Raw genomic sequence first — 57,671 nt, 5'->3', positions numbered from 1 at the left:
GGCGGCGATATCAGTCGTAAGAAAAAGCTGCTGCAGAAGCAGAAAGAAGGTAAGAAACGCATGAAGCAGATCGGTAACGTCGAGCTGCCGCAGGAAGCGTTCCTCGCCATTCTGCACGTCGGCAAAGACAACAAATAACCCTTAGGAGTTGGCATGGCGAATATGTTTGCCCTGATTCTGGTGATTGCCACACTGGTGACGGGCATTTTATGGTGCGTGGATAAATTCTTTTTCGCACCTAAACGGCGGGAACGTCAGGCAGCGGCGCAGGCGGCTGCCGGTGACTCACTGGATAAAGCAACGCTGAAAAAGGTTGCGCCGAAGCCTGGCTGGCTGGAAACCGGTGCTTCTGTTTTTCCGGTACTGGCTATCGTATTGATTGTGCGTTCGTTTATTTATGAACCGTTCCAGATCCCGTCAGGTTCGATGATGCCGACTCTATTAATCGGTGATTTTATTCTGGTAGAGAAGTTTGCTTATGGCATTAAAGATCCTATCTACCAGAAAACGCTGATCGAAACCGGTCATCCGAAACGCGGCGATATCGTGGTCTTTAAATATCCGGAAGATCCAAAGCTTGATTACATCAAGCGCGCGGTGGGTTTGCCGGGCGATAAAGTCACTTATGATCCGGTCTCAAAAGAGCTGACGATTCAACCGGGATGCAGTTCCGGCCAGGCGTGTGAAAACGCGCTACCGGTCACTTACTCCAACGTGGAACCGAGCGATTTCGTTCAGACCTTCTCACGCCGTAATGGTGGGGAAGCGACCAGCGGATTCTTTGAAGTGCCGAAAAACGAAACCAAAGAAAATGGAATTCGTCTTTCCGAGCGTAAAGAGACATTGGGTGATGTGACGCACCGCATTCTGACAGTGCCGATTGCGCAGGACCAGGTGGGGATGTATTACCAGCAGCCAGGGCAACAACTGGCAACCTGGATTGTTCCGCCGGGACAATACTTCATGATGGGCGACAACCGCGACAACAGCGCGGACAGCCGTTACTGGGGTTTTGTGCCTGAAGCGAATCTGGTCGGTCGGGCAACGGCTATCTGGATGAGCTTCGATAAGCAAGAAGGCGAATGGCCGACTGGTGTGCGCTTAAGTCGCATTGGCGGTATCCATTAATAGCCATCTTCGTTCACGTTGTCGCCGTTATGGCGACAACGTGAATTATTTATGAGATAAATCTCCCGTGGCTAACGACATCCCCCGTCGTTGTGTATAGAATATTCCCCCGAAGTTTAAGGTTGGCACCTCCAGGTTGCCACGGCACACGAAACAGCGTTGGTCCCCATATACCGGTAAACTGAAACTGCAGTGAAGCAGTTAGCCGAGCCATGTATATCAGGTCTGTTTCGTGTGCTGAATTGTTGACGCATTTATTTATTGGTATCGCATGAACCCCATCGTAATTAATCGGCTTCAACGGAAGCTGGGCTACACTTTTAATCATCAGGAACTGTTGCAGCAGGCATTAACTCATCGTAGTGCCAGCAGTAAACATAACGAGCGTTTAGAATTTTTAGGTGACTCTATTCTGAGCTACGTTATCGCCAATGCGCTTTATCACCGTTTCCCTCGTGTGGATGAAGGCGATATGAGCCGGATGCGCGCCACGCTGGTCCGTGGTAATACGCTGGCTGAACTGGCGCGCGAATTTGAGTTAGGTGAGTGCTTACGTTTAGGGCCAGGTGAACTTAAAAGCGGTGGATTTCGTCGTGAGTCAATTCTCGCTGACACCGTCGAGGCATTAATTGGTGGCGTATTCCTCGACAGTGATATTCAAACCGTCGAGAAATTAATCCTCAACTGGTATCAAACTCGTCTGGACGAAATTAGCCCAGGCGATAAACAAAAAGATCCGAAAACGCGTCTGCAGGAATATTTGCAGGGTCGCCATCTGCCGCTGCCAACTTATCTGGTAGTCCAGGTACGTGGCGAAGCGCACGATCAGGAATTTACTATCCACTGCCAGGTCAGCGGCCTGAGTGAACCGGTGGTTGGCACAGGTTCAAGCCGTCGTAAGGCTGAGCAGGCTGCCGCCGAACAGGCGTTGAAAAAACTGGAGCTGGAATGAGCATCGATAAAAGTTACTGCGGATTTGTTGCTATCGTCGGACGTCCGAACGTTGGCAAATCCACATTGTTGAACAAACTGCTGGGGCAGAAGATCTCCATCACCTCCCGCAAGGCGCAAACAACTCGTCACCGCATTGTGGGGATCCATACTGAAGGCGCGTATCAGGCGATCTACGTTGATACCCCTGGCCTGCATATGGAAGAAAAACGCGCCATTAACCGCCTGATGAACAAAGCGGCGAGCAGCTCTATCGGCGACGTTGAGCTGGTGATTTTTGTCGTAGAAGGCACCCGCTGGACGCCGGACGATGAAATGGTGCTCAACAAGCTGCGTGATGGCAAAGCGCCGGTAATCCTCGCGGTGAACAAAGTGGACAACGTGCAGGAAAAAGCCGATCTGCTGCCACACTTACAGTTCCTGGCAAGCCAGATGAACTTCCTCGATATCGTGCCGATCTCTGCCGAAACCGGGCTGAATGTCGACACTATCGCGGCAATCGTGCGTAAGCATCTGCCTGAAGCGACCCATCACTTCCCGGAAGATTACATCACCGATCGCTCACAGCGTTTTATGGCGTCTGAAATTATCCGCGAAAAACTGATGCGTTTTCTCGGCGCTGAACTGCCGTACTCCGTGACCGTGGAGATCGAACGTTTCGTCTCTAACGAACGCGGCGGTTATGACATCAACGGTTTGATTCTCGTTGAGCGTGAAGGGCAGAAGAAGATGGTCATTGGCAACAAAGGGGCCAAGATCAAAACCATCGGGATTGAAGCGCGTAAAGACATGCAGGAAATGTTCGAAGCGCCTGTTCACCTTGAGCTGTGGGTAAAAGTGAAATCCGGTTGGGCCGACGACGAACGCGCACTGCGCAGTCTCGGTTACGTTGACGATCTTTAAGAGTAACTCCGATGGAAGGCTGGCAGCGCGCATTTGTCCTGCATAGTCGCCCGTGGAGCGAAACCAGCCTGATGCTGGACGTCTTCACGGAGGAATCGGGTCGCGTGCGTCTGGTTGCCAAAGGCGCACGCTCTAAACGCTCTACTCTGAAAGGGGCATTACAGCCTTTCACCCCTCTCTTGCTACGTTTTGGCGGGCGTGGCGAAGTCAAAACGCTGCGCAGTGCTGAAGCTGTCTCGCTGGCGCTGCCATTAAGCGGTATCACGCTTTACAGCGGTCTGTACATCAACGAACTTCTCTCCCGCGTACTGGAATACGAGACGCGCTTCTCTGAACTCTTTTTCGATTACTTGCACTGCATTCAGTCACTTGCAGGTGCCACTGGTACGCCAGAACCCGCGCTGCGCCGCTTTGAACTGGCACTGCTCGGGCATCTGGGCTATGGCGTCAATTTTACCCATTGTGCGGGTAGCGGCGAGCCGGTAGATGACACCATGACGTATCGTTATCGCGAAGAAAAAGGGTTTATCGCAAGCGTCGTTATCGACAATAAAACGTTCACCGGAAGGCAGTTAAAAGCGTTAAACGCGCGGGAATTTCCTGACGCAGACACACTGCGCGCCGCGAAACGCTTTACCCGCATGGCGCTTAAGCCGTATCTTGGCGGTAAACCATTAAAGAGCAGGGAACTGTTCCGGCAGTTTATGCCTAAGCGAACGGTGAAAACACATTATGAATGATGAGGATTGTCATGGCTGAATTACTGTTAGGCGTCAACATTGACCATATTGCAACGCTGCGTAACGCACGCGGTACTGCTTACCCGGATCCGGTGCAGGCGGCGTTTATTGCTGAGCAGGCGGGAGCGGACGGCATTACCGTGCATTTACGTGAAGATCGCCGCCACATTACTGACCGTGATGTGCGCATCCTGCGTCAGACGCTGGATACCCGCATGAATCTGGAGATGGCGGTGACCGAAGAGATGCTGGCGATCGCTGTTGAGACGAAGCCACATTTTTGCTGCCTGGTACCGGAAAAGCGTCAGGAAGTCACAACCGAAGGCGGCCTGGACGTCGCAGGGCAGCGTGACAAAATGCGCGATGCCTGCAAACGTCTGGCGGAGGCCGGGATCCTGGTTTCTCTGTTTATCGACGCCGATGAAGATCAGATCAAAGCTGCGGCAGAGGTTGGCGCACCGTTTATCGAGATCCACACCGGTTGCTATGCTGATGCCAAAACTGACGCCGAACAGGCGCAAGAGTTGGCGCGTATCGCCAAAGCCGCGACCTTTGCCACTAGTCTCGGTCTGAAAGTTAACGCCGGACACGGTCTGACCTATCACAACGTGAAAGCCATTGCCGCCATCCCTGAGATGCATGAACTGAATATCGGTCATGCCATTATTGGTCGTGCAGTGATGACCGGACTGAAAGATGCGGTGGCAGAAATGAAGCGTCTGATGCTGGAAGCGCGTGGCTAATGGCAATATTAGGTTTAGGTACGGATATCGTAGAGATCGCTCGCATAGAAGCGGTGATCGCCCGGTCCGGTGAGCGCCTGGCACGCCGCGTATTAAGCGATAACGAATGGGAAATCTGGAAAACGCACCACCAGCCAGTGCGTTTTCTGGCGAAGCGTTTTGCTGTGAAAGAAGCGGCGGCAAAAGCATTTGGCACAGGGATCCGCAATGGTCTGGCGTTTAATCAGTTTGAAGTATTCAATGATGAGCTCGGCAAACCACGGCTACGGCTATGGGGTGAGGCATTAAAACTGGCGGAAAAGCTCGGCGTTGTAAATATGCATGTAACGCTTGCCGATGAGCGCCACTATGCTTGTGCCACGGTAATTATTGAAAGTTAAAATAATACCGTTCTCTTTATAAAGTAAAACCCCCGAACTGGTAAGGAACGGGGGTTTTACTTTTTAACTTTAATTTTGTGCAGCACACGATTCCAACGAAAATGATTATGGATCAATTTCGTTGACCTGTACAAGCAACTTGCAATCTCTGACATAAAAAACGCGAGCCTTTACGAAGAAATCGACATTGATGAAAAGATTAACGTGACCGCTTTTTGATAAGTACATTAAAATCGGTTTCGTTATTGGCAATTTTGCTGTGCTTTACACCATGCCACTGAATTCCCCCATTGAAACGAGTGGTGTCGTCAAAGCTCTGGTGTGGAGTGCAGCACTCGATTCCAATAACTCGCACGTTCAGTTTTGGGGAGATGTAAGGGCTAATCTGAACGGCTGCATTCCTTGTTTAAGGAAAAACGAATGACTGATTGCCGATACCTGATTAAACGGGTCATCAAAATCATCATTGCTGTTTTACAGCTGCTCCTTTTGTTCTTATAACACAAGGAAACGTACTTAAGGTGCGTCCGGTGAACCAATCGGACGCGCCTTTAATAACTATAAATAAGTGTCTGGGCAGATACTATATAAATTAACTTAGTGAATGATTATGCTAATGTCATCATTTAAATAAATATAATAGCGTTAATATTTTTCTATAAAATAATTAACACTCTACTTCCAGAGCAGAATATTAAATTTTATCCGCGTGGTGCATCAGCACAAATTTATCCCACAACTGTTCTTCCGTCTCGACATGTTGCGGATCTTTCACAATAGTATTGGGGATCGGACACACCTTCTGGCAGGTTGGTGTCTCGTAGTGCCCTACGCATTCGGTACACTTATCGCTGTTAATCTCGTAGATATGTTCACCCATCGAAATCGCCTCATTCGGGCATTCGGGTTCACACATATCACAATTGATGCATTTTTTAGTGATTAACAGCGCCATAAGGAAACTCTCAAAACAACACAAACCGGGCGGGCATTATACGCGCATTCTTTACTCAGACCAGTTTTTTCACCAGCGCTTCGCTATGACGAATACGTTCTGGTGCCAGTTCCAGATCCTGCTGAATCAGCGCAATGAACAGCAAATCCGTTAACATTCCCTGCGCGTGACAAGCAGAGATTGAAGCACTGTTTGTCGCTTGTTCTTCGGCAATGGTATACAGGCAATGAGAAGCACGCTGTTGCAGGGCATTGGGAGTAAAGCCGGTAATAGCCAGCACTTTTCCGCCCACTCGCAGCATCTCATCTGCCGCCAGGTTTAACTCGCGTCGTACACCGGTGTAGGAAATGGCTAATAACAGATCGTCAGGGGACGACGCCTGTACTGTAGCGAGTAGCGCATGCATATCGCGCACTGCGGCAGCATTGAAGCCAATCTTCATCAGCTTCCAGGCAAAGTTTTGCGCCACCAGACCCGAAGCGCCAATACCGGTCAGAATTATCCGCCGCGCAGAGCGCAACATTGTTACGCATTCATGCAGTTTCTCTTCAGTATTAACGTTTAGCGTTGCGTACATAGCGGCAGTATTTTCTTTAATCAGTTTTTCGCCGACCAGCCGTAACGGATCATCACCGCGGATTTGGTTATGAATGGGCACGGAGGGAGATTCCGGCTGGCTTGCCAGCGCTTCACTCAACGCCAACTTTAGTGCCGGAAAACCTTTATAGCCGAGTTTTTGCGCGAACTTCACGACGCTGGACTGACTGACTCCGGCTTCGTTGGCCAGTTGCTGAGAGCTTAAATGGCGCGCCGTATCAGGTTGTAGCAGCAGATAATCCGCCAGTTTTTTATCACTCTGGGCAAGCCCCTGGTAACGCTGACGGATACGAAGTAAGCCGTTCATATCTTTCCTCGCGATGAAATAATGGCGACAACAGGCAATATGAGACACACGCGAGTGAATTTTATATTCCATTGCCGCTAATTGCCATGAATTAAAAATTCCAGTTAGCCATGATGCGGTCGATTGTTGCCGGAAAAGTGATGATCTATCTGTTAGGCTATGTAGTAGCGAAAATTAATCAGGATGTTTCAGTCCAGAGGAGTATGGTTTGGCAACTCACGAGCGTCGTGTGGTGTTTTTTGACTTAGATGGAACATTGCATCAGCAGGATATGTTCGGCAGTTTTTTGCGTTATTTACTGCGTCGCCAACCGCTGAATGCGTTACTTGTTCTGCCGTTGTTGCCGATCATAGCCATTGCGTTATTGATAAAAGGTCGTGCGGCACGCTGGCCGATGAGTCTGCTTCTGTGGGGATGCACTTTTGGTCACAATGAAGCGCGTTTGCAGGCGTTGCAGGCCGATTTCGTACGCTGGTTTCGTGACAATGTTACCGCCTTTCCGCTGGTTCAGGAGCGATTAACCACCTACCTGTTAAGTTCCGATGCTGATATCTGGTTGATTACCGGCTCTCCGCAGCCGCTGGTTGAAGCGGTTTATTTCGATACGCCCTGGCTGCCGCGGGTTAATCTTATCGCCAGTCAGATTCAGCGTGGCTATGGTGGTTGGGTATTGACGATGCGTTGTCTGGGACATGAAAAGGTCGCGCAACTGGAGCGCAAAATCGGCACGCCGCTGCGGCTGTACAGTGGCTATAGCGACAGTAATCAGGACAACCCGCTGCTTTATTTCTGTCAGCATCGTTGGCGAGTAACTCCGCGCGGTGAACTCCAGCAACTGGAATAGAGTAAAGCATAGCGTCCGTGTATAATGCGCCGCGCTTTTATAACCGGAGTTTTCTTTTTGTCTGAAGTCGAATTTAGCCACGAATACTGGATGCGTCATGCAATGACGCTGGCGAAGCGTGCCTGGGATGAGCGGGAAGTACCGGTCGGCGCGGTATTAGTGCATAACAATCGTGTTATTGGCGAAGGCTGGAACCGTCCGATTGGTCGACATGATCCCACCGCACATGCAGAAATCATGGCCCTACGGCAGGGCGGTCTGGTGATGCAAAATTATCGTCTGATCGACGCCACGTTGTATGTCACGCTTGAACCCTGTGTAATGTGTGCCGGAGCGATGATCCACAGTCGCATTGGTCGCGTGGTCTTTGGTGCGCGTGACGCGAAAACTGGCGCTGCGGGATCTTTAATGGATGTGCTACATCATCCGGGTATGAATCACCGGGTGGAAATTACGGAAGGAATACTGGCGGATGAGTGCGCGGCGTTGCTCAGTGACTTCTTTCGCATGCGCCGCCAGGAAATTAAAGCGCAGAAAAAAGCCCAATCCTCGACAGATTAATTTTGTTTCTCTTCACTCCCTTTTCTGGAAAACAGCAGAGAGGGAGTGTGGGTCAAATAGTTTGATGACGACTGGGAAAGAAACGAGAGAAAAGGAAATTTCTCTTTGCCCAGCTCCGTAGGCGATACCGCCGGATAATCCTGCGCCAGTTGCATCGCCGCTTCTGTAGCCTGCTTCTCTTTCTCCTGCAGATAACCCACCAGGCTAATCTGATATTTACGAATATTTTCGACATAAGCGTAGGCTTCATGCCCACGAGCGTAGCCGTAAGTCAGCTTGCTGTAATAGGGTTTCTGGCTAAGTAAAGGCAGACGCTGTTTTACGTCAGCCCAACTGTCAGGATTACCTTTGGTTTTTGCCGTCAGGGCGCGGGCATCCAGCATATGCGCATAGCCCATATTGTACGCGGCGAGGGCAAACCAGATCCGTTCGTTCTCCGGCACACTTTCCGGCACTTTACTCATCATATCCTGCAAATAACGCACGCCGCCGCTGATGCTCTGTTCGGCATCGGTACGATCCGTAATGCCGAGGCTTTGCGCGGTGTTTTTGGTTAACATCATCATGCCGCGCACACCCGTCGGTGAAGTGGCCTGAGCATCCCAGTGCGATTCCTGATAAGCAATAGCGGCCAGCAAACGCCAGTCAATTTCTTCGGCGTATTTCTCAAACAGGGGCTTTAACTGCGGCAGTACCGCATCGACGGCGCGTAAAAATGTGCGCGTATCGACGTAATCAAAATCATCGCCATGCCCCAGGTATTTCTCTTCAATGCGTGCCAGTGTACCGTCTTCATTCATTTCGTTGAAGAAGTCGAGCAGGGCGGCGGAAAGGGTATTATCGCCATCTAACGGGCTAAACCAGGTCACCGGTTGTTCATCGGTGATATCGAGCGCTACGGCGAGTTCCGGGTGAACGCGCTGAAACAGGCTGATGGCGACAGAATCAGCAATGGTGTAATCGAGTTTTCCTTCGATGACATCTTCCATTAATTCCGCAGAGCCTTTTTTGTCGTCTACCTTCCAGCTTAATTCCGGGAATTTTGTGTCTTTCAGGGTCTGGAGATCGTTAACCACCACATGACCCGGTGCAACGGTGAGTTGCTCCGCCGTCAGGTTGCCCAGCGTACGTGGGCGATACTGACCCACTTTATAAACCAGTTGTTGTGACACGGAATAATAGGTAGGGCCAGGCTGATAATTTTTTACCCGCTCACTGTTATAGACCAGGCCTGCCGCCAGCAGGTCGGCGTTACCATTATCGAGGTCGTCAAACAGCTGGCTGATATTCTGCCGCACGGTCACTTTCAGTTTTACACCGAGGTAATCGGCAAACTGTTTCGCCAGTTCGTAATCCAGGCCAAAAGGTTTCCCGTTGATTTCGTTATAAGTCAGGGGAGTATGAATGGTGCTCACACGCAACTCTCCCCGCGCTTGAATGGCGGCGATACGGTTGTCGGCTTTACCAAACCAGGGAATGGATGGCCAGAGAGCGACCGCGAGCAGCAGTGCCAGAATGCCGATGAACAGATAATTAATCTTTAATTTTTTCAATTAGTTAATTCTCTGTGTCGTGCGCGTCCCAGCTTGAAAAAACGTAATAATAGTGAAAGGTTTACTCATAAATGAGCGGCATTTTGCGTAAACCTGCGCCAGATGGCAACTTATTACAGCCATTGGCGGCACGCGTTGCTAATTCACGATGGTGATTTTATTTCCACGCAAACGGTTTCGTCAGCGCATCAGATTCTTTATAATGACGCCCGTTTCCCCCCCTTGGGTACACCGAAAGCTTAGAAGACGAGAGACTTATGATGGAAATTCTGCGTGGTTCGCCTGCATTGTCGGCATTCCGAATCAACAAACTGCTGGCACGTTTTCAGGCTGCCAGGCTCCCGGTTCACACTATTTACGCCGAGTATGTCCATTTTGCTGACCTCAATGCGCCGTTAAACGATGATGAGCACGCACAACTTGAACGTCTGCTGAAATATGGCCCGGCACTCGCCAGCGACGCCCCGCAAGGCAAACTCCTGCTGGTGACCCCGCGTCCTGGCACCATCTCTCCCTGGTCTTCGAAGGCGACCGATATCGCCCATAATTGCGGTCTACAACAGGTAAACCGCCTTGAGCGCGGCGTGGCTTACTATATAGAAGCCGGTACGCTGACCAATGAACAATGGCAGCAGCTGACCGCTGAACTGCACGACCGCATGATGGAAACGGTCTTTTTTGCTTTAGATGATGCAGAGCAGTTGTTTGCACACCATCAACCGACTCCGGTCACCAGCGTAGATTTGCTGGGGCAGGGCCGTCAGGCGCTAATCGACGCTAACCTGCGTCTTGGCCTGGCACTGGCGGAAGATGAAATTGACTATCTGCAGGATGCGTTCACAAAGCTGGGTCGTAACCCGAACGACATCGAGCTGTATATGTTCGCGCAGGCGAACTCCGAGCACTGCCGTCACAAAATTTTTAACGCCGACTGGATTATCGACGGTGAACAGCAGCCGAAATCGCTGTTCAAGATGATCAAAAACACCTTCGAAACCACGCCAGACCACGTTCTCTCTGCTTATAAAGATAACGCCGCCGTAATGGAAGGTTCTGAAGTGGGTCGCTACTTTGCTGACCACGAAACGGGCCGCTACGATTTCCATCAGGAACCGGCGCATATTCTGATGAAAGTTGAAACCCACAACCACCCGACGGCGATTTCTCCGTGGCCGGGCGCGGCGACCGGTTCCGGCGGTGAAATCCGCGATGAAGGTGCCACCGGGCGTGGCGCAAAGCCGAAAGCCGGTCTGGTTGGTTTCTCCGTATCCAACTTGCGTATTCCGGGCTTTGAACAGCCGTGGGAAGAAGATTTCGGTAAGCCTGAGCGCATTGTCACCGCGCTGGACATCATGACCGAAGGCCCGCTGGGCGGCGCGGCGTTTAACAACGAATTTGGTCGCCCGGCACTGAACGGCTACTTCCGTACTTATGAAGAAAAAGTGAACAGCCACAATGGCGAAGAGCTGCGCGGTTATCACAAACCGATCATGCTGGCGGGTGGGATCGGCAACATTCGCGCCGATCACGTACAAAAAGGCGAGATCAACGTTGGTGCGAAGCTGGTCGTTCTCGGCGGCCCGGCAATGAACATCGGTCTTGGCGGCGGCGCGGCGTCTTCCATGGCATCTGGTCAGTCTGATGCCGACCTCGACTTTGCTTCCGTACAGCGCGACAACCCGGAGATGGAGCGTCGCTGCCAGGAAGTGATCGACCGTTGCTGGCAGCTTGGTGATGCCAACCCAATCCTGTTTATCCACGACGTTGGCGCAGGCGGTCTTTCTAACGCCATGCCGGAACTGGTGAGCGACGGCGGGCGCGGCGGTAAATTCGAACTGCGCGATATCCTGAGCGACGAACCGGGCATGAGCCCGCTGGAAATCTGGTGTAACGAATCCCAGGAACGCTACGTGCTGGCGGTTGCTGCCGATCAGTTACCGCTGTTTGACGAACTGTGTAAGCGTGAACGAGCACCCTACGCGGTGATTGGCGAGGCCACCGAAGAATTACATCTTTCTCTGCACGATCGTCATTTTGATAATCAACCCATCGATCTGCCGCTGGACGTGCTACTCGGCAAAACGCCGAAGATGACTCGCGATGTACAAACGCTGAAAGCGAAAGGCGACGCGCTGGCCCGTGAAGGGATCGCCATCGCTGACGCGGTGAAACGCGTGCTGCATCTGCCGACCGTGGCGGAGAAAACTTTCCTGGTGACCATCGGTGACCGCAGCGTAACCGGCATGGTAGCGCGCGATCAGATGGTGGGGCCGTGGCAGGTGCCGGTCGCTAACTGTGCGGTCACTACCGCCAGCCTCGACAGCTACTATGGCGAAGCGATGGCAATTGGCGAACGTGCGCCAGTTGCGCTGCTGGATTTCGCCGCTTCTGCCCGTCTGGCGGTCGGTGAAGCGTTAACCAACATCGCCGCAACGCAGATTGGCGATATCAAACGCATCAAACTTTCCGCCAACTGGATGGCGGCGGCAGGCCACCCTGGTGAAGATGCAGGCCTGTATGAAGCCGTTAAAGCCGTGGGTGAAGAACTTTGTCCGGCGCTGGGTCTGACGATCCCGGTGGGTAAAGACTCTATGTCGATGAAAACCCGCTGGCAGGAAGGTAACGAAGAGCGCGAAATGACGTCGCCGCTGTCGCTGGTGATTTCCGCATTTGCCCGCGTGGAAGATGTACGTCACACCATTACGCCGCAGCTTTCTACCGAAGATAACGCACTGTTGCTGATTGATTTGGGCAAAGGCAATAACGCGCTGGGCGCAACGGCGCTGGCGCAGGTTTATCGTCAGCTTGGCGACAAACCGGCAGATGTACGCGATGTTGCCCAACTGAAAGGCTTCTATGACGCGATTCAGGCGCTGGTTGCACAGCGTAAGCTGCTGGCGTATCACGACCGCTCTGATGGCGGCCTGCTGGTAACGCTGGCGGAAATGGCCTTTGCTGGTCATTGTGGCATTGACGCGGATATCGCCACTCTGGGTGACGATCGCCTGGCTGCATTGTTTAGCGAAGAACTGGGTGCGGTGATTCAGGTTCGAGCCGCTGACCGTGAAGCCGTTGAAGCGGTACTGGCACAGCATGGGCTTGCTGATTGCGTCCATTATGTTGGGCAGGCGGTTTCCGGTGACCGTTTTGTGATTACCGCCAACGGGCAGACTGTATTTAGCGAAAGCCGCACCACGTTGCGTGTCTGGTGGGCAGAAACTACCTGGCAGATGCAGCGTCTGCGTGACAACCCGGAGTGTGCTGACCAGGAGCACCAGGCGAAATCAAACGACGCCGATCCGGGCCTGAATGTGAAACTGTCGTTCGATATCAACGAAGATGTGGCAGCACCGTATATTGCCACCGGCACACGTCCGAAAGTTGCCGTATTGCGTGAGCAGGGTGTGAACTCCCATGTTGAAATGGCGGCAGCTTTCCACCGTGCGGGCTTCGATGCTATCGACGTGCATATGAGCGATCTGCTGGCTGGACGCACGGGCCTGGAGGGTTTCCACGCCCTGGTAGCGTGCGGTGGTTTCTCCTACGGTGATGTGCTGGGCGCTGGTGAAGGTTGGGCGAAGTCTATCCTGTTCAATGACCGTGTACGCGATGAGTTTGCAACCTTCTTCCATCGTCCGCAAACGCTGGCGCTGGGGGTATGTAACGGTTGCCAGATGATGTCTAACCTACGCGAACTGATCCCAGGCAGTGAGTTGTGGCCACGTTTTGTGCGTAACACCTCCGATCGCTTTGAAGCGCGTTTCAGCCTGGTAGAAGTGACCCAAAGCCCGTCTCTGCTGTTGCAAGGGATGGTGGGTTCGCATATGCCGATTGCTGTCTCTCACGGCGAAGGGCGCGTGGAAGTGCGCGATGCGGCGCATCTGGCGGCACTGGAAAGCAAAGGGCTGGTGGCACTGCGCTATGTCGATAACTTCGGCAAAGTCACTGAAACCTACCCGGCTAACCCGAACGGTTCTCCGAATGGTATTACGGCGGTCACGACTGAAAGTGGTCGAGTTACCATTATGATGCCGCACCCGGAACGAGTTTTCCGTACCGTCAGCAACTCCTGGCATCCGGAAAACTGGGGCGAGGATGGCCCATGGATGCGCATTTTCCGCAATGCACGTAAGCAGTTGGGGTAAGTCGTCAACCCATTGGTATTGCAGCCCGGATGAGACATTCACGCCGCATCCGGCATTAAGCACCAACCGCTATTATGAGCTCCCAACTTCGGGAGCTTTTTTGTGTCTGTAAATCACGACAATGGGTGGTTTGCCGTGTCGCTTTTTGGTGACACTTAACTCATTGATTTTAATATTATCTAATAAGTTTATCTTAAGTTGTCTCTTTTTAGCGACACAGTGGCTGATTTACATTCAAATAGTGGAGAAGCTATAAACCCCTCAAAGCAGTGTATAATCAGTACGTTACCAAGCTATTTTCTTTATTGGCACAGTTACTGCATAATAGTAAGCAGTGGCTCATTCACCGACTTATGTCAGCCCCTTCGGGACGTGCTACATAAAATTCGAATGACGCACAACAAGGTGCCTGCCGTCCAACTTCTGATATCAGCGTAGCTATATCAACCATCGGGCGAAACGTCGAGTTAGGCACCGCCTTATTCCATAACAAAGCCGGGTAATTCCCGGCTTTGTTGTATCTGAACTTCCCCTCGGTTAGCATCAGGCTATTCGCGTCTGACGAGAGTAACGCCTTGAAACGCTGGCCCGTTTTTCCCCGCTCATTACGACAACTGGTAATGCTGGCATTTTTGCTGATTCTGCTGCCCCTGTTGGTGCTGGCATGGCAAGCCTGGCAAAGCCTGAATGCACTTAGCGATCAGGCGGCGCTGGTTAACCGCACTACGCTTATTGATGCCCGGCGCAGTGAAGCGATGACCAACGCGGCACTGGAGATGGAGCGCAGCTATCGTCAGTACTGCGTGCTGGACGACCCTACGCTTGCGAAGGTTTATCAAAGCCAGCGCAAGCGTTACAGCGAAATGCTCGATGCCCACGCAGGCGTGCTGCCGGACGATAAACTCTACCAGGCATTACGTCAGGATTTGAATAGTCTGGCTCAACTTCAGTGTAACAACAGCGGTCCCGATGCTGCTGCCGCCGCGCGTCTGGAAGCCTTTGCCAGTGCCAATACCGAAATGGTGCAGGCCACGCGCACAGTGGTGTTCTCTCGTGGGCAGCAACTTCAGCGTGAAATCGCCGAACGTGGGCAATATTTTGGTTGGCAATCGCTGGTGCTATTTCTGGTGAGTCTGGTGATGGTACTGCTTTTCACGAGGATGATTATCGGTCCGGTGAAAAATATCGAGCGCATGATCAACCGGCTGGGGGAAGGGCGTTCTCTGGGCAATAGCGTCTCGTTCAGTGGACCGAGCGAGTTACGCTCGGTTGGGCAACGTATTCTTTGGTTAAGTGAGCGCCTGTCATGGCTGGAATCCCAACGCCATCAATTTTTAAGACATTTATCTCATGAATTAAAAACGCCACTGGCGAGTATGCGCGAGGGCACTGAATTACTGGCTGATCAGGTTGTCGGGCCGCTTACGCCAGAGCAAAAAGAGGTGGTGAGCATTCTTGATAGCAGCAGCCGCAATTTGCAAAAGCTGATCGAACAACTGCTTGATTACAACCGTAAACAGGCGGACAGTGCGGTGGAACTGGAGAATGTTGAGTTAGCACCGCTGGTGGAGACAGTGGTTTCTGCTCATAGCCTGCCCGCACGGGCTAAAATGATGCATACCGACGTTGATCTCAAAGCAACAGCTTGCCTGGCGGAGCCAATGCTGCTGATGAGCGTACTGGATAATCTTTACTCCAATGCGGTGCACTACGGGGCTGAATCCGGTAACATTTGCCTTCGCAGCAGTTTACATGGTGCGCGGGTTTATATTGATGTCATCAATACAGGCACGCCCATTCCGCAAGAGGAACGCGCCATGATCTTCGAACCCTTTTTTCAGGGAAGCCACCAGCGAAAAGGGGCGGTGAAGGGCAGCGGTCTGGGATTAAGCATTGCCAGGGATTGTATTCGCCGTATGCAAGGGGAACTGTATCTGGTCGACGAGAGCGGGCAAGACGTTTGTTTCCGCATTGAATTACCGTCGTCGAAAAACACGAAATAATGCTAACAGCCCATCCCATCAGGCTATTTTATTTGTCAGTTCGGCCCCGGGCAGTGCTCGAAATCTTCACGTACGACATGTACGCTCCGGTTTCTCCGCGCTGTCCATGTCCAAACTGCCTGCAACAATTACGCCCACTGGGATAGGCTTTAAGTCTGGTGAATATGCGACACATTTTTCAACGATTATTGCCCCGACGGCTGTGGCTGGCAGGGCTGCCATGTCTGGCATTGCTGGGTTGCGTGCAGAGTCACAATAAGCCAGCCATTGATACGCCAGCAGAAGAAAAAATTCCGGTTTATCAACTGGCTGACTATCTTTCTACTGAATGTAGCGACATCTGGGCGCTGCAAGGTAAATCAACCGAAACCAATCCGCTTTACTGGCTGCGGGCGATGGATTGTGCTGATCGTTTAATGCCTGCGCAGTCGCGTCAGCAAGCCCGCCAATATGACGACGGCAACTGGCAAAATACCTTTAAACAAGGGATTTTGCTCGCCGACGCCAAAATTACGCCGTATGAGCGCCGCCAGCTGGTCGCGCGCATTGATGCGCTAAGTACCGAGATCCCGGCACAGGTTCGCCCACTGTATCAACTTTGGCGCGACGGTCAGGCGCTGCAACTGCAACTGGCGGAAGAGCGCCAACGCTACAGCAAACTCCAGCAGTCCAGCGACAGCGAGCTGGATACTTTGCGCCAGCAACATCACGTTCTACAACAGCAACTGGAACTCACTACTCGCAAGCTGGAAAACCTGACCGATATTGAACGCCAGCTCTCGACCCGCAAACCGGCTGGAAATTTCTCGCCGGATACGCCGCACGAGAGTGAAAAGCCCGCGCCATCCACCGATGAGGTCACTCCTGATGAGCCATAAACCTGCGCATTTATTACTGGTCGATGATGATCCGGGATTGCTGAAACTGCTTGGCCTGCGCCTGACCAGCGAAGGCTACAGCGTGGTCACGGCGGAAAGTGGCGTTGAAGGATTACGGGTACTGAATCGCGAAAAAGTAGATTTAGTCATCAGCGACCTGCGGATGGATGAAATGGATGGTATGCAGCTATTTGCTGAAATTCAGAAAGTGCAGCCGGGAATGCCAGTAATTATTCTTACCGCGCATGGTTCTATTCCTGATGCCGTTGCTGCAACACAGCAGGGCGTGTTCAGTTTTCTCACCAAGCCTGTCGATAAAGATGCGCTATATCAGGCAATTGACGATGCGCTGGAACAATCCGCGCCAGCCACCGACGAACGTTGGCGCGAGGCGATTGTCACCCGCAGCCCGCTGATGCTGCGCTTGCTGGAACAGGCGCGGCTGGTGGCACAATCAGACGTTAGCGTTTTGATTAACGGCCAGAGCGGCACCGGGAAAGAGATTTTCGCCCAGGCTATCCACAACGCCAGCCCGCGCAACAGCAAGCCATTTATTGCTATTAACTGTGGCGCATTACCCGAGCAATTGCTGGAGTCGGAGCTGTTTGGTCATGCACGTGGCGCGTTTACTGGCGCTGTCAGCAATCGCGAAGGTTTATTCCAGGCGGCGGAAGGCGGTACGCTATTTCTCGATGAGATTGGCGATATGCCCGCACCGTTGCAGGTCAAACTGCTGCGCGTGTTGCAGGAGCGTAAAGTGCGCCCGCTGGGCAGTAACCGCGATATTGATATCGACGTGCGGATTATTTCTGCGACCCACCGCGACCTGCCAAAAGCGATGACGCGCGGGGAATTCCGTGAAGACCTCTATTACCGCCTCAACGTTGTCAGCCTGAAAATTCCGGCCCTGGCGGAGCGCACAGAAGACATTCCGCTACTGGCAAATCACCTGTTGCGCCAGGCGGCAGAGCGACATAAACCGTTTGTCCGCGCGTTCTCCACCGATGCAATGAAACGCCTGATGACTGCGAGCTGGCCGGGCAACGTGCGCCAGTTGGTCAACGTGATTGAACAGTGCGTGGCGCTGACATCATCTCCGGTAATTAGTGATGCGCTGGTGGAGCAGGCGCTGGAGGGCGAAAACACGGCGCTGCCAACCTTTGTTGAGGCGCGTAATCAGTTTGAACTCAACTATTTGCGTAAGCTGCTGCAAATCACCAAAGGCAACGTCACCCACGCGGCGAGAATGGCGGGGCGCAACCGGACAGAATTTTATAAACTGCTTTCCCGACACGAACTGGATGCAAACGATTTCAAGGAATGAATTGGCGTTATGTGTTACGTTTAGCAGATCAAAAGACAGGCGACCTTTTCAAGGAATAGCATGAAAAAGATTGATGCGATTATTAAACCCTTCAAGCTGGACGATGTCCGCGAAGCACTGGCTGAAGTCGGTATTACCGGCATGACGGTCACTGAGGTGAAAGGTTTTGGCCGCCAGAAAGGCCATACCGAGCTGTACCGCGGTGCGGAGTATATGGTGGATTTTCTGCCGAAAGTGAAAATTGAGATTGTCGTACCGGACGACATTGTCGATACCTGTGTCGATACCATTATTCGCACGGCGCAAACTGGCAAAATCGGTGACGGTAAAATCTTCGTCTTCGACGTGGCACGGGTCATTCGCATCCGTACCGGTGAAGAGGACGACGCGGCAATTTAAAACGCGTCAAGGGTTGCCGGATGTGTCCATCCGGCAACATCAAATCACAGCACCTTATGCGGGCCAAAGCATTCGTAATGAATGTTTTCCTGTTTCACGCCCAGATCCACTAACTGTTTCGCGGCAAACTGCATGAAGCCAACCGGGCCGCAGAGATAGAACTGCATTGTCGGATCGCTGAACGCACCTTCCAGTTTGCTCAAATCCATCAGACCTTCGCTATCAAACTGACCTTTAGCGCGATCGGCTTCGCTCGGCTGACGATACCAGGTGTGTGCGGTAAAGCGTGGCAGTGATTGACCCAGTTCCTTAACTTCATCGGCAAAGGCGTGAACATCGCCATTTTCTGCCGCATGGAACCAGTTCACTTGTGCTGTGTGGCCTGCTTTTGCCAGCGTGTCGAGCATTGCCAGCATTGGCGTTTGACCGACACCGGCAGAGATTAACGTCACTGGTGTGTCATCTGCGACAGCCATAAAGAAATCACCTGCCGGAGCGACCAGTTTCACGACATCGCCAACATTGGCGTGATTGTGCAGCCAGTTGGATACCTGCCCACCCTCTTCGCGTTTCACCGCAATACGATAGCCTTTGCCATCCGGTTTGCGAGTCAAAGAGTACTGACGAATTTCCTGATGCGGGAAACCTTCCGGCTTCAGCCAGACGCCGAGATATTGCCCCGGACGGTATTCTGCCACTGCGCCACCGTCGACCGGCTCCAGTTCGAAGCTGGTGATAAGTGCGCTGCGTGGTGTTTTAGCCACAATGCGGAAATCGCGAGTACCTTCCCAACCACCGGCTTTGCTGGCGTTTTCGTTATAGATTTCCGCCTCGCGATTGATAAATACATTAGCCAGGACGCCATAGGCTTTACCCCACGCGTCCAGCACTTCCTGCCCCGGGCTGAACATTTCGTCCAGCGTTGCCAACAGGTGTTCACCGACGATGTTGTACTGTTCCGGTTTGATCTGGAAACTGGTGTGCTTCTGCGCGATTTTTTCTACCGCTGGCAGCAGCGCAGGCAGGTTTTCAATATTGCTGGCGTAGGCGGCAATAGCGTTAAACAGGGCTTCACGTTGATCGCCATTACGCTGGTTACTCATGTTAAAAATTTCTTTGAGTTCTGGGTTATGAGTAAACATACGGTCGTAGAAATGGGCGGTTAACTTTGGTCCCGTTTCCACCAGTAAAGGGATGGTGGCTTTTACTGTAGCGATGGTTTGAGCGTCAAGCATATGGTCTTCCTTTTTTTTGCATCTTAATTGATGTATCTCAAATGCATCTTATAAAAAATAGCCCTGCAATGTAAATGGTTCTTTGGTGTTTTTCAGAAAGAATGTGATGAAGTGAAAAATTTGCATCACAAACCTGAAAAGAAATCCGTTTCCGGTTGCAAGCTCTTTATTCTCCAAAGCCTTGCGTAGCCTGAAGGTAATCGTTTGCGTAAATTCCTTTGTCAAGACCTGTTATCGCACAATGATTCGGTTATACTGTTCGCCGTTGTCCAACAGGACCGCCTATAAAGGCCAAAAATTTTATTGTTAGCTGAGTCAGGAGATGCGGATGTTAAAGCGTGAAATGAACATTGCCGATTATGATGCCGAACTGTGGCAGGCTATGGAGCAGGAAAAAGTACGTCAGGAAGAGCACATCGAACTGATCGCCTCCGAAAACTACACCAGCCCGCGCGTAATGCAGGCGCAGGGTTCTCAGCTGACCAACAAATATGCTGAAGGTTATCCGGGCAAACGCTACTACGGCGGTTGCGAGTATGTTGATATCGTTGAACAACTGGCGATCGATCGTGCGAAAGAACTGTTCGGCGCTGACTACGCTAACGTCCAGCCGCACTCCGGCTCCCAGGCTAACTTTGCGGTCTACACCGCGTTGCTGGAACCAGGCGATACCGTTCTGGGTATGAATCTGGCGCATGGCGGTCACCTGACTCACGGTTCTCCGGTTAACTTCTCCGGTAAACTGTACAACATCGTTCCTTACGGTATCGATGCTACCGGTCATATCGACTACGCCGATCTGGAAAAACAAGCCAAAGAACACAAACCGAAAATGATTATCGGTGGCTTCTCTGCATATTCCGGCGTGGTTGACTGGGCGAAAATGCGTGAAATCGCTGACAGCATCGGTGCTTACCTGTTCGTTGATATGGCGCACGTTGCGGGCCTGGTTGCTGCTGGCGTCTACCCGAACCCGGTTCCTCATGCTCATGTTGTTACTACCACCACTCACAAAACCCTGGCGGGTCCGCGCGGCGGCCTGATCCTGGCGAAAGGTGGTAGCGAAGAGCTGTACAAAAAACTGAACTCTGCCGTTTTCCCTGGTGGTCAGGGCGGTCCGTTGATGCACGTAATCGCCGGTAAAGCGGTTGCTCTGAAAGAAGCAATGGAACCTGAGTTCAAAACTTACCAGCAGCAGGTCGCGAAAAACGCCAAAGCGATGGTAGAAGTGTTCCTCGAACGCGGCTACAAAGTGGTTTCTGGTGGTACTGATAACCACCTGTTCCTGGTTGATCTGGTTGATAAAAACCTGACCGGTAAAGAAGCAGACGCCGCTCTGGGCCGTGCTAACATCACCGTGAACAAAAACAGCGTACCGAACGATCCGAAGAGCCCGTTTGTGACTTCCGGTATTCGTGTAGGTACTCCGGCGATTACCCGTCGTGGCTTTAAAGAAGCCGAAGCGAAAGAACTGGCTGGCTGGATGTGTGACGTGCTGGACAGCATCAATGATGAAGCCGTTATCGAGCGCATCAAAGGTAAAGTTCTCGACATCTGCGCACGTTACCCGGTTTACGCATAAGCGAAACGGTTAATCTGTTGAAAAAAGGCTTCCTTCGGGAAGCCTTTCTACGTTATCGCGCCATCAAATCTGCCGTAACTGCGCCTCAACATACAAATAGCCAATTCCCAGTACCTGTTGTGCGCGGCTTAATTGCCCAAAGCCAATCTGTGTCGCTTTCACGCTCGGTCCTTCGTCGCGGTCGAACGGGTTAAATCCCGTCTGGCGAATAATGGTATTAAGCCAGTTCTCACCAAAGGCACAACTGCGACCGTACAACCAAATCTGATTAATATTGAGGATGTTGAGGAAGTTATACAGACTCAAACCAATGGCGTTGGCAGAGCGATCAACCCAACTGGTGATCCACGGTTCTCCACTCTGCCAGGCAGCGATTAACTGCGCGGTAGTCAGTTTTTCAGGATCAAGCTGAGTATTAACCGGTTGTGATTTTAGCCATACCCGCGCCTGTTTTTTTAATGCGCTTAACGAGGCGACGGTTTCCAGGCAGCCATAACGTCCGCAGTCGCAGACGACGCCATCCGGATTAACGATGGTGTGACCAATCTGTCCGCTACCATACAAACTGCCGCGATAAATTTGCTCGTTAATCACGAACGACGAGCCAATGCCGTAATCAACGTTGATCACGCAGAAATCCCGGCCCTGCGAATTATTTTGCCATTTCTCCGCCAGCGCCAGCATCACGCAGTCATTATCGACCATCACCCGAATGCCGAGCTTCTCTTCCAGCAGATATTTTACCTCAACCGGCGTTGTCCACGGCGCTTGCGGCATGGTTTGCGACACGCCGGTCACCGGATCAACCTGACCGTGGATTGCCAGCGCTAGGTTGATGGTACGGTCCGGCCACAATTTACGGTGGCGATGCCAGCATTTTTCGATTTCGGACAGCAGCGCCTGCGGCGTCGGTGCATCAATCTGTAAATACTCAAATTCGCCTTTCGGACTTAAACAGGCATTAGCGACCTGACACTCAATGCTGGTGGGCGTCACGTTCAGACACAGCGTCCAGTCACCTTCCGGCGCAATCAGCCATGTACCGCTACTATGTCCGCGCGTCTGGCTTTCATCGTCGATATTCACCACCCGTTTTTCGCTTTCCAGTTCCTGCAAAATATTACTGACCGCCGGAATCGAAATTTGCGCCAGCCGGGCCAGCGTTGATTTATTGGCGCGCTTTTGCCGGTACAGCAGTTCCAGAATCACGCATTTGTTATGGTGGCGAATCTGTTGATTGTTAATGCAGGCTCTCATCTTCACTAAACCCTGTTTAGTTAATTGCGTGATTATTCCGCGAAAACAGTGCCAGATTGTTCAATACACTGCCACAAATCTTTTAATTCAGTATGTCTTGTTAATATTGAGGGCACCATGACTCCAGTAAAAGTGTGGCAAGAGCGCGTTGAGATCCCGACCTATGAAACCGGGCCGCAGGATATACATCCCATGTTCCTGGAAAATCGCGTTTATCAGGGATCGTCCGGCGCGGTTTATCCCTACGGCGTGACCGATACGCTGAGCGAGCAGAAAACCCTGAAATCTTGGCAGGCGGTGTGGCTGGAAAACGACTACATCAAAGTGATGATCCTGCCGGAACTGGGCGGTCGGGTGCATCGCGCGTGGGATAAAGTGAAACAGCGCGATTTTGTTTATCACAATGAAGTCATTAAACCGGCGCTGGTGGGACTGCTGGGGCCGTGGATCTCCGGCGGGATTGAGTTTAACTGGCCGCAACACCATCGCCCGACCACCTTTATGCCCGTTGATTTCACCCTCGAAGCCCATGACGACGGCGCACAGACGGTGTGGGTCGGCGAAACGGAGCCGATGCACGGTTTACAGGTGATGACAGGTTTCACCCTGCGCCCTGACCGGGCGGCGCTGGAAATCGCCAGTCGCGTCTATAACGGCAACGCCACGCCGCGTCATTTCTTGTGGTGGGCCAACCCGGCAGTGAAAGGGGGTGAAGGGCATCAGAGCGTTTTCCCACCGGATGTGACTGCGGTGTTTGATCACGGCAAACGGGCCGTCTCCGCTTTCCCCATCGCCACCGGCACTTACTACAAAGTGGACTACTCCGCCGGGGTGGACATTTCTCGCTATAAAAATGTGCCCGTTCCAACCTCATATATGGCTGAAAAATCACAGTACGATTTTGTTGGCGCGTGGTGTCACGATGAAGATGGTGGTTTGCTACACGTTGCCAACCACCATATTGCGCCAGGTAAAAAACAGTGGAGCTGGGGACACAGTGAATTTGGCCAGGCGTGGGATAAGAGCCTGACTGACAATAACGGCCCGTATATCGAACTGATGACCGGTATTTTTGCCGATAACCAGCCTGATTTTACCTGGCTTGATGCTTACGAGGAGAAGCGTTTCGAGCAGTATTTCCTGCCTTATCATTCTCTGGGCATGGTGCAAAATGCCTCCCGCGATGCGGTGATAAAACTCCAGCGTAGTGAGCGGGGGATTGAGTGGGGGCTGTATGCCATCTCTCCGTTGAACGGATACCGCCTGGCGATCCGCGAAATCGGCAAATGCAACGCGTTGCTCGATGATGCCGTGGCCCTGACACCAGCGACCGCCATCCAGGGCGTGTTGCACGGTATCAATCCTGAAAGGCTGACCATTGAGCTCTCCGATGCCGACGGCAATATTGTACTGAGTTATCATGAACATCAGCCGCAAGCGTTGCCGTTGCCGGACGTCGCCAAAGCGCCACTGGCAGCACAAGACATTACCAGTACAGATGAAGCCTGGTTTATCGGTCAACATCTGGAGCAATATCATCACGCGAGCCGTTCACCGTTCGATTACTACCTGCGCGGCGTGGCGCTGGATCCGCTGGATTATCGCTGTAACCTGGCGCTGGCGATGCTGGAATATAACCGTGCCGATTTCCCGCAAGCGGTGGCGTATGCCACTCAGGCGCTGAAACGCGCACATGCGCTGAACAAAAATCCGCAGTGCGGACAGGCGAGTTTGATTCGCGCCAGTGCTTACGAACGTCAGGGGCAATATCAACAAGCCGAAGAGGATTTCTGGCGTGCGGTCTGGAGCGGCAACAGTAAAGCAGGCGGCTATTATGGTCTGGCACGGCTGGCGGCGCGTAATGGTAACTTTGACGCTGGTCTGGATTTTTGCCAACAAAGTCTTCGCGCCTGCCCAACCAATCAGGAAGTGCTTTGCCTGCATAACCTGCTACTGGTGTTAAGTGGTCGTCAGGACAACGCGCGTTTGCAGCGCGAGAAACTGCTGCGTGATTATCCGCTGAACGCTACTCTGTGGTGGCTGAACTGGTTCGATGGTCGTAGCGAATCTGCCCTCGTACAGTGGCGAGGTCTTTGTCAGGGACGCGACGTTAACGCCCTGATGACCGCCGGGCAACTGATTAACTGGGGCATGCCCGCCCTGGCGGCAGATATGCTGAACGCACTGGACTGTCAGCGCACGCTACCGCTTTACCTGCAAGCCAGTTTGCTACCAAAAGCTGAACGCGGAGAACTGGTCGCAAAAGCTATTGATGCCTTCCCGCAGTTTGTCCGTTTCCCGAATACGCTGGAAGAAGTGGCGGCGCTGGAGAGTATCGAAGAGTGCTGGTTTGCCCGGCATTTACTGGCCTGCTTCTACTACAACAAGCGTAGCTACGGCAAAGCCATTGCCTTATGGCAGCGTTGCGTAGAGATGTCGCCGGAGTTTGCCGACGGCTGGCGCGGGTTGGCGATCCATGCGTGGAATAAGCAGCACGATTATGAGCTGGCCGCGCGTTATCTTGATAATGCTTATCAGCTTGCGCCGCAGGATGCACGTCTGCTTTTCGAACGGGATTTGCTGGATAAGTTAAGCGGTGTCACACCGGAGAAACGACTGGCGCGTCTGGAAAATAATCTGGAAATTGCGCTGAAACGCGACGACATGACCGCAGAACTGCTCAATTTGTGGCATCTCACTGGTCAGGCAGACAAAGCGGCGGACATTCTCGCCACGCGCAAATTCCACCCGTGGGAAGGTGGGGAAGGGAAGGTCACCAGCCAGTTTATCCTCAACCAGTTATTACGCGCCTGGCAGCATCTTGATGCCAGAGAGCCGCAGCAGGCCAGCGAACTGCTTCATGCCGCGCTGCATTATCCGGAGAATTTAAGCGAAGGCCGTTTACCGGGGCAAACTGACAACGACATCTGGTTCTGGCAGGCAGTATGCGCCAACGCGCAGGGCGATGAAACTGAAGCGATGCGTTGTTTACGTCTGGCGGCGACCGGCGATCGCACCATTAACATCCACAGTTATTACAACGATCAGCCGGTTGATTATCTCTTCTGGCAAGGAATGGCGCTGCGACTGCTGGGCGAACAACACACCGCACAGCAACTGTTTAGTGAAATGAAACAGTGGGCGAAAGAGATGGCGAAAACCAGTATCGAAGCGGATTTCTTTGCCGTCTCGCAGCCTGACTTGTTGTCGCTGTATAGCGATTTACAACAGCAGCATAAAGAAAAATGCCTGATGGTGGCGATGCTGGCGGCCGCGGGATTAGGGGAGGTTGCGCACTATGAATCTGCTCGCGCTGAATTGATGGCGATTAATCCAGCCTGGCCGAAAGCGGCATTATTCACCACCGTGATGCCTTTTATTTTTAGCTACGTTCACTAAACCCTATTAACTGTAATATTTGAGCGGCACGCGCTGCCGCTCACGCTCAAATAATTAAAATAAGCCGTTGTAAATAAAAACCCTACAGGAGGCACTATGCCTAAAAAAATGACAAGAACCCGTAATTTATTATTAATGGCTACGCTATTGGGTAGCGCACTATTTGCCAGGGCTTCTGATAAAGAAATGACTATTGGCGCAATATACCTTGATACCCAGGGATATTACGCCGGAGTGCGTCAGGGCGTTCAGGATGCGGCAAAAGATTCTTCAGTACAGGTACAATTAATTGAAACTAACGCTCAGGGCGATATTTCGAAAGAAAGTACCTTTGTTGATACCCTCGTGGCGCGTAATGTCGATGCCATTATTTTATCGGCAGTGTCTGAAAATGGCAGTAGCCGTACCGTTCGTCGCGCCAGTGAAGCGGGTATTCCGGTGATTTGCTACAACACCTGTATTAATCAAAAGGGTGTCGATAAATATGTCTCGGCATATCTGGTTGGTGACCCGCTGGAATTTGGTAAAAAACTGGGTAACGCAGCCGCCGATTATTTTATTGCCAACAAAATTGACCAGCCGAAAATTGCCGTCATCAATTGCGAAGCCTTTGAAGTTTGTGTGCAACGACGTAAAGGGTTTGAAGAAGTATTAAAAGCCCGCGTTCCCGGCGCGCAAATTGTCGCTAATCAGGAAGGGACTGTTTTAGATAAAGCGATTTCTGTCGGTGAAAAACTGATTATCTCCACGCCGGATCTCAACGCCATTATGGGGGAATCGGGCGGAGCGACACTCGGCGCGGTAAAAGCGGTACGTAATCAAAATCAGGCCGGAAAAATTGCTGTTTTCGGTTCTGATATGACCACTGAAATTGCTCAGGAGCTGGAAAACAACCAGGTGCTGAAAGCGGTGGTGGATATTTCCGGTAAGAAAATGGGCAATGCTGTTTTTACGCAAACATTGAAGGTTATCAATAAACAAGCCGACGGTGAAAAAGTGATTCAGGTGCCAATCGATCTCTATACCAAAACGGAAGACGGTAAACAGTGGCTGGCAACGCACGTTGATGGTCTGCCCTAATCGCTGATTCGCAGAGGTCCCTATGTTCACGGCAACAGAGGCAGTCCCGGTAGCAAAAGTGGTGGCAGGAAATAAGCGTTATCCCGGCGTCGTTGCGCTGGATAACGTTAACTTCACGCTCAATAAAGGCGAAGTTCGCGCGCTGTTAGGCAAAAACGGTGCGGGAAAATCGACCCTCATTCGAATGCTGACCGGTAGCGAACGTCCGGATAGCGGTGATATCTGGATTGGCGAGACGCGACTGGAAGGTGACGAAGCTACGCTGACTCGCCGTGCCGCTGAACTGGGGGTTCGTGCGGTTTATCAGGAGTTAAGTCTGGTGGAAGGGCTGACAGTGGCGGAAAACCTCTGCCTCGGTCAGTGGCCCCGCCGCAACGGCATGATTGATTACCTGCAAATGGCGCAGGACGCCCAACGTTGCTTACAGGCGTTGGGCGTTGACGTTAGTCCTGAACAACTTGTTTCAACACTAAGCCCGGCGCAAAAGCAACTGGTGGAAATTGCGCGGGTGATGAAGGGCGAGCCGCGCGTGGTCATTCTTGATGAACCCACCAGCTCGCTTGCCAGTGCGGAAGTTGAACTGGTGATCAGCGCGGTGAAAAAGATGTCGGCACTGGGCGTGGCGGTGATTTATGTCAGCCACCGGATGGAAGAAATTCGCCGCATTGCCTCCTGTGCCACCGTTATGCGCGATGGTCAGGTGGCGGGCGATGTGATGCTCGAAAACACCTCTACGCATCATATTGTGTCGCTAATGCTCGGGCGCGATCACGTTGATATTGCGCCGGTTGCCCCTCAGGAAATTGTGGATCAAGCCGTGCTGGAAGTCCGTGCGTTACGCCATAAGCCCAAGCTGGAGGATATCAGTTTTACGCTACGTCGTGGCGAAGTGCTCGGCATTGCTGGTCTGCTGGGGGCAGGGCGCAGTGAATTGCTGAAGGCGATTGTTGGGCTGGAGACGTATGAACAGGGCGAAATTGTTATCAACGGCGAGAAAATCACGCGCCCCGATTACGGCGACATGCTGAAACGCGGCATTGGCTATACGCCAGAAAACCGCAAAGAAGCGGGGATCATTCCCTGGTTGGGCGTTGACGAAAATACAGTGCTGACCAATCGGCAAAAAATCAGCGCCAACGGTGTGCTGCAATGGTCCACCATCCGCCGCCTGACCGAAGAGGTGATGCAGCGGATGACGGTCAAGGCCGCCAGTAGCGAAACGCCCATCGGCACGCTTTCTGGCGGCAATCAGCAAAAAGTGGTGATCGGTCGTTGGGTCTATGCCGCCAGCCAGATTTTGTTGCTCGACGAGCCAACGCGCGGCGTCGATATCGAAGCCAAACAGCAAATTTACCGTATTGTCCGCGAGCTGGCTGCCGAAGGAAAAAGCGTGGTGTTTATCTCCAGTGAAGTGGAGGAGTTGCCGCTGGTGTGTGACCGCATCCTGTTATTACAGCACGGCACGTTCTCGCAGGAGTTTCACTCTCCGGTCAATGTGGATGAGCTGATGTCCGCCATTCTGTCTGTGCACTGATGAATTTTACCGAGGAACCTGAAGATGTCTGCTTCGTCATTACCATTGCCGCAGGGCAAGAGCGTCTCGCTCAAACAATTTGTCAGTCGCCATATTAATGAGATCGGTTTGCTGGTGGTGATTGCCATTCTTTATCTGGTCTTCTCCCTGAATGCGCCTGGCTTTATCTCATTGAATAACCAAATGAACGTGCTGCGCGATGCCGCCACCATCGGGATCGCCGCCTGGGCGATGACGCTGATTATTATCTCCGGTGAAATTGATGTCAGCGTTGGGCCGATGGTGGCTTTTGTTTCAGTGTGCCTGGCGTTTTTGCTGCAATTTGACGTTCCGCTGGCGATTGCTTGTCTGCTGGTGTTGCTGTTAGGTGCGCTGATGGGAACGCTCGCCGGGGTGCTGCGCGGCGTGTTTAGCGTGCCAAGTTTTGTTGCCACGCTGGGTTTATGGAGCGCCCTGCGCGGAATGGGGCTGTTTATGACGAACGCCTTGCCAGTGCCAATTAACGAAAACGAAGTGCTGGATTGGCTGGGCGGACAATTTCTCGGTGTGCCGGTATCCGCGCTGATCATGATGGTGTTATTTGCGCTGTTTGTGTTCATTAGCCGCAAAACTGCCTTCGGGCGCTCGGTTTTTGCTGTTGGCGGTAATGCCACTGCAGCGCAGTTGTGCGGTATTAACGTTCGTCGGGTACGCATTCTTATTTTTACCCTTTCGGGATTATTAGCGGCGGTGACCGGCATTTTGTTGGCGGCCCGCCTCGGTTCCGGTAACGCAGGTGCCGCAAACGGTCTGGAGTTTGACGTCATCGCCGCGGTCGTTGTCGGCGGTACGGCGCTTTCCGGCGGTCGCGGCTCGTTGTTCGGTACGCTGCTTGGCGTACTGGTGATTACGCTAATCGGTAACGGTCTGGTGCTGCTCGGGATTAACTCCTTTTTCCAGCAGGTGGTGCGCGGCGTCATCATCGTGGTGGCGGTGCTGGCGAATATCTTGCTGACCCAGCGTAGCAGTAAAGCGAAACGCTAAACCTTAACGCCCCTGGCGCAGGTGCGGCAGGGATGAAAATTAATCGTATTGTTAATGAGGGATTTATGAAAACGATGCTGGCAGCTTATTTACCAGGAAATTCGACCGTCGATCTGCGGGAAGTTGCGGTGCCGACGCCGGGGATTAACCAGGTACTGATCAAAATGAAATCCTCCGGGATTTGCGGAAGCGATGTCCACTATATCTACCACCAGCACCGCGCTACGGCGGCGGCACCCGATAAACCGTTATACCAGGGATTTATCAACGGTCATGAACCGTGCGGGCAGATTGTGGCGATGGGGCAAGGCTGTCGCCATTTTAAAGAGGGCGACCGCGTGCTGGTGTATCACATTTCCGGTTGTGGCTTTTGCCCGAACTGCCGTCGCGGTTTTCCTATCTCCTGCACCGGTGAAGGAAAAGCCGCTTACGGCTGGCAGCGTGACGGCGGTCATGCCGAATACCTACTGGCGGAAGAAAAAGATCTGATCCTCCTGCCAGACGCGCTGAGTTACGAAGATGGCGCGTTTATCAGTTGCGGTGTTGGTACGGCGTATGAAGGGATTTTGCGCGGCGAGGTTTCCGGTAGCGATAACGTGGTGGTGGTTGGTCTGGGGCCGGTCGGCATGATGGCGATGATGCTGGCGAAAGGTCGCGGTGCAAAAAGGATCATCGGCGTTGATATGTTGCCGGAACGTCTGGCGATGGCGAAACAGTTAGGAGTGATGGATCACGGCTATTTAGCGACCACCGAAGGTCTGCCGCAGATAATCGCCGAACTCACTCACGGCGGCGCGGATGTTGCGCTTGATTGTTCCGGTAATGCCGCAGGTCGCTTACTGGCACTGCAATCCACCGCTGACTGGGGACGCGTGGTTTACATTGGTGAAACCGGAAAAGTCGAGTTCGAGGTTAGCGCTGACCTGATGCACCATCAACGGCGGATTATCGGCTCCTGGGTGACCAGTCTGTTCCATATGGAAAAATGCGCCCACGATTTAACGGACTGGAAACTGTGTCCGCGTAATGCCATTACCCACCGCTTCTCGCTGGAACAGGCGGGAGATGCTTATGCACTGATGGCAAGCGGCAAATGCGGGAAAGTTGTGATTAATTTCCCGGATTAAGGAGTCTGCGGATGACCATCTATACCTTATCTCACGGGCCGCTAAAGCTGGACGTTTCTGATCAGGGCGGCGTAATCGAAGGCTTCTGGCGCGATACGACGCCGCTGCTACGTCCTGGTAAAAAAAGCGGTGTGGCAACCGATGCCTCTTGTTTTCCGCTGGTACCATTTGCAAACCGGGTGAGCGGCAACCGTTTTGTCTGGCAGGGGCGTGAGTATCAACTGCAACCGAATGTTGAGTGGGATGCGCACTATCTACACGGCGATGGCTGGTTGGGCGAGTGGCAATGTGTCTCGCGCAGCGATGATAGCTTGTGTCTGGTGTATGAACATCTCAGCGGTGTTTATCACTATCGGGTAAGCCAGGCATTTCATTTAACGGCGGATACGCTGACGGTGACGCTCGCTGTCACCAATCAAGGGGCAGAGACGCTGCCATTTGGTACCGGCTGGCATCCTTATTTTCCGTTGTCGCCGCAAACGCGGATTCAGGCACAGGCGAGCTGTTACTGGCGGGAGCAGGAGCAGTGGCTGGCGGGTGAGTTTTGCGAGCAGCTACCGCAGGAACTGGATTTTAACCAGCTCACGCCGTTGCCGCGCCAGTGGGTAAACAATGGTTTTGCCGGATGGAATGGTCAGGCCCGCATCGAGCAGCCGCAGGAGGGTTATGCCATCATCATGGAAACGACGCCACCTGCACCGTGTTATTTCATCTTTGTTTCAGACCCTGCGTTTGATAAAGGATATGCGTTTGATTTCTTCTGTCTGGAACCGATGAGTCATGCGCCGGATGACCATCATCGTCCGGAAGGTGGTGACCTCATTGCGCTTGCACCAGGGGAATCAACAATTTCAGAGATGTCGTTGCGGGTTGCGTTGCTGTAATTTATAAAATGCCGGATGCACAGGCCTACGGGGTAATTTCGATTTTGTAGCACTCGGTGCACGATGCCTGATGCGACGCTTGCTGCGTCTTATCAGGCCTACAATCGGTGTTGGAGCGGTAGGCCGGATAAGGCGTTTACGCCGCATCCGGCATCTTTCCTAACGCCGATCGAGAGAAATTGCCCCCGGCCCGGTAATTGCCAGCAGCAGGAATGCGCCAGCAATGCTGATATTCTTCCAGAAATTAATCATATTTGGCCCAACCGCATCGCCAGTCATATCCCAGTAATGATGACCAATCACCGCAGTTCCCAGCGTGTAGAAAATAAACAGCACCGCCAGCGGACGGGTGAAAAAGCCAAGTATGATTAATATCGCGGCGGGCACTTCCATAACTACCGCAATAATCGCTGCCAGCATCGGCATTGGTGCGCCCAGCGAGGCCATATATTGGACCGTACCGTCAAAGCCCATCATTTTGGGAAAACCAAAAATAATGAAAATTAAGACCACGGCGATACGGGCAATTAATAACAAAACGGGGCGGGCAGTGCCAAAATCAAAATAACGTAGTGAGTTCATAACCAATCCCTTTGCAAGATGATGTGATTTAAACGTAATACACACTCTGGCACCTCGCCACGCCCAGGCGTTGAGATATTCGTTTCTGGTATAACGGCATAACGCAGATGGCTGACAATGTGCTTATTGTTTCCTGCCGGATGCGACATGCACGCCTTATCCGTCTCACATGAGTTTGTCAGTTCAATAAATTGCGATTTTCACCTGTTTCATCGTTCTTTTTTACATGTTGTGTTGTGGGCCGCTCTTTTTTGTCATTTCCTGATATGCAGGATAACCGTCAGGAAGCAGGCTCGAATATTCTTATTTTTCAACTTGCACCAACATTCGATTAACCTCAGACTAACGCCTCCTGACGGGAGGGACTCATGGTTTTGCAATCCACGCGCTGGTTGGCGCTCGGCTATTTCACATACTTTTTTAGTTACGGCATTTTTCTACCTTTCTGGAGCGTCTGGCTTAAAGGGATTGGTTTAACGCCAGAAACCATCGGCCTGTTATTGGGGGCGGGTCTGGTTGCCCGTTTCCTCGGGAGTTTGCTCATCGCGCCCCGCGTCAGCGATCCTTCCCGCCTGATTTCCGCCTTGCGCGTGCTGGCACTGCTGACACTTCTCTTTGCTGTCGCCTTCTGGGCGGGGGCGCACGTAGCGTGGCTGATGCTGGTGATGATTGGCTTTAACCTCTTTTTCTCACCGCTGGTACCGTTGACCGATGCACTGGCGAATACGTGGCAAAAGCAGTTCCCGCTTGATTACGGCAAAGTGAGACTGTGGGGCTCGGTGGCGTTTGTCATTGGCTCGGCGCTGACGGGCAAACTGGTCAGTATGTTTGATTATCGGGTGATCCTCGCGCTGTTGACGTTGGGCGTGGCATCCATGCTGCTCGGCTTTCTCATCCGTCCGACGATTCAGCCACAAGGGGCAAGCCGCCAGCAGGAGAGCACCGGCTGGTCTGCGTGGTTGGCGTTGGTTCGCCAGAACTGGCGCTTTCTGGCCTGCGTTTGTTTATTGCAGGGGGCACATGCGGCCTATTACGGTTTTAGCGCCATTTACTGGCAGGCAGCTGGCTACTCGGCCTCGGCGGTGGGGTATTTGTGGTCGCTGGGCGTGGTGGCGGAAGTCATTATCTTTGCGCTGAGTAATAAACTTTTCCGCCGTTGTAGTGCACGCGATATGCTGTTGATCTCGGCGATTTGCGGCGTAGTGCGCTGGGGCATTATGGGAGCAACGACGGCGTTGCCGTGGTTGATAGTGGTGCAAATTCTGCATTGCGGTACCTTCACGGTCTGCCACCTGGCTGCCATGCGCTATATTGCTGCTCGCCAGGGTAGCGAAGTCATCCGTTTACAGGCGGTTTACTCTGCCGTCGCGATGGGCGGCAGTATCGCCATCATGACCGTTTTCGCCGGTTTCCTGTATCAATATCTCGGCCACGGCGTGTTCTGGGTGATGGCGCTGGTGGCGCTTCCGGCAATGTTTTTGCGCCCGAAAGTTGTTCCCTCATGCTGATTCGAGCATTTTGCGGATCTGCTCCTGTTGATGTGTTGTCAATGTCAGGTCCGTATAGATCAGCGGTGGTGAAAAGAGCGGTAACGGCATGGTATAAGGAGCAATAATCAGTGCCGCGCCGCGCGGAGCGCCTGTCTGCAAAAATACCTTTACCGACATATGTTTAATGTTGAGCGGCAGTAACGTTAGTTCGCGTAGCTGCTGCTCAATCTGCGCTTCTCGCTCGCTATCATTCCCGGTCAGTAGAATAATCTGTTTCTCATGCAGGTCGTTTTCCTGCATTAGCCAGGCACCAAAAATCACCGCGACCAGACCGCTTTCCTCATCAGAAAGATGGACGCCGTATTCACTTTCAAATCCAGCCAGCGCCGCGCGGGTGGTGCGCACCAGGCGTGGATACAGGCGGGCGAACTCTTCCGGCAGGGTGTTATCAATACCGATGGCAAACAAACTGCGATTTAACGCCTGGGCGAGGTGGGTATAAAGCTGATCGCATAACCCCTGTTCATCATAAAAACGAACATTTCCCAGCTCACGAAAGTGGTTTACCAGACGTTTGATAGACTTACGCAGTTGCCTGTCCCGCTGATGCGCATCCCGCAGTGGATCGGGAACCCGCAACATGGAAAAAAGTAATGCCATAAACAGTGGCTCATCAGGCGGTACAGGCTGGAGCGCCCGACGCTGCCAGTGGCGTCCAATTTCCTGCGCTACCTGAAATTCAAGGCAGGATTCCGCCCAGCGACGTTGGAGCGGATTAAACTGAGGCGTAATTCCAGCGTGGTGTTGCAGCAAACAATATTGCAGATACAGACACAGGAAATGAATATCGCGCGTTTCAAAGCGTTTTTGCAGCCGTCGGGAGCAGAGATTCACTAACGCTTGTAGATTGGTATCGTCGTAAAAGTTACGCGCAATTCCGCGCCGCTTCAGTTCACTCTTCAGGGCGGGGGTGAAATGGCTGGTAATAAATGACGGACACAGACGGAAACCACGTCGTAGCCAGTGAAATAAACACAAACGTTGGTTAAGCACTGTACCTTCAACCCGGTAGCTACCGTCATAACCAGTAGTCAGTGTGAGTTGATGATAGCGCAGGATCTCCCGTCCTGTTTCGCTGATATCAAGACTGGCAATATCATCATCCACACCATTAAGCTCGCTGAAAGTTGCCGTGGTGGCGGTCAACCCCGGCTGAAAGAGCGTCAGCAAGATCTGGCAGCGGCGCTGGGGAGCCGAAAGGACAGATGGTGGAGCAAGCGTAGGCATCATCTGTAGATCTCCCATAAGCATAATTGATAAGAATAGCTAAAGTTTGCTCAGGGAAATGGCGAAGGGAATGCTAATCATCAGAAATGTTGGCAAGCATCACAGAATTTTTCTCATCTTAAACTGTTCTGACCAGTGGATTAGCATGTCTTAAGGTGGTTTTGTGAATGATTATCGTGCTAGCGATCATGGGTTAGTTCTGCGGATTCAATGCGCTAAGGATAAAATCCACCATCTGTTCGCGATAAACATCGCCGTGACGATCGGAAAAAGCATCAATGTGTTCGCCATCCGGGATTAGGATCAACCGTTTTGGTTCTTTTGCCAGGCTATACAACTTTTCACTGTGTTGCCATGGGATAACGTGATCAGCTTTACCGTGAATGAGTAAAAGCGGGATCGGGCTGACGCTGGCGATGTAATTTTCACCGCTGTAACTCTCATCAAGTAAGTAGCCACTGCCGGGGAGCATCTGGTTGGCGATGGTCGCATAAGAGGCAAAGGTGGAGTCGAGGATCACTGCACGTATGCCTTCACGATCACCCTGACCAATAACATCCAGAATATTCGCCCCGCCAATACTCTGCCCGAACAGCACCAGCCGTTGTGGGTTTACATCACTGCGATGGCGCACCACATTGATGGCACTTTGCGTATCGTCCAGCAATCCGGCTTGGGACGGCGTGCCTTTTGATTTACCAAACCCGCGATAATCAAACATAAAAACGTTGAAATTACGCTCGGGTAACCAACTGACCAGCGGCCAGTGGGCGGACATATTTCCGGCATTGCCGTGAGCATGAATGATGGTTGCGATGACGTTGTCAGCAGGGCCCGTCGAAGAAGGAATAAACCAGCCTTGCAGACGAGTACCGTCCTTAGCCGTAAATTCGACGGATTCCGCCGACCAGGGGTCGGGACCGTATATTTTATCGTCAGGATAATAGAAGAAGTTGATGGCGACGCGCGGCACTAAATAAACGCAGAAGGCAACAACAAAGAGAATAAACAGAATTTTGAGAACGCGTTTGTTCACTGGCAGCGCCATAACCTTTCCTTGCGACTTATTTATCATCCATTAATCGGGGAAAGATGGTGGGAGAGTGACGAAAGAAAGTAAAGCGGTGAGGAAGTATTTCGGAATAGCGCCTGAAAGGCGAGGGCGGGTGAGTGATATCACCCGCCTGAGTCATTAACGCTTCAGAGCATCGCTTAACTCGTCACGCATGTTCGCCAGCATGGCTTTAACAACGCGCGGGTTACCAGCAACGATGTTACCGGTCAGCATATAGTTATGACCACCGGTGAAGTCGCTGACGATGCCGCCTGCTTCACGAACCAGCAGCTCGCCTGCCGCGAAATCCCACGGGCGCAGACCGATTTCAAAGAAACCGTCAACACGACCCGCAGCGACGTAAGCCAGATCCAGCGCCGCAGAACCGGTACGACGGAAGTCTGCACATTCGTTGAACAGTTTGCCGACGATGTTGATGTAGGTAGTGGCGTACTGTTTTGCTTTGAACGGGAAGCCGGTCGCCAGAATAGTACCGTCGAGATCGCGAGCGGTGCTGCCGCGCAGACGGTAGCCGTTCAGCTGTGCGCCCTGACCGCGAGTGGCGGTGAACAGTTCGTTACGCATAGGATCGTATACCACAGCAACTTCGGTGCGGCCTTTGATACGAACGGCGATAGATACCGCGAAGTGCGGCAGACGTTTGATAAAGTTGGTAGTGCCATCCAGTGGATCGATAACCCATTGAACATCCTGATCAGTACCTTCAAGTTCACCGCTTTCTTCGGTGATGATGGTGTGCTGTGGGTAAGATTTACGAATCGTGTCGATAATCACCGCTTCGGCAGCTTTATCTACGTTGGTCACGAAATCGTTACTGCCTTTCTGGCTCGCTTCTACAGCGTCCGGGGTTTCATAGTTTTTGGCAATTAAATTACCCGCCTTGCGCGCTGCGCGCACGGCGATGTTCAGCATCGGATGCATCGGTCTCTCTCACTGGATGTTAAAGAACGGGAAAACGGCGCAGAGTATAGCAGCGAGATCGGCATCTGTCTTCGTTTTATGATAAGATGCGTGAATAATCTTTAGATGAAGAAAGACAATGCTGCAAAATATTCGAATTGTGCTGGTGGAGACGTCACACACCGGCAATATGGGTTCTGTTGCCCGTGCCATGAAAACAATGGGATTAACCAATCTGTGGCTGGTTAATCCACTAGTGAAACCTGACTCCCAGGCGATTGCCCTGGCAGCAGGGGCCAGCGATGTGATTGGTAATGCTCACATCGTCGATACGCTCGACGAAGCGTTAGCCGGTTGTAGTCTGGTGGTGGGCACCAGCGCTCGCTCCCGCACGCTGCCGTGGCCGATGCTCGACCCGCGCGAATGCGGTCTGAAAAGCGTCGCTGAAGCGGCAAATACCCCGGTGGCGCTGGTGTTTGGTCGCGAGCGCGTCGGCTTGACCAATGAAGAGTTGCAGAAATGCCATTATCATGTCGCGATTGCGGCTAACCCGGAATACAGTTCGCTGAACCTGGCGATGGCGGTTCAGGTTATTGCCTATGAAGTGCGCATGGCCTGGCTGGCAACTCAGGAAAATGGCGAGCAGGTCGAGCATGAAGAGACGCCGTATCCTCTGGTCGATGATCTGGAGCGTTTTTATGGTCATCTGGAGCAAACGCTGCTGGCAACCGGTTTTATCCGTGGAAACCATCCGGGGCAGGTGATGAATAAATTGCGCCGTCTGTTTACCCGTGCACGCCCGGAAAGCCAGGAATTGAATATCCTGCGCGGGATTCTGGCTTCTATTGAGCAGCAGAATAAAGGTAACAAGGCCGAATAACAGTGGTTGCCTGATGCGATGCTTAACGCGTCTTATCAGGCCTGTAAGTGCACGGAATCCCTGGTCGGATAAGGTGTTCACGTCGCATCCGACAACAGGTACAAACGCCACGATAAAAAAATGGCACTGAAGGTTAAATACCCGACTAAATCAGTCAAGTAAATAGTTGACCAATTTACTCGGGAATGTCAGACTTGACCCTGCTATGCAATACCCCCACTTTTACAATAAAAAACCCCGGGCAGGGGCGAGTTTGAGGTGAAGTAAGACATGAGACTGACATCTAAAGGGCGCTATGCCGTGACCGCAATGCTTGACGTTGCGCTCAACTCTGAAGCGGGCCCGGTACCGTTGGCTGATATTTCCGAACGTCAGGGAATTTCCCTTTCTTATCTGGAACAACTGTTTTCCCGTCTGCGTAAAAATGGTCTGGTTTCCAGCGTACGTGGACCAGGCGGTGGTTATCTGTTAGGCAAAGATGCCAGCAGCATCGCCGTTGGCGAAGTGATTAGCGCCGTTGACGAATCTGTAGATGCCACCCGTTGTCAGGGTAAAGGCGGCTGCCAGGGCGGCGATAAATGCCTGACCCACGCGCTGTGGCGTGATTTGAGCGACCGTCTTACCGGTTTTCTCAATAACATTACTTTAGGCGAACTGGTTAATAACCAGGAAGTGCTGGATGTGTCTGGTCGTCAGCATACTCACGACGCGCCACGCACCCGCACACAAGACGCGATCGACGTTAAGTTACGCGCTTAATAAAAAGAATTCAGAATCAGGCCGGAGTGCTAAACACTCCGTAAACACGGTCGTACATCCAGCCGGTAGCCTGGTTCCTTGCATTGAGTGATGTACGGAGTTTATAGAGCAATGAAATTACCGATTTATCTCGACTACTCCGCAACCACGCCGGTGGACCCGCGTGTTGCCGAGAAAATGATGCAGTTTATGACGATGGACGGAACCTTTGGTAACCCGGCCTCCCGTTCTCACCGTTTCGGCTGGCAGGCTGAAGAAGCGGTAGATATCGCCCGTAATCAGATTGCCGATCTGGTCGGCGCTGATCCGCGTGAAATCGTCTTTACCTCTGGTGCAACCGAATCTGACAACCTGGCGATCAAAGGTGCAGCCAACTTTTATCAGAAAAAAGGCAAGCACATCATCACCAGTAAAACCGAACATAAAGCGGTACTGGATACCTGCCGTCAGCTGGAGCGCGAAGGTTTTGAAGTCACTTACCTGGCACCGCAGCGTAATGGCATTATCGACCTGAAAGAACTCGAAGCAGCGATGCGTGACGACACCATCCTTGTTTCCATCATGCACGTAAATAACGAAATCGGCGTGGTGCAGGATATCGCGGCTATCGGCGAAATGTGCCGTGCTCGTGGCATTATCTATCACGTTGATGCAACCCAGAGCGTGGGCAAACTGCCGATCGATCTGAGCCAGTTGAAAGTTGACCTGATGTCTTTCTCCGGTCACAAAATCTATGGCCCGAAAGGTATTGGTGCGCTGTATGTGCGTCGTAAACCGCGCGTACGTATCGAAGCACAAATGCATGGCGGCGGTCACGAGCGCGGTATGCGTTCCGGCACTCTGCCTGTTCACCAGATCGTCGGTATGGGCGAAGCCTATCGCATCGCAAAAGAAGAGATGGCGACCGAGATGGAACGTCTGCGCGGCCTGCGTAACCGTCTGTGGAACGGCATCAAAGATATCGAAGAAGTTTACCTGAACGGTGACCTGGAACACGGTGCGCCGAACATTCTCAACGTCAGCTTCAACTACGTTGAAGGTGAGTCGCTGATTATGGCGCTGAAAGACCTCGCGGTTTCTTCAGGTTCCGCCTGTACGTCAGCAAGCCTCGAACCGTCCTACGTGCTGCGCGCGCTGGGGCTGAACGACGAGCTGGCACATAGCTCTATCCGTTTCTCTTTAGGTCGTTTTACTACTGAAGAAGAGATCGACTACACCATCGAGTTAGTTCGTAAATCCATCGGTCGTCTGCGTGACCTTTCTCCGCTGTGGGAAATGTACAAGCAGGGCGTGGATCTGAACAGCATCGAATGGGCTCATCATTAATCGGTATCGGAATCAGGAGAATTTATAATGGCTTACAGCGAAAAAGTTATCGACCATTACGAGAATCCGCGTAACGTGGGTTCCTTTGACAACAACGACGAGAACGTCGGCAGCGGCATGGTGGGTGCACCGGCCTGTGGCGACGTGATGAAGTTGCAGATTAAAGTCAACGATGAAGGTATCATTGAAGACGCGCGTTTTAAAACTTACGGCTGCGGTTCCGCTATCGCTTCCAGCTCCCTGGTCACCGAATGGGTGAAAGGGAAGTCTCTCGACGAAGCGCAGGCGATCAAAAACACCGATATTGCTGAAGAACTTGAACTGCCGCCGGTGAAAATTCACTGTTCTATTCTGGCAGAAGACGCGATCAAAGCCGCCATTGCGGACTATAAAAGCAAACGTGAAGCAAAATAAGAGTTGAGGTTTGGTTATGTCGATTACACTGAGCGACAGTGCAGCAGCGCGAGTAAATACCTTTCTGGCTAACCGCGGTAAAGGGTTTGGCCTGCGTCTGGGCGTGAGAACCTCCGGGTGTTCAGGTATGGCTTATGTACTGGAATTTGTTGACGAACCGACGCCGGAAGACATCGTGTTTGAAGACAAAGGCGTGAAAGTCGTGGTCGATGGCAAAAGCCTGCAATTTCTGGACGGTACGCAGCTGGACTTCGTCAAAGAAGGCCTTAACGAAGGGTTTAAATTCACCAACCCGAACGTCAAAGATGAGTGTGGTTGCGGCGAAAGCTTCCACGTTTGATGCGCATACCGATAACCCCACCGTGGTCGCCTGCGCGTGGGGTTTGTTTTACCTGATTCGCCGTTATCGCGGCGGATCGCAGCCCTGAGAATGTTATGGATTACTTCACCCTCTTTGGCTTGCCTGCCCGTTATCAACTCGATACCCAGGCGCTGAGCCTGCGTTTTCAGGATCTACAACGTCAGTATCATCCTGATAAATTCGCCAGCGGAAGCCAGGCGGAACAACTCGCCGCCGTACAGCAATCCGCGACCATTAACCAGGCCTGGCAAACGCTGCGTCATCCGTTAATGCGCGCGGAATATTTGCTTTCTTTGCACGGTTTTGATCTCGCCAGCGAGCAGCATACTGTGCGCGACACTGCGTTCCTGATGGAACAGCTGGAACTGCGCGAAGAACTGGACGAGATCGAACAGGCGAAAGATGAAGCGCGGCTGGAAAGCTTTATCAAACGTGTGAAAAAGATGTTTGATACCCGCCATCAGTTGATGGTTGAACAGTTAGACAACGAGACGTGGGACGCGGCGGCGGATACCGTGCGTAAGCTGCGTTTTCTCGATAAACTGCGGAGCAGTGCCGAACAACTCGAAGAAAAACTGCTCGATTTTTAATTTCTGGAAGCTAAACATGGCCTTATTACAAATTAGTGAACCTGGTTTGAGTGCTGCGCCGCATCAGCGTCGCCTGGCGGCCGGTATTGACCTGGGCACAACCAACTCGCTGGTGGCAACAGTGCGCAGCGGTCAGGCCGAAACGTTAGCTGACCATGAAGGCCGTCACCTGCTGCCATCTGTTGTTCACTATCAACAGCAAGGGCATTCGGTGGGTTATGACGCGCGTACTAACGCAGCGCTCGACACCGCCAACACCATTAGTTCTGTTAAACGCCTGATGGGGCGCTCGCTGGCTGATATCCAGCAACGCTATCCGCATCTGCCTTATCAATTCCAGGCCAGCGAAAATGGCCTGCCGATGATTGAAACGGCGGCGGGGCTGCTGAACCCGGTGCGCGTTTCTGCGGACATCCTCAAAGCACTGGCGGCGCGGGCAACTGAAGCCCTGGCAGGCGAGCTGGATGGTGTCGTTATCACCGTTCCAGCGTACTTTGACGATGCCCAGCGTCAGGGCACCAAAGACGCGGCGCGTCTGGCGGGGCTGCATGTTCTGCGCTTACTTAATGAACCGACCGCTGCGGCTATTGCCTACGGGCTGGATTCCGGCCAGGAAGGCGTGATCGCTGTTTATGACCTCGGCGGCGGGACGTTTGATATTTCCATTCTGCGCTTAAGTCGCGGCGTGTTTGAAGTGCTGGCGACCGGCGGTGATTCCGCGCTCGGCGGCGATGATTTCGACCATCTGCTGGCGGATTACATTCGCGAGCAGGCGGGCATTCCTGATCGTAGCGATAACCGCGTTCAGCGTGAACTGCTCGATGCTGCCATTGCGGCCAAAATCGCGCTGAGCGATGCGGTCTCCGTGACCGTTAACGTTGCGGGCTGGCAGGGCGAAATCAGCCGTGAACAATTCAATGAACTGATCGCGCCACTGGTAAAACGAACCTTACTGGCTTGTCGTCGCGCGCTGAAAGATGCGGGCGTAGAAGCTGATGAAGTGCTGGAAGTGGTGATGGTGGGCGGTTCTACTCGCGTGCCGCTGGTGCGTGAACGAGTAGGCGAATTTTTCGGTCGTCCACCGCTGACTTCTATCGACCCGGATAAAGTCGTCGCTATTGGCGCGGCGATTCAGGCGGATATTCTGGTGGGTAACAAGCCGGACAGCGAAATGCTGTTGCTGGATGTGATCCCGCTGTCGCTGGGCCTCGAAACGATGGGCGGCCTGGTGGAGAAAGTGATCCCGCGTAATACCACGATTCCGGTGGCCCGCGCCCAGGATTTCACCACCTTTAAAGATGGTCAGACGGCGATGTCTATCCATGTGATGCAGGGTGAGCGCGAACTGGTGCAGGACTGCCGCTCGCTGGCGCGTTTTGCGCTGCGAGGTATTCCGGCGCTACCGGCTGGCGGCGCGCATATTCGCGTGACGTTCCAGGTCGATGCCGACGGTCTTTTGAGCGTGACGGCGATGGAGAAATCCACCGGCGTTGAGGCGTCTATTCAGGTCAAACCGTCTTATGGCCTGACCGATAGCGAAATCGCCTCGATGATCAAAGACTCAATGAGCTATGCCGAGCAGGACGTAAAAGCCCGAATGCTGGCAGAACAAAAAGTAGAAGCGGCGCGTGTGCTGGAAAGTCTGCACGGTGCGCTGGCTGCTGATGCCGCGCTGTTAAGCGCCGCAGAACGTCAGGTCATTGACGATGCTGCTGCTCACCTGAGTGAAGTGGCGCAGGGCGATGATGTTGACGCCATCGAACAAGCGATTAAAAACGTAGACAAACAAACCCAGGATTTCGCCGCTCGCCGCATGGACCAGTCGGTTCGTCGTGCGCTGAAAGGCCATTCCGTGGACGAGGTTTAATATGCCAAAGATTGTTATTTTGCCTCATCAGGATCTCTGCCCTGATGGCGCTGTTCTGGAAGCGAATAGCGGTGAAACCATTCTCGACGTTGCGCTGCGTAACGGTATCGAGATTGAACACGCCTGTGAAAAATCCTGTGCTTGCACCACCTGCCACTGCATCGTTCGTGAAGGTTTTGACTCGCTGCCGGAAAGCTCAGAGCAGGAAGACGACATGCTGGACAAAGCCTGGGGACTGGAGCCGGAAAGCCGTTTAAGCTGCCAGGCGCGCGTCACCGACGAAGATTTAGTGGTTGAAATCCCGCGTTACACTATCAACCATGCGCGTGAGCATTAACAGAGGTTAGTATGGGACTTAAGTGGACCGATAGCCGCGAAATTGGCGAAGCACTGTACGATGCGTATCCTGATATTGATCCGAAAACGGTTCGATTCACCGATATGCATCAGTGGATTTGCGCTCTGGAAGATTTCGACGACGACCCGCAGGCATCGAACGAGAAAATCCTCGAAGCGATTTTGTTGGTCTGGCTGGACGAAGCCGAGTGAATGAACGGGCTGCCTGGGGGTAGCCCGTTTTGCTGTTAAACGAATAAGGATAACTAAAATGACAGAAGCGATGAAGATTACCCTCTCTCCCCAACCTGCCGACGCACGTTGGGGAGAAAAAGCGACTTACAGCATTAATAATGATGGCATTACCCTGCATTTGAACGGGACAGACGATCTGGGGTTGATCCAGCGTGCGGCGCGCAAGATTGACGGTCTGGGCATCAAGCATGTTCAGTTAAGCGGTGAAGGCTGGGATGCGGATCGCTGCTGGGCATTCTGGCAAGGTTACAAAGCCCCGAAAGGCATACGTAAAGTGGAGTGGCCGGATCTGGACGATGCCCAGCGTCAGGAACTGGATAACCGCCTGATGATCATCGACTGGGTGCGTGACACCATCAACGCACCGGCAGAAGAGCTGGGGCCATCGCAACTGGCACAGCGTGCTGTTGATCTGATCAGCAACGTCGCAGGGGATCGTGTGACTTACCGGATCACCAAAGGCGAAGATCTGCGTGAGCAAGGTTATATGGGGCTGTACACCGTCGGACGCGGTTCAGAACGTTCTCCGGTATTGCTGGCGCTGGATTACAACCCAACTGGCGATAAAGAAGCGCCAGTGTACGCGTGCCTGGTAGGTAAAGGCATCACCTTTGATTCCGGCGGCTACAGCATCAAACAGACCGCGTTTATGGACTCGATGAAGTCGGACATGGGCGGTGCGGCAACGGTTACCGGGGCGCTGGCATTTGCCATTACTCGTGGATTGAACAAGCGCGTGAAGCTGTTCCTCTGCTGTGCGGATAACCTGATCAGCGGCAATGCGTTCAAGCTGGGCGATATTATTACCTATCGCAACGGTAAAAAAGTTGAAGTGATGAACACTGATGCCGAAGGGCGTCTGGTGCTGGCCGATGGCCTGATTGATGCCAGTGCGCAGAAACCGGAACTGATTATTGATGTGGCGACCCTCACCGGGGCGGCGAAAACCGCGCTGGGTAATGATTATCACGCGCTGTTCAGTTTTGATGATGCGCTGGCAGGGCGCTTGCTGGCAAGTGCCTCACAAGAGAATGAACCGTTCTGGCGTCTGCCGCTGGCGGAGTTCCACCGCAGCCAGCTGCCGTCTAACTTTGCCGAACTGAACAACACCGGAAGCGCGGCGTATCCGGCAGGCGCGAGCACAGCGGCGGGCTTCCTGTCGCACTTTGTTGAGAACTATCAGCAAGGTTGGCTGCATATCGACTGCTCGGCGACTTACCGTAAAGCGCCGGTTGAACAGTGGTCTGCGGGTGCTACGGGACTTGGTGTGCGCACGATTGCTAATCTGTTAACGGCGTAAACTAATATGCCGGATGCGGCGTAAATGCCTTATCCGGCCTACAAAGTATTGCAAATTCAATATATTGCGGTTCCCTTGTAGGCCTGATAAGCGTAGCGCATCAGGCACTTACGCCCCGAACGTTGAATGAATTATGGTTCTTATGTCCGAAACAAAAAACGAACTTGAAGACCTGCTGGAAAAAGCAGCAACCGAACCGGCGCACCGCCCGGCCTTTTTCCGTACTCTACTGGAATCCACCGTCTGGGTGCCTGGTACGGCGGCACAGGGCGAGGCTGTGGTTGAAGATAGCGCACTTGATTTACAGCACTGGGAAAAAGAAGACGGCACCAGCGTCATTCCTTTTTTCACCTCGTTAGAAGCACTTCAACAGGCGGTTGAAGGCGAACAGGCATTTGTCGTAATGCCAGTTCGCACATTGTTTGAGATGACCCTTGGCGAAACGCTCTTCCTTAATGCCAAACTGCCAACCGGTAAAGAATTTATGCCGCGTGAAATCAGTTTGCTGATTGGTGAAGAAGGGAATCCGCTTAGCAGTCAGGAAGTACTGGAAGGCGGTGAATCGCTGATATTATCGGAGGTCGCAGAGCCGCCAGCGCAAATGATTGATTCACTTACCACCTTATTTAAAACCATTAAGTCGGTGAAGCGTGCTTTTATTTGTTCAATTAAAGAGAACGAAGAGGCACAGCCTAATTTACTTATTGGCATTGAAGCCGATGGTGATATCGAAGAAATTATTCAGGCGGCGGGAAGTGTAGCGACCGATACATTACCTGGCGATGAACCCATCGATATTTGTCAGGTGAAAAAAGGGGAAAAAGGTATTAGCCACTTTATTACCGAACATATTGCGCCATTCTATGAACGTCGCTGGGGTGGTTTTTTGCGTGACTTTAAACAGAACCGGATAATTTAAAACATGCCGCCCCAAAGGGCGGCATTCGGGCTTACTTGCTGTTCTGAAGGTTGTTAACCACCAGTAAATTGTTGCCGGAGAGACTCCGGTTATTATTTACCTCGGTTAACAGCGCACCAGAAACAATAAGTACGATACAAAAGCACCGTATATTCATTGTGCGGTCCATGCGAAGACCGCATCACGACAGCACCACTGGCGATATTGCCGCGATAGCAAGCGCTGAGACGCGCTTGCCCTAACGGTCGCGGAACATCCTTTCCTTAAGCCAGCGCCCGCTTGCGAGACGGCGGAAAGGGCCGCAGTGGATAATACACTAACAGAACAATAATAACTCTCTTTTACTTGACAAAAAGAGAGTTACTGGCGAGTATTGTGTCCGCTGAGACGCGCTTGCATTACTACGGTAATACAACCTGCTGGAAAGGCCGCGAACCAGACCAGCAATAAAAAACCGCCAGATTCGGCGGTTTTTTATTGCCTGTAAAAAGCTTATTTTACGGGCTCAACCGGTAAATCTGCCCGTGCGCCCCATTCACTCCATGCGCCGTCGTACAGTTTCACGTTTGTCACATCCAGCGTCGCAAGTGCCAACAAAACCACGGCTGCTGTTACACCAGAACCGCAGCTGACGATAATTGGTTTGTCGTAGCTGACACCGCGACCAAAAAATATCGCATCCAGTTCATCGGTCGTTTTTAGTTCGCCTTCACGTACCAGTTCCGTCCACGGAACGTTCAATGCACCGGGAATATGTCCGCGACGTAAACCTGGGCGAGGTTCATCAACTTCTGCGTTAAAACGTGTAGCCGGGCGGGCATCAATAATTTGCGCCGTATTTTCATGGCTTGCCAATAATACATCGGTTACTTTCACCACGGCTTCAGGATTAAACGCGGCGTTAAACTCTCCTTCCGGCAGCTCTACTGCGCCTTCCTCTAATAGCAGATCATCACGCTGCCAGCCTACAAGTCCACCACCCAGAATCGACACTTTCTCTACACCAAAGGTGCGCAGCATCCACCATGCTCGTGGGGCTGAGAAAAGATTACCTTCGTCATAGACAATCAGGTGCTTATCCTGGTTAACGCCTAATTCACGCATCGCCACGGCGAACGTTTCCGGGCGCGGCAGCATGTGCGGAAGCGGGGAAGTGTGATCAGAAAGCGCTTCGATATCAAAAAACACTGCGCCGGGAATATGTCCATTCAGATACTCCTGAGCAACGTTACGATCTTCCTGTCCAGGCGACGCCATGCGGGCATCAATAATCTGAATTTCCGGGTCATCAATATGTTCGGCGAGCCAGTCGGCTCCTACAAACCATGTCGTGGACATAGGCATCTCCATTTTTGCCGGGGTTAGGCTAAATTGTCGGATGTTTAGTGAAAAGCGACAAGCAAAAGAGACTGATTTGGCTGTCTGAGCCACAATTCTCACTAAAATTCGGATTGTATGGGCGTGATACTGAATTACATAACGTAAATTCTCACGCATAATAATTATTCGACGTTGCTAACGGGCCATTGTGGCAGGGATGAAAAATGAAAAAGTTACGCGTAGCCGCCTGCATGCTAATGCTGGCGCTGGCAGGGTGCGACAACAACGATAACGCGCCAACAACGGTGAAAAAAGATGCGCCTTCTGAAGTTACTAAAGCGGCCTCTTCAGAAAACGTGAGTTCAGCAAAACTTTCCGCGCCGGAGCGACAAAAACTGGCCCAACAGAGTGCCGGTAAGGCGCTGACATTGCTGGATCTCTCTGAAGTTCAACTCGATGGCGCAGCCACGCTGGTGCTGACGTTCTCCATCCCTCTCGACCCGGATCAGGATTTCTCACGCGTTATTCATGTCGTCGATAAAAAAAGCGGCAAAGTGGATGGTGCCTGGGAGCTGTCAGATAATCTTAAAGAGCTGCGTTTACGCCACCTCGAACCGAAACGTGATTTGATCGTCACTATTGGCAAGGAGGTCAAAGCGCTCAATAACGCAACCTTTAGTAAAGATGACGAAAAAACTATAACTACCCGCGATATCCAACCCAGCGTCGGTTTTGCCAGTCGTGGTTCGTTGCTTCCTGGTAAGGTCGTTGAAGGGCTGCCGGTAATGGCGCTTAACGTTAACAATGTCGATGTTAACTTCTTCCGTGTGAAACCAGAATCACTGCCCGCTTTCATTAGCCAGTGGGAATACCGCAATTCGCTGGCGAACTGGCAGTCAGATAAACTGCTGCAGATGGCGGATCTGGTCTACACCGGACGGTTTGATCTCAATCCTGCGCGTAACACCCGTGAAAAATTATTGCTGCCGCTGGGCGATATCAAACCGCTTCAGCAGGCGGGCGTGTATCTGGCTGTGATGAATCAGGCTGGACGTTACGATTACAGTAATCCCGCGACGCTGTTTACGTTAAGTGATATTGGCGTTTCAGCTCACCGTTATCACAATCGTCTGGATATCTTTACCCAAAGTCTGGAAAACGGCGCAGCCCAGCAAGGAATTGAAGTCTCTTTATTAAATGAGAAAGGGCAGACTCTGACTCAGGCAACCAGTGACGCTCAGGGGCATGTGCAGCTGGAAAATGATAAAAACGCGGCATTACTGCTGGCGCGTAAAAACGGTCAGACAACGCTGCTCGATTTAAAACTCCCGGCGCTGGACTTAGCGGAATTTAACATTGCTGGCGCGCCGGGCTATAGCAAACAGTTTTTCATGTTTGGCCCGCGCGATCTTTATCGCCCTGGTGAAACAGTCATCCTCAATGGTTTGCTGCGTGATGCAGACGGTAAAGCATTGCCCGATCAACCCATCAAGTTAGACGTGATTAAACCCGACGGGCAGGTACTCAGGAGCGTCGTTAGTCAGCCGGAGAATGGCCTCTACCACTTTACCTGGCCACTCGATAGCAATGCGGCAACCGGTATGTGGCATATTCGCGCTAACACGGGCGATAACCAGTATCGGATGTGGGATTTCCGCGTCGAAGATTTTATGCCAGAGCGTATGGCGCTGAATCTGACCGGTGAGAAAACCCCGCTAACGCCGAAAGATGAAGTGAAATTCTCCGTGGTGGGGTACTACCTGTATGGCGCACCTGCTAATGGTAATACTTTGCAAGGGCAACTTTTCCTGCGCCCACTGCGTGAAGCTGTGTCAGCCTTACCTGGTTTTGAATTCGGCGATATAGCTGCCGAAAATCTTTCCCGCACGCTGGATGAAGTTCAGTTGACGTTGGATGATAAAGGGCGCGGCGAAGTTTCTACAGAAAGCCAGTGGAAGGAAACGCATTCCCCATTACAGGTTATTTTCCAGGGTAGTTTGCTGGAATCGGGCGGTCGCCCGGTGACGCGCCGTGCTGAGCAGGCTATCTGGCCTGCTGATGCATTGCCGGGGATCCGTCCGCAGTTCGCCTCGAAATCGGTTTACGATTATCGCACCGACAGCACGGTGAAACAGCCCATTGTTGATGAAGGCAGTAACGCCGCTTTTGACATCGTTTATAGCGATGCGCAAGGCGTGAAAAAAGCCGTGTCGGGCTTGCAGGTGCGCCTGATTCGCGAACGCCGCGATTACTACTGGAACTGGTCGGAATATGAAGGCTGGCAGTCACAGTTTGATCAAAAAGATCTGATCGAAAATGAACAAACTCTGGATCTGAAAGCGGACGAAACCGGTAAGGTCAGTTTCCCGGTAGAGTGGGGCGCTTATCGTCTGGAAGTTAAAGCGCCGAATGAAGCGGTCAGTAGTGTGCGTTTCTGGGCTGGTTATAGCTGGCAGGATAACAGCGACGGGGGTGGTGCAGTGCGACCCGACCGTGTCACGCTGAAACTGGATAAAGCCAGCTATCGCCCTGGCGATACCATTAAGTTGCATATTGCCGCGCCAACGGCGGGTAAAGGTTATGCGATGGTCGAGTCCAGTGAAGGGCCGCTGTGGTGGCAAGAGATTGATGTTCCGGCTCAAGGGCTGGATCTGACGATTCCGGTCGATAAAACCTGGAATCGTCATGATCTGTATTTAAGTACGCTGGTGGTACGTCCTGGCGATAAATCTCGCTCCGCGACGCCAAAACGCGCGGTTGGGGTCTTGCATCTGCCGCTTGGTGATGAAAACCGTCGCCTCAATCTGGCGCTGGAAACCCCCACCAAAATGCGCCCCAATCAGCCATTAACCGTGAAAATTAAAGCCAGCAATAAAAATGGTGAGATGCCAAAACAGGTGAATGTGCTGGTGTCTGCCGTTGATAGCGGTGTGCTGAATATTACTGATTACGTCACGCCAGATCCGTGGCAGGCGTTCTTTGGTCAGAAACGCTATGGCGCAGACATTTACGATATTTACGGTCAGGTCATTGAAGGTCAGGGGCGTCTGGCAGCTCTGCGTTTTGGTGGTGATGGTGATGAGCTGAAACGTGGTGGTAAACCGCCGGTCAATCACGTCAATATTGTCGCGCAGCAGGCGCTGCCGGTAACGCTCAATGAACAGGGCGAAGGCTCGGTTACACTGCCAATTGGCGATTTTAACGGTGAATTGCGCGTCATGGCGCAAGCCTGGACGGCAGATGACTTCGGAAGCAACGAAAGCAAAGTGATTGTTGCCGCACCGGTGATTGCTGAACTGAACATGCCGCGCTTTATGGCGAGTGGCGATACCTCGCGCCTGACGCTGGATATCACTAATCTTACCGATAAACCGCAAAAACTTAATGTTGCTCTGACCGCCAGTGGCTTGCTTGAACTGGTGAGTAATTCCCCCGCACCTGTTGAATTAGCGCCAGGGGTGCGTACTACGCTGTTTATCCCGGTGCGTGCATTGCCGGGTTATGGCGATGGAGACATTCAGGCCACCATTAGCGGGTTAGCGTTACCGGGGGAAACCGTTGCCGATCAGCATAAGCAGTGGAAAATCGGCGTCCGTCCGGCATTCCCGGCACAAACGGTCAATTACGGTACGGCGTTACAGCCTGGTGAAACCTGGGCGCTCCCGGCTGATGGATTGCAAAACTTCTCGCCTGTTACGCTGGAAGGGCAATTGTTGTTGAGCGGCAAACCACCGCTGAACATCGCACGTTATATCAAAGAGTTAAAAGCGTATCCGTACGGCTGTCTCGAGCAAACCACCAGCGGCCTGTTCCCGTCACTTTATACCAATGCAGCCCAACTGCAGGCGTTGGGCATCAAAGGCGACAGTGATGAGAAACGCCGTGCATCGGTCGATATCGGCATTTCCCGTTTGCTGCAAATGCAACGTGATAACGGCGGCTTTGCGCTGTGGGATAAAAACGGTGACGAAGAGTACTGGCTGACGGCTTACGTGATGGATTTCCTGGTCCGCGCAGGCGAACAGGGTTACAGCGTGCCGACAGACGCCATTAACCGGGGTAATGAGCGTCTGCTGCGCTATTTACAAGATCCGGGCATGATGTCGATCCCGTACGCTGATAATCTCAAAGCCAGTAAATTCGCCGTACAGTCTTACGCTGCGCTGGTGTTGGCCCGTCAGCAAAAAGCACCACTGGGTGCGCTGCGTGAAATCTGGGAGCATCGTGCAGATGCCGCTTCTGGTTTACCGCTGCTGCAACTTGGCGTTGCGCTGAAAATCATGGGTGATGCGACGCGTGGTGAAGAAGCGATTGCGCTGGCGCTGAAAACGCCGCGTAATAGTGATGAGCGGATATGGCTGGGTGATTACGGTAGTCCACTGCGAGACAGCGCGTTGATGCTCTCATTGCTGGAAGAGAACAAACTGCTACCCGATGAGCAGTACTCCCTGTTAAACACACTTTCGCAGCAGGCGTTCGGTGAACGCTGGCTATCGACGCAGGAAAGTAACGCGTTGTTCCTGGCTGCCCGTACTCTTCAGGATTTACCGGGCAAATGGCAGGCGCAAACCACTTTCTCTGCTGAGCCGCTGACAGGCGAGAAAGCGCAAACCAGCAATCTGAATAGCGATCAACTTGCCACCTTGCAGGTGACCAACAGTGGCGATCAGCCGTTATGGCTGCGTGTGGATGCCAGCGGTTATCCGCAATCCGCACCTTTACCGGCGAGCAATGTGCTGCAAATTGAGCGTCATATTCTGGGTACTGACGGTAAGAGCAAATCGCTGGACTCGTTACGTAGCGGCGATCTGGTGCTGGTGTGGTTGCAGGTTAAAGCCAGTAACAGTGTACCGGATGCGTTAGTCGTGGATCTGTTGCCTGCGGGGCTGGAACTGGAAAACCAGAATCTGGCGAACGGCAGCGCCAGCCTGGAGCAAAGTGGTGGTGAAGTGCAGAACTTGCTGAACCAGATGCAGCAGGCGAGCATTAAGCACATAGAGTTCCGTGACGATCGCTTTGTGGCGGCGGTTGCCGTTGATGAATATCAACCGGTAACGCTGGTGTATCTGGCGCGGGCGGTGACGCCGGGAACGTATCAGGTGCCGCAGCCTATGGTGGAATCAATGTATGTTCCTCAATGGCGGGCGACTGGTGCGGCTGACGATCTGTTGATAGTCAGACCGTAAATGCCTCGCCTGTTAACCAAACGCGGCTGCTGGATAATGCTGGCAGCCGCGCCTTTTATCATCATTCTGGCAGCATGGGCAGCAGATAAACTCTGGCCTCTGCCATTGCAAGAAGTGAATCCTGCACGCGTGGTGGTGGCGCAGGATGGTACGCCACTCTGGCGTTTCGCCGATGCTGACGGCATCTGGCGTTATCCGGTAACAATCGAAGATGTTTCTCCACGTTACCTTGAAGCGCTGATCAATTATGAAGATCGCTGGTTCTGGAAGCATCCGGGGGTGAATCCGTTCTCGGTGGCGCGTGCAGCCTGGCAAGATCTCACGTCGGGTCGGGTCATTTCCGGCGGCAGCACGCTCACCATGCAGGTGGCGCGCCTGCTTGATCCTCACCCCAAAACGTTTGGCGGCAAAATTCGCCAGCTCTGGCGCGCGTTGCAACTGGAATGGCATCTGTCTAAACGTGAAATTCTGACCTTGTATCTTAACCGTGCCCCGTTTGGCGGTACGTTGCAGGGGATTGGTGCGGCAAGTTGGGCTTACCTCGGGAAATCGCCTGCGAATTTAAGCTATTCCGAGGCGGCGATGCTGGCGGTGTTGCCACAAGCGCCCAGCCGTCTTCGCCCGGATCGTTGGCCGGAGCGTGCCGAAGCCGCGCGTAATAAAGTGCTCGAACGGATGGCCGTGCAAGGTGTGTGGTCCCATGAGCGGGTAAAAGAGTCAAGGGAAGAACCCATCTGGCTGGCACCCCGACAAATGCCGCAACTGGCACCGCTGTTTTCGCGCATGATGCTCGGTAAAAGCAAAAGCGACAAAATCGTTACTACGCTGGATGCCGGTCTTCAACGACGTCTGGAAGAACTGGCGCAAAACTGGAAAGGACGATTGCCACCGCGCAGCTCACTGGCGATGATCGTGGTTGATCATACCGATATGCGTGTTCGCGGCTGGGTGGGTTCGGTTGATCTCAACGATGATTCACGCTTTGGTCATGTTGATATGGTCAATGCGATCCGATCGCCAGGATCGGTGCTCAAACCGTTTGTTTACGGTCTGGCGCTGGATGAAGGCTTGATCCACCCGGCATCGCTGTTGCAAGACGTCCCCCGGCGTACCGGTGATTACCGACCTGGCAACTTTGACAGCGGTTTTCATGGGCCGATCAGCATGAACGAGGCGCTGGTGCGCTCGCTGAATTTACCAGCTGTGCAGGTGCTGGAAGCCTATGGACCGAAACGGTTTGCGGCAAAATTACGCAATGTTGGATTGCCGTTGTATCTGCCCAACGGTGCTGCGCCGAATCTTTCGCTCATTCTCGGCGGCGCTGGTGCAAAACTGGAAGATATGGCGGCAGCGTATACCGCGTTTGCTCGCCACGGCAAGGCAGGTAAATTGCGCTTACAGCCTGACGATCCGCTGCTTGAACGGCCTTTAATGTCGTCGGGGGCTGCGTGGATCATTCGCCGGATTATGGCTGATGAAGCGCAACCCTTGCCGGATGGTGCCTTGCCGCGCGTCGCCCCACTGGCATGGAAAACGGGCACCAGCTATGGCTATCGTGATGCCTGGGCGATTGGGGTTAACGCTCGCTATGTCATTGGGATCTGGACTGGCAGACCGGACGGCACGCCCGTTGTTGGTCAGTTTGGCTTTGCCAGTGCCATACCGCTGTTGAATCAGGTTAATAATATCTTACTGTCGCGCAGTGTGAATTTGCCGGAAGACCCACGTCCTGACTCTGTAAGTCGTGGCGTTATCTGCTGGCCGGGCGGACAGTCTTTGCCGGAAGGTGACGGTAACTGTCGCCGCCGCCTGGCAACCTGGCTGCTGGACGGGAGCCAGCCGCCAACTCTATTACTGCCGGAGCAGGAAGGCATTAATGGCATTCGTTTCCCCATCTGGCTGGATGAAAACGGCAAACGTGTTGCCGCTGATTGCCCTCAGGCGCGACAAGAAATGATAAATGTCTGGCCGCTACCGCTGGAACCCTGGCTGCCCGCATCAGAACGTCGCGCTGTGCGCTTGCCACCGGCCTCGACAATTTGCCCGCCATACGGTCACGATGCACAACTCCCGCTGCAGCTAACAGGTGTGCGCGATGGCGCGATTATTAAACGTTTACCGGGCGCAGCGGAAGCGACTTTGCCGTTGCAATCAAGTGGAGGGGCAGGTGAACCCTGGTGGTTTCTGAATGGCGAACCGTTAACTGAACGTGGGCGCAACGTGACCCTGCATTTGACGGATAAAGGCGATTATCAATTGCTGGTGATGGATGACGTGGGGCAAATAGCGACAGTGAAATTTGTCATGCAATAGTCTGTTTTGTCCCTGATTGTTGCTTAAACTGGGTTTATTTTAAAAAAATGTTACCTTCATCAATAGTCAACGGCCCTGTTGCTCATTATAATCCGCGCCATCTCGTACGCTGGTACAGACAACAACAGAACAATTTACAGAGGTAAAAATGGCTATTGAACGTACTTTTTCCATCATCAAACCGAACGCGGTAGCAAAAAACGTGATTGGTAGTATCTTTGCGCGCTTTGAAGCTGCAGGGTTCAAAATTGTCGGCACCAAAATGCTGCACCTGACCGTTGAACAGGCTCGTGGCTTTTATGCTGAACACGATGGAAAACCGTTCTTTGATGGTCTGGTTGAATTCATGACTTCTGGCCCGATCGTTGTTTCCGTGCTGGAAGGTGAAAATGCTGTTCAGCGTCACCGCGATCTGCTGGGCGCGACCAATCCGGCAAACGCACTGGCCGGTACTCTGCGTGCTGATTACGCTGACAGCCTGACCGAAAATGGTACCCACGGTTCTGATTCCGTCGAATCTGCCGCTCGCGAAATCGCTTATTTCTTCGGCGAAGGCGAAGTGTGCCCGCGCACCCGTTAATAATTTCGTAAATGCCGCGTGCAAACGTGGCATCCGTGCGCCAGAATTTGTACAATGCAGCGCCCCCGGACGAGCAGCCGCTCACCGGGGCGTTTCTTTTTTCAACCCTCCAGGGGCCATAACGTGTAATAACGAGGCCGGAATAGCATATGTCTGAACAATTAGTCACACCTGAAAACGTCACCACGAAAGATGGAAAAATCAACCTGCTGGATCTCAACCGTCAGCAGATGCGGGAGTTTTTTAAAGATTTAGGTGAAAAACCCTTCCGCGCCGATCAGGTGATGAAGTGGATGTATCACTATTGCTGCGACAACTTTGATGAGATGACCGACATCAATAAAGTGTTGCGCGGCAAACTGAAAGAGGTGGCGGAAATCCGTGCACCGGAAGTGGTTGAAGAACAGCGTTCATCTGACGGCACCATTAAATGGGCGATCGCCGTTGGCGATCAGCGCGTTGAAACGGTATATATCCCGGAAGACGACCGTGCCACGCTCTGCGTCTCTTCGCAGGTGGGGTGTGCGCTGGAGTGTAAATTCTGTTCCACCGCCCAGCAGGGCTTTAACCGCAACCTGCGGGTATCGGAAATTATCGGCCAGGTGTGGCGTGCGGCGAAAATTGTCGGCGCAGCAAAAGTCACCGGTCAGCGCCCAATCACTAACGTAGTGATGATGGGTATGGGCGAGCCGCTGCTCAACCTGAACAACGTCGTTCCGGCGATGGAAATCATGCTTGATGATTTCGGTTTTGGCCTGTCAAAACGTCGCGTCACGCTTTCCACTTCCGGTGTGGTTCCGGCGCTGGATAAACTGGGCGATATGATCGACGTAGCGCTGGCAATTTCCCTGCACGCGCCGAACGACGAAATTCGTGACGAGATTGTGCCGATCAACAAAAAGTACAATATCGAAACGTTCCTTGCGGCGGTGCGCCGTTATCTGGAGAAATCCAACGCCAATCAGGGCCGAGTCACTATTGAATACGTGATGCTTGACCACGTTAACGACGGCACTGAACACGCGCACCAACTGGCGGAACTACTGAAAGATACGCCGTGTAAGATCAACCTGATCCCGTGGAACCCGTTCCCGGGCGCGCCGTATGGACGCAGTTCGAACAGCCGTATCGACCGTTTCTCAAAAGTGCTGATGAGCTACGGTTTCACCACTATTGTGCGTAAAACTCGTGGTGATGATATCGATGCTGCTTGTGGTCAGTTGGCGGGCGATGTTATCGACCGTACGAAACGTACTCTGCGTAAGCGGATGCAGGGTGAAGCCATCGACATTAAAGCGGTCTGATAGCCATTACGCCACGGTTACTTTATGTACCGTGGCGTAATCTTTTATGAATGAAGTATTAAGTTGCAATTGTCTGGTCAATATTAACGGTGCGTTTTTGCTGACTTTAAGGCAGTATGTAACGATGCAACAGTAAGTTAGCCTTAGCGAATGTGGGCTTTGTCACGAGCACACAGACGGTCTTATACTGTATGATAACGGTTAACTTAACGGATGTTTCGCGGTGTGGGTGGGCATGATGGTTCACCGGCATCTCAATTCTCATTTAAACGTACCTGCAGCGAATGAATACTGAAGCCACGCACGACCAAAATGAAACACTTACTACCGGCGCTCGCCTGCGTAATGCTCGCGAACAACTAGGACTTAGTCAACAGGCCGTTGCCGAGCGACTTTGCCTGAAGGTTTCCACGGTACGCGACATTGAAGAAGATAAGGCACCCGCCGATCTTGCTTCAACATTCCTGCGCGGATATATCCGCTCTTATGCGCGTCTGGTACATATTCCAGAAGAAGAACTGCTGCCAGGGCTGGAAAAGCAGGCTCCACTACGGGCTGCAAAAGTTGCGCCGATGCAGAGTTTTTCCCTCGGTAAACGCCGCAAAAAACGTGACGGCTGGCTGATGACCTTCACCTGGCTGGTATTGTTTGTGGTTATTGGCCTGAGCGGTGCCTGGTGGTGGCAAGACCACAAAGCTCAGCAGGAAGAGATCACCACTATGGCCGATCAATCTTCTGCGGAACTGAATAATAATCAAAGCCAGAGTGTACCGTTAGATACGTCGACAACCACAGATCAGGCTATGGCGACCACGCCGACATCACCTGTGGATACCACCGCAACCAACACGCAAACACCTGCCGTAACTGCGCCAGCACCAGCTGTTGATCCGCAACAGAATGCGGTTGTTCCACCTTCGCAGGCAAATGTTGATACCGCTGCGACTCCGGCACCAGCGGCAACAACAACACCAGATGGCGCTGCGCCGTTGCCAACCGATCAGGCTGGCGTGACCACGCCGGCGGTTGACCCGAATGCGCTGGTGATGAACTTTACTGCCGATTGCTGGCTGGAAGTCACCGATGCTACCGGTA

General features: G+C 52.6%; 50 protein-coding genes (2 of these 50 running past the window's edge). 39 read left to right on the top strand and 11 right to left on the bottom strand.

From position 1 onward, the window contains the following. The 8 genes from lepA to shoB form a co-directional block, all read left to right on the top strand. A protein-coding gene (gene lepA / locus ACJHYO_RS16850) for a translation elongation factor 4 (RefSeq protein WP_000790169.1) crosses the window boundary here: on the top strand, positions 1-138 show its end. The gene continues 1,662 nt to the left of window position 1, outside the view; 138 of the gene's 1,800 nt are visible here — the last part of the coding sequence; its start codon lies off the left edge, out of view; it ends in the stop codon at positions 136-138. A gap of 15 nt (positions 139-153) precedes the next feature. Next, positions 154-1,128: a signal peptidase I gene (gene lepB / locus ACJHYO_RS16845; RefSeq protein ID WP_000002542.1), complete on the top strand. Its 975-nt coding sequence runs from the start codon at positions 154-156 to the stop codon at positions 1,126-1,128. A gap of 271 nt (positions 1,129-1,399) precedes the next feature. After that, the gene (gene rnc / locus ACJHYO_RS16840) at positions 1,400-2,080 is read left to right on the top strand and encodes a ribonuclease III (protein WP_001068343.1); all 681 of its coding nucleotides are present in this window, start codon (positions 1,400-1,402) and stop codon (positions 2,078-2,080) included. Continuing rightward, on the top strand, positions 2,077-2,982 hold the full coding sequence (era, locus tag ACJHYO_RS16835; protein WP_024223950.1) for a GTPase Era: 906 nt from the start codon (positions 2,077-2,079) through the stop codon (positions 2,980-2,982). The genes rnc and era overlap by 4 nt, the downstream gene beginning before the upstream one ends. Positions 2,983-2,993: 11 nt before the next feature. Then, positions 2,994-3,722, top strand: a complete 729-nt coding sequence (gene recO, locus ACJHYO_RS16830) for a DNA repair protein RecO (protein WP_000399393.1) — start codon at positions 2,994-2,996, stop codon at positions 3,720-3,722. Positions 3,723-3,733: 11 nt separating this feature from the next. Further along, complete coding sequence (pdxJ, locus tag ACJHYO_RS16825; protein ID WP_001445525.1) at positions 3,734-4,465, top strand: pyridoxine 5'-phosphate synthase; 732 nt, start codon at positions 3,734-3,736, stop codon at positions 4,463-4,465. Continuing rightward, positions 4,465-4,845, top strand: a complete 381-nt coding sequence (gene acpS / locus ACJHYO_RS16820; protein ID WP_000986038.1) for a holo-ACP synthase — start codon at positions 4,465-4,467, stop codon at positions 4,843-4,845. The genes pdxJ and acpS overlap by 1 nt, the downstream gene beginning before the upstream one ends. Positions 4,846-5,265: 420 nt before the next feature. Next, a complete protein-coding gene (shoB, locus tag ACJHYO_RS16815) occupies positions 5,266-5,346 on the top strand; it encodes a type I toxin-antitoxin system toxin ShoB (protein ID WP_000128777.1) in 81 nt (26 codons plus the stop codon). Positions 5,347-5,539: 193 nt separating this feature from the next. On the opposite strand, the gene yfhL is transcribed toward shoB, so the two are convergent. Both yfhL and ACJHYO_RS16805 read right to left on the bottom strand, forming a co-directional pair. Further along, positions 5,540-5,800: a 4Fe-4S dicluster ferredoxin YfhL gene (yfhL, locus tag ACJHYO_RS16810; protein ID WP_001196297.1), complete on the bottom strand. Its 261-nt coding sequence runs from the start codon at positions 5,798-5,800 to the stop codon at positions 5,540-5,542. Positions 5,801-5,855: 55 nt separating this feature from the next. Next, entirely contained in the window at positions 5,856-6,704 is an 849-nt protein-coding gene (locus ACJHYO_RS16805) for a MurR/RpiR family transcriptional regulator (protein ID WP_001298401.1), read from the bottom strand. Positions 6,705-6,912: 208 nt separating this feature from the next. Here ACJHYO_RS16805 and yfhb point away from each other — a divergent pair, with 208 nt between their 5' ends. Further along, positions 6,913-7,548, top strand: a complete 636-nt coding sequence (gene yfhb / locus ACJHYO_RS16800) for a phosphatidylglycerophosphatase C (protein WP_000190644.1) — start codon at positions 6,913-6,915, stop codon at positions 7,546-7,548. A 57-nt stretch (positions 7,549-7,605) separates the two neighbouring features. Then, positions 7,606-8,109, top strand: coding sequence for a tRNA adenosine(34) deaminase TadA (tadA, locus tag ACJHYO_RS16795; protein WP_001301544.1), 504 nt, complete (start codon positions 7,606-7,608; stop codon positions 8,107-8,109). Here the strand turns inward: tadA and mltF are convergent. Next, complete coding sequence (gene mltF, locus ACJHYO_RS16790; RefSeq protein ID WP_000734194.1) at positions 8,106-9,662, bottom strand: membrane-bound lytic murein transglycosylase MltF; 1,557 nt, start codon at positions 9,660-9,662, stop codon at positions 8,106-8,108. The genes tadA and mltF overlap by 4 nt on opposite strands. A 257-nt stretch (positions 9,663-9,919) precedes the next feature. Here mltF and purL point away from each other — a divergent pair, with 257 nt between their 5' ends. From purL to glnB, 5 genes are all read left to right on the top strand, one after another. Continuing rightward, positions 9,920-13,807, top strand: a complete 3,888-nt coding sequence (purL, locus tag ACJHYO_RS16785; RefSeq protein ID WP_085455473.1) for a phosphoribosylformylglycinamidine synthase — start codon at positions 9,920-9,922, stop codon at positions 13,805-13,807. 575 nt (positions 13,808-14,382) lie between these two features. Then, the gene (qseE, locus tag ACJHYO_RS16780; RefSeq protein WP_042020567.1) at positions 14,383-15,810 is read left to right on the top strand and encodes a two component system sensor histidine kinase QseE/GlrK; all 1,428 of its coding nucleotides are present in this window, start codon (positions 14,383-14,385) and stop codon (positions 15,808-15,810) included. A 164-nt stretch (positions 15,811-15,974) separates the two neighbouring features. Further along, complete coding sequence (qseG, locus tag ACJHYO_RS16775) at positions 15,975-16,688, top strand: two-component system QseEF-associated lipoprotein QseG (protein ID WP_001215879.1); 714 nt, start codon at positions 15,975-15,977, stop codon at positions 16,686-16,688. Next, the gene (gene glrR / locus ACJHYO_RS16770; RefSeq protein ID WP_001305238.1) at positions 16,678-18,012 is read left to right on the top strand and encodes a two-component system response regulator GlrR; all 1,335 of its coding nucleotides are present in this window, start codon (positions 16,678-16,680) and stop codon (positions 18,010-18,012) included. The genes qseG and glrR overlap by 11 nt, the downstream gene beginning before the upstream one ends. 60 nt (positions 18,013-18,072) lie before the next feature. Beyond that, positions 18,073-18,411, top strand: a complete 339-nt coding sequence (gene glnB, locus ACJHYO_RS16765; RefSeq protein WP_000717694.1) for a nitrogen regulatory protein P-II — start codon at positions 18,073-18,075, stop codon at positions 18,409-18,411. 44 nt (positions 18,412-18,455) lie between these two features. Here glnB and hmpA read toward each other — a convergent pair whose 3' ends face one another. Further along, entirely contained in the window at positions 18,456-19,646 is a 1,191-nt protein-coding gene (hmpA, locus tag ACJHYO_RS16760; RefSeq protein ID WP_000883120.1) for an NO-inducible flavohemoprotein, read from the bottom strand. A gap of 328 nt (positions 19,647-19,974) precedes the next feature. On the opposite strand from hmpA, the gene glyA reads away from it, so the two are divergent. Continuing rightward, positions 19,975-21,228 carry a serine hydroxymethyltransferase gene (gene glyA, locus ACJHYO_RS16755; protein ID WP_000919159.1) on the top strand — a complete coding sequence of 418 codons (1,254 nt, stop codon included), beginning with the start codon at positions 19,975-19,977 and terminating at the stop codon, positions 21,226-21,228. A 63-nt stretch (positions 21,229-21,291) separates the two neighbouring features. On the opposite strand, the gene ACJHYO_RS16750 is transcribed toward glyA, so the two are convergent. Then, positions 21,292-22,485, bottom strand: a complete 1,194-nt coding sequence (locus tag ACJHYO_RS16750; protein WP_001317987.1) for an ROK family protein — start codon at positions 22,483-22,485, stop codon at positions 21,292-21,294. A gap of 117 nt (positions 22,486-22,602) precedes the next feature. On the opposite strand from ACJHYO_RS16750, the gene ACJHYO_RS16745 reads away from it, so the two are divergent. The 6 genes from ACJHYO_RS16745 (at position 22,603) to ACJHYO_RS16720 (ending at position 31,532) form a co-directional block, all read left to right on the top strand. After that, positions 22,603-25,884 carry a DUF5107 domain-containing protein gene (locus ACJHYO_RS16745; RefSeq protein ID WP_085455472.1) on the top strand — a complete coding sequence of 1,094 codons (3,282 nt, stop codon included), beginning with the start codon at positions 22,603-22,605 and terminating at the stop codon, positions 25,882-25,884. A 96-nt stretch (positions 25,885-25,980) separates the two neighbouring features. Further along, the gene (locus ACJHYO_RS16740) at positions 25,981-26,964 is read left to right on the top strand and encodes a substrate-binding domain-containing protein (RefSeq protein WP_001124926.1); all 984 of its coding nucleotides are present in this window, start codon (positions 25,981-25,983) and stop codon (positions 26,962-26,964) included. 22 nt (positions 26,965-26,986) lie between these two features. Then, positions 26,987-28,498, top strand: a complete 1,512-nt coding sequence (locus ACJHYO_RS16735) for a sugar ABC transporter ATP-binding protein (RefSeq protein WP_000493478.1) — start codon at positions 26,987-26,989, stop codon at positions 28,496-28,498. 24 nt (positions 28,499-28,522) lie between these two features. Next, positions 28,523-29,521, top strand: coding sequence for an ABC transporter permease (locus ACJHYO_RS16730; RefSeq protein WP_001276658.1), 999 nt, complete (start codon positions 28,523-28,525; stop codon positions 29,519-29,521). A 32-nt stretch (positions 29,522-29,553) separates the two neighbouring features. Continuing rightward, positions 29,554-30,648, top strand: a complete 1,095-nt coding sequence (locus ACJHYO_RS16725) for a zinc-dependent alcohol dehydrogenase family protein (RefSeq protein WP_000700794.1) — start codon at positions 29,554-29,556, stop codon at positions 30,646-30,648. A gap of 11 nt (positions 30,649-30,659) precedes the next feature. Beyond that, entirely contained in the window at positions 30,660-31,532 is an 873-nt protein-coding gene (locus ACJHYO_RS16720; RefSeq protein ID WP_085455471.1) for an aldose 1-epimerase, read from the top strand. Positions 31,533-31,691: 159 nt separating this feature from the next. Here the strand turns inward: ACJHYO_RS16720 and ACJHYO_RS16715 are convergent, their stop codons facing one another. After that, positions 31,692-32,114: a DoxX family protein gene (locus ACJHYO_RS16715; RefSeq protein WP_001298395.1), complete on the bottom strand. Its 423-nt coding sequence runs from the start codon at positions 32,112-32,114 to the stop codon at positions 31,692-31,694. Positions 32,115-32,482: 368 nt separating this feature from the next. Between ACJHYO_RS16715 and ACJHYO_RS16710 the strand changes: the two genes are divergently transcribed. Next, positions 32,483-33,622, top strand: coding sequence for a 3-phenylpropionate MFS transporter (locus ACJHYO_RS16710; protein WP_000244186.1), 1,140 nt, complete (start codon positions 32,483-32,485; stop codon positions 33,620-33,622). Here ACJHYO_RS16710 and csiE read toward each other — a convergent pair. The 3 genes from csiE to suhB all read right to left on the bottom strand — a co-directional run bounded on the left by csiE (position 33,614) and on the right by suhB (position 36,887). Continuing rightward, entirely contained in the window at positions 33,614-34,894 is a 1,281-nt protein-coding gene (csiE, locus tag ACJHYO_RS16705; protein WP_000983019.1) for a stationary phase inducible protein CsiE, read from the bottom strand. The genes ACJHYO_RS16710 and csiE overlap by 9 nt on opposite strands. A gap of 190 nt (positions 34,895-35,084) precedes the next feature. Then, entirely contained in the window at positions 35,085-35,939 is an 855-nt protein-coding gene (locus ACJHYO_RS16700; protein ID WP_001350309.1) for an alpha/beta hydrolase, read from the bottom strand. 144 nt (positions 35,940-36,083) lie between these two features. Further along, positions 36,084-36,887, bottom strand: coding sequence for an inositol-1-monophosphatase (gene suhB, locus ACJHYO_RS16695; protein WP_000553451.1), 804 nt, complete (start codon positions 36,885-36,887; stop codon positions 36,084-36,086). A gap of 118 nt (positions 36,888-37,005) precedes the next feature. On the opposite strand from suhB, the gene trmJ reads away from it, so the two are divergent. From trmJ to sseB, 11 genes are all read left to right on the top strand, one after another. Continuing rightward, entirely contained in the window at positions 37,006-37,746 is a 741-nt protein-coding gene (trmJ, locus tag ACJHYO_RS16690; RefSeq protein WP_085455470.1) for a tRNA (cytosine(32)/uridine(32)-2'-O)-methyltransferase TrmJ, read from the top strand. A gap of 270 nt (positions 37,747-38,016) precedes the next feature. Beyond that, positions 38,017-38,505 carry a Fe-S cluster assembly transcriptional regulator IscR gene (gene iscR / locus ACJHYO_RS16685; protein WP_001241357.1) on the top strand — a complete coding sequence of 163 codons (489 nt, stop codon included), beginning with the start codon at positions 38,017-38,019 and terminating at the stop codon, positions 38,503-38,505. A gap of 111 nt (positions 38,506-38,616) precedes the next feature. Next, positions 38,617-39,831, top strand: coding sequence for a cysteine desulfurase (iscS, locus tag ACJHYO_RS16680; RefSeq protein WP_001295373.1), 1,215 nt, complete (start codon positions 38,617-38,619; stop codon positions 39,829-39,831). A 27-nt stretch (positions 39,832-39,858) separates the two neighbouring features. Next, positions 39,859-40,245 (top strand): Fe-S cluster assembly scaffold IscU, encoded by a 387-nt coding sequence (gene iscU / locus ACJHYO_RS16675; RefSeq protein WP_000331707.1) that lies wholly within the window; start codon positions 39,859-39,861, stop codon positions 40,243-40,245. A 16-nt stretch (positions 40,246-40,261) separates the two neighbouring features. Further along, on the top strand, positions 40,262-40,585 hold the full coding sequence (gene iscA, locus ACJHYO_RS16670; protein ID WP_000028953.1) for an iron-sulfur cluster assembly protein IscA: 324 nt from the start codon (positions 40,262-40,264) through the stop codon (positions 40,583-40,585). A gap of 95 nt (positions 40,586-40,680) precedes the next feature. After that, entirely contained in the window at positions 40,681-41,196 is a 516-nt protein-coding gene (gene hscB, locus ACJHYO_RS16665) for a co-chaperone HscB (RefSeq protein ID WP_000384413.1), read from the top strand. A gap of 16 nt (positions 41,197-41,212) precedes the next feature. Beyond that, a complete protein-coding gene (gene hscA / locus ACJHYO_RS16660; protein ID WP_001196627.1) occupies positions 41,213-43,063 on the top strand; it encodes a Fe-S protein assembly chaperone HscA in 1,851 nt (616 codons plus the stop codon). A gap of 1 nt (position 43,064) precedes the next feature. Next, positions 43,065-43,400: an ISC system 2Fe-2S type ferredoxin gene (gene fdx, locus ACJHYO_RS16655; RefSeq protein WP_001124471.1), complete on the top strand. Its 336-nt coding sequence runs from the start codon at positions 43,065-43,067 to the stop codon at positions 43,398-43,400. Between the two features lie 11 nt (positions 43,401-43,411). Beyond that, the gene (gene iscX / locus ACJHYO_RS16650; protein ID WP_000523612.1) at positions 43,412-43,612 is read left to right on the top strand and encodes a Fe-S cluster assembly protein IscX; all 201 of its coding nucleotides are present in this window, start codon (positions 43,412-43,414) and stop codon (positions 43,610-43,612) included. Positions 43,613-43,670: 58 nt separating this feature from the next. Then, a complete protein-coding gene (pepB, locus tag ACJHYO_RS16645; protein ID WP_085455469.1) occupies positions 43,671-44,954 on the top strand; it encodes an aminopeptidase PepB in 1,284 nt (427 codons plus the stop codon). 142 nt (positions 44,955-45,096) lie between these two features. Then, a complete protein-coding gene (gene sseB / locus ACJHYO_RS16640) occupies positions 45,097-45,873 on the top strand; it encodes an enhanced serine sensitivity protein SseB (RefSeq protein ID WP_085455492.1) in 777 nt (258 codons plus the stop codon). A 31-nt stretch (positions 45,874-45,904) separates the two neighbouring features. On the opposite strand, the gene timP is transcribed toward sseB, so the two are convergent. Continuing rightward, positions 45,905-46,030 carry a small toxic inner membrane protein TimP gene (timP, locus tag ACJHYO_RS16635; RefSeq protein WP_244577506.1) on the bottom strand — a complete coding sequence of 42 codons (126 nt, stop codon included), beginning with the start codon at positions 46,028-46,030 and terminating at the stop codon, positions 45,905-45,907. 335 nt (positions 46,031-46,365) lie between these two features. Then, positions 46,366-47,211 carry a 3-mercaptopyruvate sulfurtransferase gene (gene sseA, locus ACJHYO_RS16630; RefSeq protein ID WP_410232518.1) on the bottom strand — a complete coding sequence of 282 codons (846 nt, stop codon included), beginning with the start codon at positions 47,209-47,211 and terminating at the stop codon, positions 46,366-46,368. 206 nt (positions 47,212-47,417) lie between these two features. On the opposite strand from sseA, the gene yfhM reads away from it, so the two are divergent. From yfhM to rodZ, 5 genes are all read left to right on the top strand, one after another. Next, positions 47,418-52,379 carry an alpha2-macroglobulin gene (gene yfhM, locus ACJHYO_RS16625; RefSeq protein ID WP_085455468.1) on the top strand — a complete coding sequence of 1,654 codons (4,962 nt, stop codon included), beginning with the start codon at positions 47,418-47,420 and terminating at the stop codon, positions 52,377-52,379. Next, positions 52,380-54,692 carry a peptidoglycan glycosyltransferase PbpC gene (gene pbpC, locus ACJHYO_RS16620; protein ID WP_410232516.1) on the top strand — a complete coding sequence of 771 codons (2,313 nt, stop codon included), beginning with the start codon at positions 52,380-52,382 and terminating at the stop codon, positions 54,690-54,692. A 148-nt stretch (positions 54,693-54,840) separates the two neighbouring features. Beyond that, the gene (gene ndk, locus ACJHYO_RS16615) at positions 54,841-55,272 is read left to right on the top strand and encodes a nucleoside-diphosphate kinase (protein ID WP_000963841.1); all 432 of its coding nucleotides are present in this window, start codon (positions 54,841-54,843) and stop codon (positions 55,270-55,272) included. Positions 55,273-55,421: 149 nt separating this feature from the next. Then, positions 55,422-56,576: a bifunctional tRNA (adenosine(37)-C2)-methyltransferase TrmG/ribosomal RNA large subunit methyltransferase RlmN gene (locus tag ACJHYO_RS16610; RefSeq protein WP_000003317.1), complete on the top strand. Its 1,155-nt coding sequence runs from the start codon at positions 55,422-55,424 to the stop codon at positions 56,574-56,576. 284 nt (positions 56,577-56,860) lie between these two features. Continuing rightward, positions 56,861-57,671: the 5' portion of a cytoskeleton protein RodZ gene (gene rodZ / locus ACJHYO_RS16605; protein ID WP_001090909.1), read on the top strand. It continues 197 nt past the right edge of the window; 811 of the gene's 1,008 nt are visible here — the first part of the coding sequence; it begins with the start codon at positions 56,861-56,863; its stop codon lies off the right edge, out of view.

It is taken from the genome of Escherichia sp. WS1118 (assembly GCF_046487695.1).
Classification (GTDB): domain Bacteria; phylum Pseudomonadota; class Gammaproteobacteria; order Enterobacterales; family Enterobacteriaceae; genus Escherichia; species Escherichia coli.
The sequence above is the reverse complement of the archived record's forward strand: the minus strand, read 5'-3'. Positions and strand labels throughout refer to the sequence as shown.

Coding starts and splice junctions, on each gene's coding strand:
- pbpC (WP_410232516.1), top strand. CDS start 52,380: ATGCCTCGCCTGTTAACCAAACGCGGCTGCTGGATAATGCTGGCAGCC.
- glyA (WP_000919159.1), top strand. CDS start 19,975: ATGTTAAAGCGTGAAATGAACATTGCCGATTATGATGCCGAACTGTGG.
- ACJHYO_RS16740 (WP_001124926.1), top strand. CDS start 25,981: ATGCCTAAAAAAATGACAAGAACCCGTAATTTATTATTAATGGCTACG.
- ACJHYO_RS16715 (WP_001298395.1), bottom strand. CDS start 32,114: ATGAACTCACTACGTTATTTTGATTTTGGCACTGCCCGCCCCGTTTTG.
- iscU (WP_000331707.1), top strand. CDS start 39,859: ATGGCTTACAGCGAAAAAGTTATCGACCATTACGAGAATCCGCGTAAC.
- trmJ (WP_085455470.1), top strand. CDS start 37,006: ATGCTGCAAAATATTCGAATTGTGCTGGTGGAGACGTCACACACCGGC.
- recO (WP_000399393.1), top strand. CDS start 2,994: ATGGAAGGCTGGCAGCGCGCATTTGTCCTGCATAGTCGCCCGTGGAGC.
- ACJHYO_RS16745 (WP_085455472.1), top strand. CDS start 22,603: ATGACTCCAGTAAAAGTGTGGCAAGAGCGCGTTGAGATCCCGACCTAT.
- glnB (WP_000717694.1), top strand. CDS start 18,073: ATGAAAAAGATTGATGCGATTATTAAACCCTTCAAGCTGGACGATGTC.
- ACJHYO_RS16735 (WP_000493478.1), top strand. CDS start 26,987: ATGTTCACGGCAACAGAGGCAGTCCCGGTAGCAAAAGTGGTGGCAGGA.
- iscX (WP_000523612.1), top strand. CDS start 43,412: ATGGGACTTAAGTGGACCGATAGCCGCGAAATTGGCGAAGCACTGTAC.
- iscA (WP_000028953.1), top strand. CDS start 40,262: ATGTCGATTACACTGAGCGACAGTGCAGCAGCGCGAGTAAATACCTTT.
- ACJHYO_RS16725 (WP_000700794.1), top strand. CDS start 29,554: ATGAAAATTAATCGTATTGTTAATGAGGGATTTATGAAAACGATGCTG.
- era (WP_024223950.1), top strand. CDS start 2,077: ATGAGCATCGATAAAAGTTACTGCGGATTTGTTGCTATCGTCGGACGT.
- hmpA (WP_000883120.1), bottom strand. CDS start 19,646: ATGCTTGACGCTCAAACCATCGCTACAGTAAAAGCCACCATCCCTTTA.
- yfhL (WP_001196297.1), bottom strand. CDS start 5,800: ATGGCGCTGTTAATCACTAAAAAATGCATCAATTGTGATATGTGTGAA.
- ndk (WP_000963841.1), top strand. CDS start 54,841: ATGGCTATTGAACGTACTTTTTCCATCATCAAACCGAACGCGGTAGCA.
- csiE (WP_000983019.1), bottom strand. CDS start 34,894: ATGATGCCTACGCTTGCTCCACCATCTGTCCTTTCGGCTCCCCAGCGC.
- hscB (WP_000384413.1), top strand. CDS start 40,681: ATGGATTACTTCACCCTCTTTGGCTTGCCTGCCCGTTATCAACTCGAT.
- shoB (WP_000128777.1), top strand. CDS start 5,266: ATGACTGATTGCCGATACCTGATTAAACGGGTCATCAAAATCATCATT.
- iscS (WP_001295373.1), top strand. CDS start 38,617: ATGAAATTACCGATTTATCTCGACTACTCCGCAACCACGCCGGTGGAC.
- fdx (WP_001124471.1), top strand. CDS start 43,065: ATGCCAAAGATTGTTATTTTGCCTCATCAGGATCTCTGCCCTGATGGC.
- ACJHYO_RS16805 (WP_001298401.1), bottom strand. CDS start 6,704: ATGAACGGCTTACTTCGTATCCGTCAGCGTTACCAGGGGCTTGCCCAG.
- ACJHYO_RS16700 (WP_001350309.1), bottom strand. CDS start 35,939: ATGGCGCTGCCAGTGAACAAACGCGTTCTCAAAATTCTGTTTATTCTC.
- lepB (WP_000002542.1), top strand. CDS start 154: ATGGCGAATATGTTTGCCCTGATTCTGGTGATTGCCACACTGGTGACG.
- yfhM (WP_085455468.1), top strand. CDS start 47,418: ATGAAAAAGTTACGCGTAGCCGCCTGCATGCTAATGCTGGCGCTGGCA.
- sseB (WP_085455492.1), top strand. CDS start 45,097: ATGTCCGAAACAAAAAACGAACTTGAAGACCTGCTGGAAAAAGCAGCA.
- rnc (WP_001068343.1), top strand. CDS start 1,400: ATGAACCCCATCGTAATTAATCGGCTTCAACGGAAGCTGGGCTACACT.
- glrR (WP_001305238.1), top strand. CDS start 16,678: ATGAGCCATAAACCTGCGCATTTATTACTGGTCGATGATGATCCGGGA.
- ACJHYO_RS16730 (WP_001276658.1), top strand. CDS start 28,523: ATGTCTGCTTCGTCATTACCATTGCCGCAGGGCAAGAGCGTCTCGCTC.
- pdxJ (WP_001445525.1), top strand. CDS start 3,734: ATGGCTGAATTACTGTTAGGCGTCAACATTGACCATATTGCAACGCTG.
- ACJHYO_RS16710 (WP_000244186.1), top strand. CDS start 32,483: ATGGTTTTGCAATCCACGCGCTGGTTGGCGCTCGGCTATTTCACATAC.
- qseG (WP_001215879.1), top strand. CDS start 15,975: ATGCGACACATTTTTCAACGATTATTGCCCCGACGGCTGTGGCTGGCA.
- ACJHYO_RS16720 (WP_085455471.1), top strand. CDS start 30,660: ATGACCATCTATACCTTATCTCACGGGCCGCTAAAGCTGGACGTTTCT.
- suhB (WP_000553451.1), bottom strand. CDS start 36,887: ATGCATCCGATGCTGAACATCGCCGTGCGCGCAGCGCGCAAGGCGGGT.
- sseA (WP_410232518.1), bottom strand. CDS start 47,211: ATGTCCACGACATGGTTTGTAGGAGCCGACTGGCTCGCCGAACATATT.
- pepB (WP_085455469.1), top strand. CDS start 43,671: ATGACAGAAGCGATGAAGATTACCCTCTCTCCCCAACCTGCCGACGCA.
- iscR (WP_001241357.1), top strand. CDS start 38,017: ATGAGACTGACATCTAAAGGGCGCTATGCCGTGACCGCAATGCTTGAC.
- hscA (WP_001196627.1), top strand. CDS start 41,213: ATGGCCTTATTACAAATTAGTGAACCTGGTTTGAGTGCTGCGCCGCAT.
- purL (WP_085455473.1), top strand. CDS start 9,920: ATGATGGAAATTCTGCGTGGTTCGCCTGCATTGTCGGCATTCCGAATC.
- acpS (WP_000986038.1), top strand. CDS start 4,465: ATGGCAATATTAGGTTTAGGTACGGATATCGTAGAGATCGCTCGCATA.
- ACJHYO_RS16610 (WP_000003317.1), top strand. CDS start 55,422: ATGTCTGAACAATTAGTCACACCTGAAAACGTCACCACGAAAGATGGA.
- ACJHYO_RS16750 (WP_001317987.1), bottom strand. CDS start 22,485: ATGAGAGCCTGCATTAACAATCAACAGATTCGCCACCATAACAAATGC.
- timP (WP_244577506.1), bottom strand. CDS start 46,030: ATGAATATACGGTGCTTTTGTATCGTACTTATTGTTTCTGGTGCGCTG.